Source organism: Roseburia sp. AF12-17LB (assembly GCF_003479605.1).
In the GTDB taxonomy this organism is placed as follows: domain Bacteria; phylum Bacillota; class Clostridia; order Lachnospirales; family Lachnospiraceae; genus Roseburia_C; species Roseburia_C amylophila.
In genome coordinates this window covers 1-48,932 of the sequence record NZ_QUHR01000014.1, presented here as the reverse complement: position 1 = coordinate 48,932, position 48,932 = coordinate 1, and the positions used below count along the sequence as shown (strand labels likewise).

General features: G+C 38.8%; 54 protein-coding genes, 2 tRNA genes and 2 pseudogenes. 14 read left to right on the top strand and 44 right to left on the bottom strand.

All coding sequences use genetic code 11. The features are described from left to right. Positions 1-30 precede the first annotated feature (30 nt). The 20 genes from DWV68_RS13365 to DWV68_RS13275 form a co-directional block, all read right to left on the bottom strand. A complete protein-coding gene (locus DWV68_RS13365; RefSeq protein ID WP_012744351.1) occupies positions 31-321 on the bottom strand; it encodes a hypothetical protein in 291 nt (96 codons plus the stop codon). Between the two features lie 79 nt (positions 322-400). Continuing rightward, positions 401-1,234: a hypothetical protein gene (locus DWV68_RS13360; RefSeq protein WP_015517474.1), complete on the bottom strand. Its 834-nt coding sequence runs from the start codon at positions 1,232-1,234 to the stop codon at positions 401-403. Between the two features lie 168 nt (positions 1,235-1,402). Beyond that, positions 1,403-1,909 carry a hypothetical protein gene (locus DWV68_RS13355; protein WP_117485423.1) on the bottom strand — a complete coding sequence of 169 codons (507 nt, stop codon included), beginning with the start codon at positions 1,907-1,909 and terminating at the stop codon, positions 1,403-1,405. Between the two features lie 63 nt (positions 1,910-1,972). Then, positions 1,973-2,641 (bottom strand): DUF3879 family protein, encoded by a 669-nt coding sequence (locus DWV68_RS13350; protein ID WP_117465418.1) that lies wholly within the window; start codon positions 2,639-2,641, stop codon positions 1,973-1,975. A gap of 42 nt (positions 2,642-2,683) precedes the next feature. After that, positions 2,684-3,352, bottom strand: a complete 669-nt coding sequence (locus DWV68_RS13345; RefSeq protein ID WP_118666013.1) for a hypothetical protein — start codon at positions 3,350-3,352, stop codon at positions 2,684-2,686. A 191-nt stretch (positions 3,353-3,543) separates the two neighbouring features. Continuing rightward, entirely contained in the window at positions 3,544-4,278 is a 735-nt protein-coding gene (locus DWV68_RS13340; RefSeq protein WP_243089574.1) for a sensor histidine kinase, read from the bottom strand. 32 nt (positions 4,279-4,310) lie between these two features. Further along, complete coding sequence (locus DWV68_RS13335; RefSeq protein ID WP_243089572.1) at positions 4,311-4,931, bottom strand: hypothetical protein; 621 nt, start codon at positions 4,929-4,931, stop codon at positions 4,311-4,313. Positions 4,932-5,013: 82 nt separating this feature from the next. Continuing rightward, positions 5,014-6,051 (bottom strand): DUF4885 family protein, encoded by a 1,038-nt coding sequence (locus tag DWV68_RS13330; RefSeq protein WP_118666009.1) that lies wholly within the window; start codon positions 6,049-6,051, stop codon positions 5,014-5,016. A gap of 208 nt (positions 6,052-6,259) precedes the next feature. Continuing rightward, a complete protein-coding gene (locus DWV68_RS13325) occupies positions 6,260-6,805 on the bottom strand; it encodes a hypothetical protein (protein ID WP_118057764.1) in 546 nt (181 codons plus the stop codon). A 156-nt stretch (positions 6,806-6,961) separates the two neighbouring features. Next, positions 6,962-7,345, bottom strand: a complete 384-nt coding sequence (locus DWV68_RS13320; protein WP_242986232.1) for a hypothetical protein — start codon at positions 7,343-7,345, stop codon at positions 6,962-6,964. Beyond that, positions 7,305-7,952, bottom strand: a complete 648-nt coding sequence (locus DWV68_RS13315; protein ID WP_117698920.1) for a hypothetical protein — start codon at positions 7,950-7,952, stop codon at positions 7,305-7,307. Before DWV68_RS13315 ends, DWV68_RS13320 begins: the two co-directional genes overlap by 41 nt. A 120-nt stretch (positions 7,953-8,072) precedes the next feature. Continuing rightward, positions 8,073-8,450: a hypothetical protein gene (locus DWV68_RS13310; protein WP_117698921.1), complete on the bottom strand. Its 378-nt coding sequence runs from the start codon at positions 8,448-8,450 to the stop codon at positions 8,073-8,075. A 66-nt stretch (positions 8,451-8,516) separates the two neighbouring features. Then, entirely contained in the window at positions 8,517-9,344 is an 828-nt protein-coding gene (locus tag DWV68_RS13305; protein ID WP_118057765.1) for a hypothetical protein, read from the bottom strand. Between the two features lie 16 nt (positions 9,345-9,360). Beyond that, positions 9,361-9,519 (bottom strand): hypothetical protein, encoded by a 159-nt coding sequence (locus tag DWV68_RS14480; protein WP_154267374.1) that lies wholly within the window; start codon positions 9,517-9,519, stop codon positions 9,361-9,363. Positions 9,520-9,604: 85 nt separating this feature from the next. Further along, complete coding sequence (locus tag DWV68_RS15120) at positions 9,605-9,721, bottom strand: AgrD family cyclic lactone autoinducer peptide (protein ID WP_243142571.1); 117 nt, start codon at positions 9,719-9,721, stop codon at positions 9,605-9,607. 47 nt (positions 9,722-9,768) lie between these two features. After that, entirely contained in the window at positions 9,769-10,317 is a 549-nt protein-coding gene (locus tag DWV68_RS13295) for a hypothetical protein (RefSeq protein WP_117698923.1), read from the bottom strand. 45 nt (positions 10,318-10,362) lie between these two features. Then, positions 10,363-11,136 (bottom strand): hypothetical protein, encoded by a 774-nt coding sequence (locus DWV68_RS13290; protein WP_117698924.1) that lies wholly within the window; start codon positions 11,134-11,136, stop codon positions 10,363-10,365. A gap of 95 nt (positions 11,137-11,231) precedes the next feature. Then, on the bottom strand, positions 11,232-12,488 hold the full coding sequence (locus DWV68_RS13285; protein ID WP_117485421.1) for a sensor histidine kinase: 1,257 nt from the start codon (positions 12,486-12,488) through the stop codon (positions 11,232-11,234). A gap of 1 nt (position 12,489) precedes the next feature. Next, the gene (locus DWV68_RS13280; RefSeq protein ID WP_242986234.1) at positions 12,490-13,197 is read right to left on the bottom strand and encodes a LytR/AlgR family response regulator transcription factor; all 708 of its coding nucleotides are present in this window, start codon (positions 13,195-13,197) and stop codon (positions 12,490-12,492) included. A gap of 394 nt (positions 13,198-13,591) precedes the next feature. Further along, positions 13,592-14,110 (bottom strand): nitroreductase family protein, encoded by a 519-nt coding sequence (locus tag DWV68_RS13275; RefSeq protein WP_069432379.1) that lies wholly within the window; start codon positions 14,108-14,110, stop codon positions 13,592-13,594. Positions 14,111-14,271: 161 nt separating this feature from the next. Here DWV68_RS13275 and DWV68_RS13270 point away from each other — a divergent pair. Beyond that, positions 14,272-14,511: pseudogene (locus DWV68_RS13270) on the top strand (winged helix-turn-helix transcriptional regulator); the annotation flags it as partial. A gap of 21 nt (positions 14,512-14,532) precedes the next feature. Here DWV68_RS13270 and DWV68_RS15195 read toward each other — a convergent pair. The 16 genes and pseudogenes from DWV68_RS15195 to DWV68_RS13190 all read right to left on the bottom strand — a co-directional run bounded on the left by DWV68_RS15195 (position 14,533) and on the right by DWV68_RS13190 (position 27,889). Then, positions 14,533-14,655, bottom strand: a complete 123-nt coding sequence (locus DWV68_RS15195) for a transposon-encoded TnpW family protein (protein ID WP_118612385.1) — start codon at positions 14,653-14,655, stop codon at positions 14,533-14,535. A 200-nt stretch (positions 14,656-14,855) separates the two neighbouring features. Beyond that, on the bottom strand, positions 14,856-16,733 hold the full coding sequence (locus tag DWV68_RS13260; protein ID WP_118057768.1) for an AAA family ATPase: 1,878 nt from the start codon (positions 16,731-16,733) through the stop codon (positions 14,856-14,858). 16 nt (positions 16,734-16,749) lie between these two features. Continuing rightward, the gene (gene mobQ, locus DWV68_RS13255; protein ID WP_117465448.1) at positions 16,750-18,264 is read right to left on the bottom strand and encodes a MobQ family relaxase; all 1,515 of its coding nucleotides are present in this window, start codon (positions 18,262-18,264) and stop codon (positions 16,750-16,752) included. Between the two features lie 231 nt (positions 18,265-18,495). Further along, positions 18,496-18,792: a DUF3847 domain-containing protein gene (locus DWV68_RS13250; protein ID WP_117465423.1), complete on the bottom strand. Its 297-nt coding sequence runs from the start codon at positions 18,790-18,792 to the stop codon at positions 18,496-18,498. Positions 18,793-18,874: 82 nt separating this feature from the next. Then, entirely contained in the window at positions 18,875-19,705 is an 831-nt protein-coding gene (locus tag DWV68_RS14805; protein ID WP_227194785.1) for a hypothetical protein, read from the bottom strand. A gap of 105 nt (positions 19,706-19,810) precedes the next feature. Beyond that, positions 19,811-20,185, bottom strand: coding sequence for a hypothetical protein (locus DWV68_RS13240; RefSeq protein ID WP_330416213.1), 375 nt, complete (start codon positions 20,183-20,185; stop codon positions 19,811-19,813). Further along, positions 20,178-20,504: a TnpV protein gene (locus DWV68_RS13235; protein WP_118057769.1), complete on the bottom strand. Its 327-nt coding sequence runs from the start codon at positions 20,502-20,504 to the stop codon at positions 20,178-20,180. Before DWV68_RS13235 ends, DWV68_RS13240 begins: the two co-directional genes overlap by 8 nt. 2 nt (positions 20,505-20,506) lie before the next feature. After that, positions 20,507-20,926: pseudogene (locus DWV68_RS13230) on the bottom strand (ParA family protein); the annotation flags it as partial. 14 nt (positions 20,927-20,940) lie between these two features. Next, positions 20,941-21,807, bottom strand: coding sequence for a ParB/RepB/Spo0J family partition protein (locus DWV68_RS13225; RefSeq protein WP_118057770.1), 867 nt, complete (start codon positions 21,805-21,807; stop codon positions 20,941-20,943). 335 nt (positions 21,808-22,142) lie between these two features. Next, positions 22,143-22,214, bottom strand: a tRNA-Arg gene (locus DWV68_RS13220). 441 nt (positions 22,215-22,655) lie between these two features. Beyond that, a complete protein-coding gene (locus tag DWV68_RS13215) occupies positions 22,656-23,528 on the bottom strand; it encodes a DUF3881 family protein (protein WP_118057771.1) in 873 nt (290 codons plus the stop codon). A 114-nt stretch (positions 23,529-23,642) separates the two neighbouring features. Continuing rightward, on the bottom strand, positions 23,643-24,143 hold the full coding sequence (locus DWV68_RS13210) for a DUF4446 family protein (protein ID WP_117699147.1): 501 nt from the start codon (positions 24,141-24,143) through the stop codon (positions 23,643-23,645). 39 nt (positions 24,144-24,182) lie between these two features. Beyond that, positions 24,183-25,070 (bottom strand): ParB/RepB/Spo0J family partition protein, encoded by an 888-nt coding sequence (locus DWV68_RS13205; protein ID WP_117699143.1) that lies wholly within the window; start codon positions 25,068-25,070, stop codon positions 24,183-24,185. Further along, the gene (locus DWV68_RS13200) at positions 25,071-25,838 is read right to left on the bottom strand and encodes a ParA family protein (RefSeq protein ID WP_022242306.1); all 768 of its coding nucleotides are present in this window, start codon (positions 25,836-25,838) and stop codon (positions 25,071-25,073) included. A gap of 382 nt (positions 25,839-26,220) precedes the next feature. Continuing rightward, positions 26,221-26,874, bottom strand: coding sequence for a response regulator (locus DWV68_RS13195; protein ID WP_118057772.1), 654 nt, complete (start codon positions 26,872-26,874; stop codon positions 26,221-26,223). After that, positions 26,867-27,889, bottom strand: a complete 1,023-nt coding sequence (locus DWV68_RS13190) for a sensor histidine kinase (RefSeq protein ID WP_022242304.1) — start codon at positions 27,887-27,889, stop codon at positions 26,867-26,869. The genes DWV68_RS13195 and DWV68_RS13190 overlap by 8 nt, the downstream gene beginning before the upstream one ends. Before the next feature lie 152 nt (positions 27,890-28,041). Between DWV68_RS13190 and DWV68_RS13185 the strand changes: the two genes are divergently transcribed. Then, positions 28,042-28,986 (top strand): alpha/beta fold hydrolase, encoded by a 945-nt coding sequence (locus DWV68_RS13185; RefSeq protein ID WP_118666005.1) that lies wholly within the window; start codon positions 28,042-28,044, stop codon positions 28,984-28,986. Between the two features lie 150 nt (positions 28,987-29,136). Here DWV68_RS13185 and rsmG read toward each other — a convergent pair whose 3' ends face one another. The 8 genes from rsmG to rpmH all read right to left on the bottom strand — a co-directional run bounded on the left by rsmG (position 29,137) and on the right by rpmH (position 35,994). After that, on the bottom strand, positions 29,137-29,859 hold the full coding sequence (gene rsmG, locus DWV68_RS13180) for a 16S rRNA (guanine(527)-N(7))-methyltransferase RsmG (RefSeq protein WP_118666003.1): 723 nt from the start codon (positions 29,857-29,859) through the stop codon (positions 29,137-29,139). A 30-nt stretch (positions 29,860-29,889) separates the two neighbouring features. Next, a complete protein-coding gene (gene mnmG, locus DWV68_RS13175; protein WP_118088415.1) occupies positions 29,890-31,767 on the bottom strand; it encodes a tRNA uridine-5-carboxymethylaminomethyl(34) synthesis enzyme MnmG in 1,878 nt (625 codons plus the stop codon). A 30-nt stretch (positions 31,768-31,797) separates the two neighbouring features. Then, positions 31,798-33,183: a tRNA uridine-5-carboxymethylaminomethyl(34) synthesis GTPase MnmE gene (gene mnmE / locus DWV68_RS13170; protein ID WP_118666001.1), complete on the bottom strand. Its 1,386-nt coding sequence runs from the start codon at positions 33,181-33,183 to the stop codon at positions 31,798-31,800. A gap of 119 nt (positions 33,184-33,302) precedes the next feature. Beyond that, on the bottom strand, positions 33,303-33,926 hold the full coding sequence (jag, locus tag DWV68_RS13165) for an RNA-binding cell elongation regulator Jag/EloR (protein WP_022242299.1): 624 nt from the start codon (positions 33,924-33,926) through the stop codon (positions 33,303-33,305). Between the two features lie 15 nt (positions 33,927-33,941). Next, on the bottom strand, positions 33,942-35,213 hold the full coding sequence (locus DWV68_RS13160) for a YidC/Oxa1 family membrane protein insertase (protein ID WP_197420872.1): 1,272 nt from the start codon (positions 35,211-35,213) through the stop codon (positions 33,942-33,944). A gap of 16 nt (positions 35,214-35,229) precedes the next feature. Further along, the gene (yidD, locus tag DWV68_RS13155) at positions 35,230-35,445 is read right to left on the bottom strand and encodes a membrane protein insertion efficiency factor YidD (protein WP_022242297.1); all 216 of its coding nucleotides are present in this window, start codon (positions 35,443-35,445) and stop codon (positions 35,230-35,232) included. Positions 35,446-35,469: 24 nt separating this feature from the next. Further along, positions 35,470-35,793 carry a ribonuclease P protein component gene (gene rnpA, locus DWV68_RS13150; RefSeq protein ID WP_022242296.1) on the bottom strand — a complete coding sequence of 108 codons (324 nt, stop codon included), beginning with the start codon at positions 35,791-35,793 and terminating at the stop codon, positions 35,470-35,472. Between the two features lie 57 nt (positions 35,794-35,850). Continuing rightward, positions 35,851-35,994: a 50S ribosomal protein L34 gene (gene rpmH / locus DWV68_RS13145; protein ID WP_022242295.1), complete on the bottom strand. Its 144-nt coding sequence runs from the start codon at positions 35,992-35,994 to the stop codon at positions 35,851-35,853. A 478-nt stretch (positions 35,995-36,472) separates the two neighbouring features. On the opposite strand from rpmH, the gene dnaA reads away from it, so the two are divergent. From dnaA to DWV68_RS13085, 12 genes are all read left to right on the top strand, one after another. After that, positions 36,473-37,822 carry a chromosomal replication initiator protein DnaA gene (gene dnaA / locus DWV68_RS13140; protein ID WP_117699376.1) on the top strand — a complete coding sequence of 450 codons (1,350 nt, stop codon included), beginning with the start codon at positions 36,473-36,475 and terminating at the stop codon, positions 37,820-37,822. Positions 37,823-38,094: 272 nt separating this feature from the next. Continuing rightward, positions 38,095-39,207 (top strand): DNA polymerase III subunit beta, encoded by a 1,113-nt coding sequence (gene dnaN, locus DWV68_RS13135; protein ID WP_117699187.1) that lies wholly within the window; start codon positions 38,095-38,097, stop codon positions 39,205-39,207. Positions 39,208-39,236: 29 nt separating this feature from the next. After that, positions 39,237-39,446 (top strand): RNA-binding S4 domain-containing protein, encoded by a 210-nt coding sequence (locus tag DWV68_RS13130; RefSeq protein WP_022242292.1) that lies wholly within the window; start codon positions 39,237-39,239, stop codon positions 39,444-39,446. Next, the gene (gene recF / locus DWV68_RS13125) at positions 39,443-40,534 is read left to right on the top strand and encodes a DNA replication/repair protein RecF (protein WP_118665999.1); all 1,092 of its coding nucleotides are present in this window, start codon (positions 39,443-39,445) and stop codon (positions 40,532-40,534) included. The genes DWV68_RS13130 and recF overlap by 4 nt, the downstream gene beginning before the upstream one ends. A gap of 27 nt (positions 40,535-40,561) precedes the next feature. Next, on the top strand, positions 40,562-42,478 hold the full coding sequence (gyrB, locus tag DWV68_RS13120; protein ID WP_118639717.1) for a DNA topoisomerase (ATP-hydrolyzing) subunit B: 1,917 nt from the start codon (positions 40,562-40,564) through the stop codon (positions 42,476-42,478). A gap of 12 nt (positions 42,479-42,490) precedes the next feature. Next, positions 42,491-45,085: a DNA gyrase subunit A gene (gene gyrA / locus DWV68_RS13115; RefSeq protein ID WP_118665997.1), complete on the top strand. Its 2,595-nt coding sequence runs from the start codon at positions 42,491-42,493 to the stop codon at positions 45,083-45,085. Between the two features lie 74 nt (positions 45,086-45,159). Beyond that, positions 45,160-45,963, top strand: coding sequence for a putative ABC transporter permease (locus tag DWV68_RS13110; protein ID WP_118057781.1), 804 nt, complete (start codon positions 45,160-45,162; stop codon positions 45,961-45,963). Between the two features lie 6 nt (positions 45,964-45,969). Beyond that, the gene (locus DWV68_RS13105; protein ID WP_118057782.1) at positions 45,970-46,470 is read left to right on the top strand and encodes a hypothetical protein; all 501 of its coding nucleotides are present in this window, start codon (positions 45,970-45,972) and stop codon (positions 46,468-46,470) included. Positions 46,471-46,481: 11 nt separating this feature from the next. After that, a complete protein-coding gene (locus tag DWV68_RS13100; RefSeq protein WP_118057783.1) occupies positions 46,482-47,327 on the top strand; it encodes a fumarate hydratase in 846 nt (281 codons plus the stop codon). Position 47,328: 1 nt separating this feature from the next. Further along, a complete protein-coding gene (locus DWV68_RS13095) occupies positions 47,329-47,841 on the top strand; it encodes a GNAT family N-acetyltransferase (protein ID WP_118665995.1) in 513 nt (170 codons plus the stop codon). Between the two features lie 60 nt (positions 47,842-47,901). Continuing rightward, positions 47,902-48,459 carry a Fe-S-containing hydro-lyase gene (locus tag DWV68_RS13090; RefSeq protein WP_118665993.1) on the top strand — a complete coding sequence of 186 codons (558 nt, stop codon included), beginning with the start codon at positions 47,902-47,904 and terminating at the stop codon, positions 48,457-48,459. Positions 48,460-48,585: 126 nt separating this feature from the next. Continuing rightward, a tRNA-Ser gene (locus DWV68_RS13085) sits at positions 48,586-48,673 on the top strand. The last annotated feature ends 259 nt before the right edge of the window (positions 48,674-48,932 follow it).

The window sequence follows — 48,932 nt, the reverse complement described above, 5'->3', positions numbered from 1 at the left end:
TTGGCTAAAAGCCTGTCAATATCATTTTCCTCAACACCAGCCATTTTTGCTATGCGCCGTAACCGTAAGCACATGACCTCCATTAACACGAATACTTTGTCCTTCTGCAATATTAACAGAATTATTCTGTCTGCTAATTGAAGCACCCTTCGCCAATTTTATTGGTGTTTTTAACGCTTGTGCCAGATCCTCTACCGGATTTAGTAAGTGCTGCAACATCGCCCCATTATATGCTTCCTTATCTTTAATAACTGTATTTTTATAATTAGATGTAAGTGCTCTTGTATTGGGATTAATATAACTTGATATTGATTGCATCATCTCAACCTCCAATTATTTTCATTCCTCTGTCATTCGGAATCTATTCACTCTCCATAACGGTCCAAGTGATCTATTACTTTTATGACCATCTATACCAAGTTCCGCTATTCAAAAGCTGTGACATACTTTCTTCATATCTTTTCACTGCTTTCTGCTGAATGGAACTAGGCACCACATAATCGTTACCAACTTCACTTATTTTCCCATTTACCAGTTCGCAATGTGTCCCGTTTATCACAAATTCTCTGCTTGTATCCACTCCCTGTGACGCAAGAAAATCTAAAATATAATCGGTGTATGTATCTGTCATACTTGAAAAATACTGCTGATCCGCAAAATGTATCAGGGAGTTCAGACCACCTATCATCATATTGCATCTTTCATCATCTGCCTTGCTTCCGTTTCCATAGCCCTCGCCCCAGACAAAATCTTCCTGTACCGTCATGCTGTATCCATTTCCAAGATTAAATCTGCTTCCAACCCCAATCGTGATACTGTTTGTACTGGGATCATATGGTTTGTACCCTCTGGTTTTAAATGGCTGCTGTACGGTTCCAAAGGTTTGAATCTCGGATGGGAGATATGACATACCCGTAATTGCCGTAAACGCTTTCTGCCCATTCACATAAAAGGAAGTATGGGTTGCACTGTCTATATCCGCTGTAATCTCGACTTTCTCATCATTGGCAAAAGGATTCTGTCCGGTCATTCCGGTTCCATATGCAAACAGCATTCTTGTAAACTGATATCTTGTATGCTCATCAAAATGATTCAGTGTCTCTGTATCTTCTCCCTTTACATCTCCATTGCAAAAATCAACAAATTCATTTTTACTGCCATCCTTTGTAGATAGCTTACCTGTTTTTGTGTTATAAACAAAATTATAAGAACTTCCTACGCCTGTTATACCCATTGCATTTCCTCCATTGCATTTTTTCGTTGATATTCCTCTGTCATTCGGAATTTGCAATCACTTTCCTTATATGGTCCAAGTGATTTATAAATATATAAGTAACCATATTATCTCCTACCTTATATAAGTCTCATAACAACTGCCAACATTCTCTTATAACATTATAACTCAGTATCTTTGCTCCTCTTGCTGCCACATAAGCTCTTGACTTCCCAATTTGTTTAAATCTTCTATGCTTTTTTTGAACATTGCGATAAAATCTCTTCTGTCGTTAAGTCCCATATTACCAGCTTCAAGCGGCAGAGACGTGAAACCTCCCTGCTTCTCCACTTTGTAATGTGCCTCCAATGCACGCATTTCGACTACTGTAGCATTTGATGGATTAACATCATTGATATAAATTCTTTGCTCAAACTCTTTCCCGTTTTCATCCACACCTTTCGCTAACACCACTGGATTTTCATCCGTCGAATCATCCGCATATTTAAGGCAATAAGAAAGACCTGTACCATTACCTCCTGTCCACAACATATTATCTGTTGTGAATATCTGGTATACCTTTGGTGTTTCAGCCGTATAAAATGTCTTTTCCGCAGATGCAGGTGCTTTCATATAATTACTTTTTTGTTGACCGTACAATGAAGATACGGTATTCAGACCAGAACTAATGTTCATATTTTTGTTCCTCCAATCAGCTCAAAATTTTCTCTTTTTAATTATTCAAATATACCTGATATGTTAAATTTTAGTATCAAGCGTTGCCTGTGCAGGAGATTTCCCCGACTCTGCCAATTCTCTTGTAACACTATCTAATGCACCATCTTTAATTGGCTTACCAATTTCCCAGTTAGGATCAGCCTTTTTTGCGGCATCATAAAATGCCTGTCTGTAAATTCTCTCATATTTTTCAAGGGTGTACCCGGCAGCCAATCTGTCCTTTTTCTGCATTTTGCGGTACAAATTGTTATATACCTCGGAACGTTTTGTTGTATCTCCATTGTGGACACCGTTTTCACGCAGGAACTCTTTTTTTGTCAGTTCATACATTTCTTCTTTGCTACTATCCGGAATTGATATGATCCTTTTTCTCGAACTTTCATTTTCATCTGTCACTAAAAGTCCTGCCAGTCCATTTACAGGGTTGATATAATCTCCATCCTTGTCATAATGACTCATCAGATTTTTTATTCCCTGAATATTGCCATACATTGCACCATTTCCAGCAGACATCATTTGTTTTACTGCGGCTTTATATTGTTTGCTGTTTGTGTTAATCCCGGCAGCTTTTAACTTGGACTGAACAGAACTGCTGTTCAACTGGGACAACTGAAAACTGCCTATTGCATTTACTCCTGATGTCCCAAATGATTTTTGAAACAAAAAAGCATAATCCGTTATTTTTGACATAAAACATCCTCCCATATTAAACCTGTTATCTTACCTATATCCTTACGCTTTCCTATCAAAAGACGTTTTCTCTTCCAAATAGTTCGGCAGTTCTTTCAATTCTGAGCTTTGGGCATTCTTTTGCGTATGGCATTCATTGAAGTAAATTCCGTAAAATTCTCTTTCCTTTTCCCGCTCAGCCGGAGTTCTTTCGCATCCCCATCCATAACTATCTCCCAGATAGGTCAACACTTTTGTTCCTTGATAAGAAATGTCGGCACCATATCCTTCGCCTGTCAGAATCGGACATTCCAGTGTGCCTCCTCCCGCCAGAGCAAACTTCTTTTGCGCAAGGTTGTTATTTTTCCCCTCTGCCCTCTCCAGAAAATCGAGCAATGATAATTCTCCGATTCCTTTGCATTTCGGATTACCATTTTGACTTTTTACCGCATTTTTAGCCTGCTGATATAATGCCTTTCTGTCAGGGGATACATCGGATATGTATTCTGCACATAACCTTGTTCTCTGCCTGTGAATAGATTCTAATTCCGTTTTACTCGTAGTGTTGGCAGCTCTCTGAGCCAGTTCCTTAATCTCAGAGACAAACTCTGCCTGTGACTTATTGCTTTTCCCTGCACTTGGAATCATAGACCAATCAGGTTCTCCACTTCTCAGCGATACACTATATTTTGTAATAGCAGAACTCGTTGCATTTGAAATCGATATTCCCATGAATTCACCTCATATTTTCTACCTTCTCTGCATATATTTTAACCTCTATATATACTTATCCATTTATCATATTCATTCTTTAAAATTCTCATAACATACTTATTTCCTCTATTTTTTTATCGGATAAAATAACCTGTTCTCCTAGTCCCATATCATCAAACGACCATATTACGCACACAAAGACCATCTCTTTACAAGATAACCACAGCCTTAAATTCATTTTCATCGCAGGAAAGCACCATATCACCGCCATATTTATCCACAACTGCTTTTACATTTAACAATCTAATACCGTGATGATCCCCTCTTTTGCTCTTTATCGTATCATTTTCAATTTCCACCTTTTCTGTCACCGGATTTCTTATCGCAAATATCAGTTTATGATCTTCGCACTCTAATTTCAGATGAATGACCGCTTTTCCGGTATTTTTCAGTACTTTTTCACTCTCCCGGATTGCATTATCCAGTAAATTGGAAAGCAGAATCACAATCTCTTCCTCTTCCAGACAAATCTCCTGCAAATCCCCTACTTTCAGGATAACCGCTATGTGTTTCTCCTGCATGCTGCGGTACTTCTGGTTTAAAACAGCATTGACCACCGGATGGTTCGTGTTGATTGCCGACATCTCAACCGCTATGCTCTCTGTCAGTTTCTGCGTAAATGAAAGTGCCTCATCTGTGTGTCCATTCTTAATCAACGTCTGGATTGTGGAAAGCTGATTTTTATAATCGTACATTTTTCTTCGCTGACGCTCATAGATTTCTTCCCGGTCCTGATAATTTGCAATACGATTTTTCTGATTTTGTTCCGTAAGTACCGTAATTTTTATTCTCTCTTCTTTTTCAATGGTATTCTGCATGAACTCCATAAGGATAAGGTTAATCACAACCAGTCCCACCGAAAGAAATAAAAATACATTCTGCATGTCAATACATCCCGGCATACTCATATCAGTTTCTATGCCAGCACATCAAATGTCGAAACTCCATTTTCTGTCACTCCTGTAGAAGTTGAAGTACCTAGCAGTTCCACCAGTTTTCCTGTTAGGTCTGCCACATCTTTTCCATCAATTTTCAGATTATATTGCCGTTCTTCCTGCTCCTGTTTTTCGGCACGCTGTTTTTCCAGCCGTTCCTCTGTCTCTTTCTTTTCTGCTTTCCTTTTCTCGAGTCTTTCTTCAAGTTCTTTCCTTGCTTTTTCTGTTCCCGGATCAACCTCATCTGTTACCAGTACTTCTTCTGTTATGCTATCATATCCATTTATTGTATCCGTTACACTCAGTACCTTACAGCCACGAGCACTTTGAGCAGCTTTCAATTTTTCGATACTTTCCAGTATTAAAGATAGATTATACTCCAACCATTGTTTTGTCTTTTCATCTCCCATAGCCTTTGACAAAAGAGAACTGTTTATATTTACGGAATAATCCCTGCTTCGTAAACAATCGTATTTTTGTGTTAAATAGTTCTTATATTCATGAGCATTCTTATATGTCCTGCCCGTTTTGTTTCCAGCATTTTGTGTATTGCCATAACTATTCGTATATGACGCATAAGTTCCTATTCCTGTAACTGCCATATTAACATATCTCCTTTCATTATTCGGAGTCCTTCCAACTATGCCACCTGTTGGATTTCTCTCAGAATCAATATAATATTGATCACACGCTAGCTTCAAATATACTTTGACTAATACCTTTCATCCACATATTCTGCGTTGCTCCATATCCTCTTTCCTGCCCTATATCATACAATCCACTGCTGTCAAATCCTATTTTTAATACCAAATCATTTTCTTTCTTCCAGCCATTTTTAGCATATTGCAGCCATCTCTTAGAATAAAGTTCATACCCTGCACCATTTTTAGATTTTTCCTTAAACAATGCCAGTAAATCTGTACCATCCTCTGCAATAAAAGTACCATTTTTATATGTCGCATTGCGTGCATCATATCCAGTTGTCTCATACACTTCATGCCATAAAGAATATTGGTTTGCCTTTGTCATATTTGCCTGCGAATTAACAATTTCATTATCTGCATCATGCATACAAATCCACGCATGCGTCCAAATATTTTTTGCATTATCTCCTTCATTCAGCAATTTTTCTATCTGCGATAATGTATCTCTATCTGCATTTCCCGACACCGTTAGTTGATATGTATATGGGTCAATAGAAAATACCAAATCTGCCTGTTTTGATATTGATATCCCATTCTTTGAAAGTAGATTTGAAATTTGCTGATTTACAACACTTCTGGCATGCTGTTTTTCCCTGTCAGTATTGCGTACATAACCAACACTTCTTGAACCACCTGTATATACATCCTTGTAATTCCTTAATGCATAATCATACCGGGCAAATCCAGCCGAATATTTTCCTCCTGTTTGTAACATTCTTTTCTCATTGCGGTAAGCTATGGAACGCTGATCTTCTGTCATATATGAGCAAAAATTAGGTGAGGTCACATCACAATATTTTGATTCGATATATGCCATTGGATCAGAATGAGACAAATTTTCTTTGTACACTTTATCATAATGCTCCTGCAAAACTTTTTGTACGAAACGATCCTCCTCTGTAAGTCCATCATATTGATAACCTACAGTTGTACCAGCACTGGAAGTATTGGGCAGGTTGTTTAAATCCCTGCCCGCTGGAATGTTATTATAATAGTCAGAATTATTTACAGTAACCATATTATCCCCCTGCCTTATATAAGTCTTATAATCTGTATCATGTAAATCATACTGGAACCTTATCGATAAACTTTTTTCATTTTATTTTCCACATTTTTTCTTCATTATTCGGAGTTCTTCCGACTATGTCACCTATTAGATTTCTCTCAGCCTCAATATGATATGTAATCCAAGTTCTCTTTTTTTCCTATGTTCAAATGACTAAGCACTATTTATACTTACTATTTGCATTTGGCAAATTAAGATATGTATCCATACTTTTCGTCCAAAGCAACGATAAGTCAAACCTTCCCAATTTGTTTAAATCTTCTATGCTTTTTTTGAACATTGCGATAAAATCTCTTCTGTCGTTAAGTCCCATATTACCAGCTTCAAGCGGCAGAGACGTGAAACCTCCCTGCTTTTCCACTTTGTAATGTGCCTCTAATGCACGCATTTCGACTACTGTAGCATTTGATGGATTAACGTCATTTATATATATTCTTTGTTCAAACTCTTTTCCATTTTCATCCACACCTTTCGCTAACACCACTGGATTTTCATCCGTCGAATCATCCGCATATTTAAGGCAATAAGAAAGACCTGTACCATTACCTCCTGTCCACAACATATTATCTGTTGTAAATATCTGATATACCTTTGGTGTTTCTGCCGTATAAAATGTCTTTTCCCCAGATGCAGGAGTTTTCATTTGATTACCTTTTTGTTGACCGTACAATGAAGATACGGTATTCAGACCAGAACCAATGTGCATACTTCTATTCCTCCAATCAGTTTATCTGAATTGTACCGTCTGCTATAACAAACTGTACATTTAACTCAGACATAATATCTTTGTGCTGTGTCCGATTATATGCTAAAATTTCCCGGATATCGCTTGCGTAAATGTCCCTCCTATTTACCATTGCATCTACCCATTTATCACATTCATTCCTTTTGAAATGCTTTCAACTTTCACCGAATCCTCAAATGTGACTGTCATCTGTGTATCGTAAGTTTTCCATTCAAACTGCGACCAGCTTACACCGTTACCGGTATGATCATAAGCCTTGATTGCATCGTTATATTGCTTTTTTTGTTTTTCTGAATATTCCGGCACATTTTCAGTATTATTTATTTCCAACAACATTCTTAAACTATCTGGCACTCCATCTAACGCTTTTCTCCACGCTTCACTCTGTTGCTTTGCAACCGCCATCTCATACTGCATAACATAATCCTGATATGCCTTTTCTCTCGCGGCACTTGCTTCTTTATCTACCTTTAACAACTGCCGTTTGGTATCTTGCTTCATAAGCATTAGACGCTTTTGACAACAGCCTTTCATTGTTCCACGACCGTAATAATCGGCTTCTTTCCTGTTCCTGCTTTGCAATCTTTTCATTCAACATTTCCTGCTGCTGTTTTTTAACCTGCGCCCGTTTTTCCAGATATTCTTCCAAAAGCTCTTTTTGTCTATCTTTCTTGTTGCTTGTCTTTTTATAAAAACTGTTTTGTGAACGAGCAAAAAATTCCGATTGATTATTAACACCAGACCATGAATCGCCCCTATAATCTTTAGCAGTAGCTCCTACAGTGAGCACCATAGAAGCTTCCAACGGTGCAAAGGACGAAGTTAAGTCACGTTTAAGTGCTGATAATATCTTTTGCCTGTACTCCGGATCATCTTTCATATTCTTAAATGCTTCCTCTGATATGTTGATAGCCACATTGGTTATAGTTCTATTTCTGGGTATCTTATCAATTTCAGCATAAAATTCCTTTTTGAAAATCGCCATTTCTTCCGCTTCTGATAATTCCTTTGTATTGCCCGTTTCTCCCGTGCTGTTTACGCTCTTTGTACTTTTCGTTGTTGCAACATTGTTCTGATAATAGCTCTGTCCTATTCCACTAATAGCCATTTTTAATCCTCCTTTATCAGCACTTTTTCATGCCTTTATATCAAATAGGCGTTTGCGAAACGCCAAAAGCCGCATAAATACGGCATTTTTTGTTGTTAAAATAAAATATCTCCTCAAGATTTATGGTAAAATAGAGTTGCGAGAAACTATCAACCAATCCTGATATGCCTTTTCTCTCGCAGCACTTGCTTCTTTGTCTGTCTTTAACAACTGCTGCTTGATATCTTCCGTCAATTCCACCTCTTTACCATTGACCGTAACATATCCTCTTGCAACTGCCCTGCTGACCATTGCAGAATCAGAGAAATGCACAATATAAGAATTTTCTTTATCTCCTTTTGTGATACCCAATACATCCTTTCCAGATGTTGCTGTGATTTTTTCTTGTTCGCATACCTTTTTACTTTCTGCATTCTGTTGGCTATAATGCGGATATTTACTATATAAATTTTTCTGTCGGTCATAGATGGAATCAATCTGTTTATTTAAAATGTTCATAGTCCACTGCCCTCCCTTGCTTTTTCCTTATTATTTCAATATTTCTCAAACATTTTAATACCCGCATTAAACAATAAAACCAATTTTTTCAAACAGAAATTCACAATATTTATGCATATCCTGATTTCCGCTTCTTAAAACAGAAGAAAACAAAGACTTTATATCTATATTTCCTCCCGTTCTTTCATATTGCTCCAGATAAAGTGAACGGAACTCTAAATAAGAATCTTGAATATAATCACATGCCTGATTTATATCAAAGGCATCAAACGATTCATCCAATTTTGTATTCTGAAATTTCTGCTTATTTTCTGCATTTTGCTTTTGACTTTTGGCAACCATTTTGTCCCATTTTATCAGTTCCTCAAAACCTTTATTTAGCTTTTCCAATTCTTCATCCATTGACAACAGACGTCTTTTCCCACTCTCTGGATTATCGCATACATACACTTCTCTTGTTCCATTCCTATATCCTTCTACAATTTTTTGATACATAGTAGAATAGGCATATGCAGCTCCCATTCCAATATCATCGAAACCATACCCATTTTTACTTTCACGGATACTTTTTAAATATTTAGCATTTTCATCCCATAATTCTCGAAGATAATCATTTGACCAAACAGTTTTAGGCACCGTTTCTCTGATATAATTTGCGTAACTAGCGTCTAAGGCAAAACTATCATGTATATATGTGTTTTCCTGATTTTCCCCATCGACTTCATCTGAATGTTCTATCTTCCGGCATACGTCCTTGCCGGATGTTACGGTCATTTTTTCTTGCGATTCATTTGCCTTATGCTTTTTATGAGAAAACCCTATAGTTTTCATATGATCGCCTTTTTGATGACCGTACAATGAAGATACGGTATTCTGACCAAAACCGATGTGCATACTTCTATTCCTCCAATCAGTTTATCTGAATTGTACCGTCTACTATCACAAACTGTACGTTTAACTCAGACATAATATCTTTGTGCTGTGTCCGGTTATATGCTAAAATTTCCCAGATATCGCTTGCGTAATCCTGATAGGTCAGATTCCCGCCCGGATTTAACTGAATTTTCAACGCCTAATCCCATATTAACTCCTTTTGTTTTGCCATTACGATAATCACAACCGCAACACTCCACAAAATATTTCATTATTCTGACCTAGTTTTCCCTTTTCTTCGGTCTTTTCGGCTGGTGATAAATCGCTGAACACTCTGCCGTCCTGCCAAGAACTGTTTTTTCCACTTCATTCCGGGCAATTCTCTCCACTACCTTCAATACCTTGTTTGTAATCTTTTCTTTCTTCAAAATTATAGAAATTGATACTATGCATATATATCAAAACCTACCTTATTTTTAGTTGTCGCTTCTATAGCAATCATATTTTCTGTTTTTTTATCTTCTTTTTCTTTATCCTCTTTCATTCTCTCCAGCCATTTGTCAATTTCTGAATCCGTACCAGTCTCTCCAAAAATGCCACAGGTTGTCATTTCGGTTCCATTATTCGTAAACTTAAACTCCACTGATATCAGTTTACTACCATGACTTATTGCCGCCTTCTGTGCATTTCGTATAACATCTGGCATAATTGCTAAATTTTCCTCAAGCCATTTCGCAGTTTTTTCATCTCCACATGCCTTTTGCATTACACTTCTGTCAATCAATACAGAAGCATTTTTGCATGGAGTCAAACATTTATACTTGTTAGTCAAATACTTTGAATAGTCTGATACATTTTTAAACTTATTGGCTGAATTCATAGTGTATCCTGCATAATAATTCTTTTCACTATTCTTTGATGGCTTTACATTTTCATTTTTTACATTTCCGTATGTGTATGTATTGGCATACGATGATACTCCATTAATTCCCATACTGCATCTCTCCTTTCTATTTAGCCTTGATTTTTTATTTGCAGGCTATTGGGTTTTGTTCGATACGCTTACTGCCATTGTAAAATTTGCCTCATAAGAAGCTACTGCCTGACTTATTGTGACAGTCTTAGCAGACGAACTACTCTCAGCCACCAATCGAGTTCTGGCATCCTGAGCTGATAACCTTTTATTTTGCACATATTCTTCATAAGCTGTTCTTTCCGCTTGTTTTTTCTGAATCCGCTTTTTTTTCTGTTGTTGCTTTACTTGATTTTCTATTCTATTTTTATTTTCTATTCTGCGCTCCCAAAAACTATTTTTTGACTTATCATTAAAAATCTTCCCACCATTCCCATTGTTATAACCAGCACTCCACATCTCAGCATGACATTCTTCTTTTGATGCTCCATAATATATTGTAGAAAACGCTCCTCCGCATATACCGGACCATTTATCTGGTTGTGACCAACCCACTTGCAAATCATTTAATACCCATGCTTCATACTCTGGATCATTCTTCATTGCTTCAAAACCCGCCTCTGAAATTGTAACAGATATTGACTCGCCTGCTCTTGTGGGGTGCATTGGAATTTGAGATATTTTATTGTAAATGTACTGCTTGTATTCCACCATCGTCATATCTTTAGCAGACACAGAACCTATTTTTGAATTGCCCACTATACTTCCACTAGCTTCGCTCTTTTCTCTTACACTATCCGCAAACCTTGTATCTTCCTTCTCCTGATCTTTAGCCGCATTTTTCTGTTGGTACTGATTGTAAGCCCGTGTCATATAGTTCACATTAATTGTATTACTCATAGTAACCTCCTTTGCTTTCTTTATCGGATAAAATAACCTGTTCTCCTAGTCCCATATCATCAAACGACCATATTACGCACACAAAGACCATCTCTTTACAAGATAACCACAGCCTTAAATTCATTTTCATCGCAGGAAAGCACCATATCACCGCCATATTTATCCACAACTGCTTTTACATTTAACAGCCCAATGCCGTGATGATCCCCTCTTTTGCTCTTTATCGTGTCATTTTCAATTTCCACCTTTTCTGTCACCGGATTTCTCACCGCAAATATCAGTTTATGATCTTCGCACTCTAATTTCAGATGAATGACCGCTTTTCCGGTATTTTTCAGTACCTTTTCACTCTCCCGGATTGCATTATCCAATAAATTAGAGAGCAGAATCACAATCTCTTCCTCCTCCAGACAGATCTCCTGCAAATCCCCTACTTTTAGGATCACTGCTATGTGTTTTTCCTGCATACTGCGGTATTTCTGGTTTAAAATAGCATTCACCACCGGATGGTTCGTGTTGATTGCCGACATCTCGACAGCTATGCTCTCTGTCAGCTTCTGCGTAAAGGAAAGTGCCTCATCTGTGTGTCCATTCTTTATCAATGTCTGGATCGTGGAAAGCTGATTTTTATAATCGTGCATTTTTCTTCGCTGACGCTCATAGATTTCTTCCCGATCCTGATAATCTGCAATACGATTTTTCTGATTTTGTTCCGTAAGTACCGCAATTTTTATTCTCTCTTCTTTTTCAATGGTATTCTGCATGAACTCCATAAGGATAAGGTTAATCACAACCAGTCCCACCGAAAGAAATAAAAATACATTCTGCATATCATCGTTTTCTGAATAAAACATAAGAATGAAACCGACCACCGTAAATACAGGAACACAGAAAAACTGTAACCATTCTTTTCCTGTAATCAGACCGTAGCTTTTTCTTGTCTTGCTAAATCTTCTGATAAACAACATCAGAATGATAAAAGCCGTCTTTGATATCAGTGCCTGTAAAAACCATTTTTCTTGGATTGAACCTCCTCTTCCCAGCAAAACAGTCACATAATCAATCAATACAAGCATTGTATAGTTGATGATTGAAAATAAAAAACTCTGCCGGAAGGAGACCTCATAATAAGCCAGATTTAGTAAAGACATAACCAGTATAATCAGGATACATTTTAACATTCCGATCCATATCCCTGTGACTGCTGCCAGATAAAGCACTCCGCAATAAACAAAAAATCTGTATCTGTTCCTATATCCGCCATCTCTTTTTTCCATAAAAGTATCAAAAAAGTATAGCGTTCCTTTTACTTCCAGCATTTCCGCAATAAATACCAATACCCAGAATGTCATATTATTCTTCTCCTTTATACAGCATATATTCCCTCTTCACCTGTGCATATCGTGCCTTGGGAACCGGAATCTTTTTTCCCGTGGTAAGTGTCATCACATATCCGCTGATCTTTGTAATGTACCTCATATTTACAAGAAAACTTAAATGCGCCCGCACAAATCCCATATTCTTTAATTCGTTTTCCAGTTCATCCAGTTTTTTATAAATCTGAAACGTACCTTTTTCAGTATAAAATACATTTTTGTGAAGTTCTGTTTCTATATAAATGATGTCATCTGCATAAAGTTTTATCGTTCCCTCCACAAAACGAAATTCGAGAATTCTACGGTTTTTATTAATTTCTGCTATCAAATCATCCATACATTCTTCTATGGTGTCTGCAAGGTTATCTTTCAGCAGAAATCGGCTTGCTTTCACCTTATATCCATCCAGTGCGTAATTCATGTATGCCGTCACCAGCACAACTGGAAGTTTTGGATATTTTTCTTTAATCCTCATAGCTGTTTTCAGCCCATCCATCCCCTGCATATTGATGTCCAGAAATAATAGCTGACACGCTTCCAAAGCCGATTGTTCTTCGCATAACTGTTCTCCAGAATCATATTCTGTAATAGCAAACTCATAATTCTTTTTTTCACCATAGTCTGACAGCAAATCTGACAGATTTTTTCTGTCATCTATCCTGTCATCACAAATAATAATGTTCATATTTTTCATTCCTGTCTTTAATTGCTCTCATGCCTATAAACCATACAAGTCTCACCTAGCACTCTTTATTATATCAAACAAATCTTTCACTCGATCATTCTCTGCATCAAATGACTATTTTCCGCATAGAACGACTATCTCCTATAGAAACGCAGAAGCACTGTATCTCAAACTCTTTGAAATACAATGCTTCCCTGCATTTTCTATATCGTCATGTTGATATTATTACTTTACTATCCTGCACACTCTCTGGGAGTGACTGTATCTATCAAAAAAGAAGCCAGCAGTTTATTCACACACTACTGACTTCCTATATTATTCATTTTATTTACTTCGCTGTGTCTCAGACAAGTTTTCCATCTTTAAACACAATCTCTTTTATTTCTTAATATGCTTAAAAAGTTTCGTAACAAACAAGGCTTTCAAGCGCTTTTCTATCCTTTGAATGTCTGTCTGGTGATGCCTTTTCTGTGTCAGCATATCCCACCGCAATAATTGCTATTGGTTCAAGGTTACTTGGAATATTAAACTCATTTCTGATAATCTCAGGATCAAAATATGTAAGCCAACAAGAACTAAGTCCTAAATCCTCTGCTTCTAATACTATATGATCCGCAACTATTGTTGCATCAACACTTACCATATCCTTTTTATCAAACGGACGCACAAAAACATCTGAATGATCCCCACATACAATGATAGCCAACGGGGCGCCATGATAATTTACTCCTTTAGACAATTTTTCTTTTGCTTCTTGGCTACTAATTACTAACAGTCTCTGCGACTGAGCATTTGCTGCTGTTGGAGCAATTCTAGCAGCCTCCAGAATTTTGTCCAATTTTTCCTTTTCAATCTCATCAGTTTTATACTTTCTTACAGAACATCTCTGTTTTGCTAAAGATAAAAACTCCATAAAAATATTCCTCACTTTCATTTTTAATACATTTTTGTTGTGCCTGCTCAACAAGTACGCTATAATGCTATCACAGTATTTCTTTTTTACAAGTACGCACTTTTAAGTGCCATACTACCCAAAATGATACTATGGATTCAAATTTCAGGAGGTCGTATATAATGAAACCATGTCAATCTTTCCAATGTCCAGTAGAAGCAACCCTTCAGCTTATAGGTGGTAAATATAAGTCACTTATCCTATGGCATCTCATTGGAAAAACACTTAGATTTAATGAATTAGGAAAGCTCATTAAATCTGCAACTCCCAAAATGCTTACCCAGCAACTTAGAGAATTAGAAAATGACGGATTAATCAACAGGGTCGTTTATCCTGTAGTTCCTCCCAAAACCGAATACTCTGATACGTTTTGTCAAGGGTGTTTAAGAACTTTTTTCGCTGTCATTCAAAATCAGACGCTTGATTTTGTCGCTCATGGTTTCTTTGCTCGTTTCACTGAAATGGATTTTGACGCGGTAGGTGGTCTTTCCGATTTTCTTTATCATTACAGGTGGCGCGGCTTCCTTTACGGTCAGAGGGGAAGCGGTTGCGGGGGTGCTGCGGTTGCTGGTGTCGTTGTTCATAGGCTCTCCTTTCCATGAGAAAAGCCCCATGCGGTCATACATGGGGCGGTGGTTTTGAGGTTGAAGTGGCGAAGTGGCAAAGTGGCAAGGTATCTGGGTTTTGCCACTTGGATTTTGCCGTTTCACTTTTTAAGAGCGTGATACCATGCCGCGCCAATGCGCTTTGAGGTAATGCGCCCGTCAAGGTTTCTCTTTGCCGCCCGGACGGTACGGGCGGATATGCCCGCTTCTGTAGCGGCTTTCTCTATGTCCTCGCTGGCAAGCTCTTTCCCGTCTGCCAGTAAATCCAGTATCAGCCGTTCCGCCTGTTCGGTTTTGGTGGCGGTGTTGCCGCCCGCGCCGGACAGCAGCTCGTCGGCGGTGATGTCGTATTCGCCTATCCATGAAAAGCCCGTTTCCGGGTCAAGGCAAAAGGCAACGGGCTTGCCCTCCGGCGCAAGGGAAGATTTGTCATGGACGATAACGCGCACATTCGGTTCTCGCTTCACGCGCCCGATCAGCAGGACGCTCCTTGCTGCGGCGCGGAAGTCGATAGAACCTAAGCCCCGGTATGCGCTCTGCCCTCCGGCAGCTTTGTTGAGATGTCCGATAAGGATAACGGCGCACCCGGTACGCTCGGCAACATCGGCAAGGCGGCGGAACATGGGGCGCACTTCGTTTGCCCGGTTCATGTCGGTTTTTTCGCCCATGTACGCCTGTATGGGGTCAAGGATAATCAGCCGCGCCCCGTTCTGCGTGATTGCCTTTTCTATGCGCTCATCGGACAGGGTAAGCTCCCGCTTGGCTTCATCAATCACAAGCACCCGGTCAAGGTCTGCGGCGGCTTCTATCAAGCGTGGCTTGACGGTATCGCCCAGCCCGTCCTCGGCGGTCTGGTAAATTACTTGGAATGGCGGCAAGGGCTTCATTCCCGGCAGCGTTCCCCCGGTGGTGCAGGCGGCGGCAAGGCGTAGGGCAAAAGTGGTCTTGCCCTCGCCGGGATTGCCCTGCACAATGGTTACTTTCCCAAAGGGAATATACGGCTCCCATAGCCATTCAACGGTCTGTGTGTCAACCTCGCTCATGCGGATAATCTCAACGGTTTCTTCCTGCGGCGGCTCTTTCAAGCCGTAGATTGCTTCCCGCAAATACTTCCCGTCTGTGATTTCTGCCCGGTGCTGCAATACCTCGTTCCAGTCCTTGAAAAGAGGGATAAGCCGATGGACGGTCAAGCCCTCCGGCACAAGCTCCGCAAGGCGGCTGCAAGCGTCGCTTCCGGCTTGGTCGCTGTCAAGGCAGAGAAAAACGGTCTTGATGTTCGGACGGTCAGAGAGAAAGCGCAACAGGGCTTTTTCTCCCACGCCGCCCAACGCCAGATAGCTTTGCTTCTGCCAGTCCTTTTTGAACAGGCAGAGGAAAGATAAGAGGTCTATCGGGGCTTCAAAGACAAACAACCTTTCGCCCTCGCCACGGTAGCAGAAGTTAAAGGCTTTGTCGCTGCCTTTCACATCAAGCCGAAAACTCCCGGCTGTGCCGCGCTGATGGGCGTATCGCGGTATGCCGCTTTCATCTCTGCCGACGAATACGGCGTTATGGTGGGCGGCTTCCTCGTAAATATCCCCGGTGGAAAAGAAAAAGCCCGTCACATCTTCATCAATGCGGCGGGCTGCTGTGAGGTAGTTCCTCGCTATGCGGTTGTCGGTGCTGCGGGGTGGTAGCCGGAAGTCGGATAGGGGCGCGGGGCTTGGTCTGTCCAGCGGCGGGGCGGCTCCTTTTTCGCCTGTCAGCAGTTCAACGGCTTCGGTGAAGCTCTTGCCGAAAAACTCCATGACAAAATCAATGGGTGCACCGCCCTTGCTCTGGCTGTGCCTGTACCATTTGTTTCCCCGGACGGTCAGGCTGTCGTGCCGCTTCCAGCGGTATTCCTGTCCGGCGCGGGTAAGCTGCTCGCCCTGTGATTGCAGGAAAGAAACAAGGTCGGCTTGGTTGGCGCGGTCTATCTGTTCTTGGGTGTAATACATAAAAGTTCAACTCCTTTCAGCGGTCTATATCATGCCGTTTGGTGCGGCTCTGCGTCTGCTCCGCTTGGTCGGCGCGGAGTGCAATATCCACGCATTTGCGGATTTTTTGAAGCTCTGAAACATTGGTGCGGGTATCTTTCAGTTTGGTATAATCGCTGTCCCTCTGTGTTTTGAGGTCAGCATATTCCTGTTCCCATTCCGCAATAGGCAAGGTCTTTGTTCCTTTCTGCAGATTTGCATGGAGATAGCGACTTGCTGCGTTCCATAGGGTCAGCTCGGCGCGGTGGGCTTCCTCGTACTTGTCGCGCTTGTTTGTCCAGCCGTTTTGCAGCTTTTTCAGTTCATCGTGAATGGGCTTGTACTCTGTGTAGTTCTTCCCGTATTCAATTAGCTTTTGTAGCTTCTTCATGCGTTCCTCGGCGGTTTTCATTCCTGCCCGGATTGAATAGGCTCTATCACTGACAGAGGAAAGGGAAGCGTCAAGCTCATCAAGATTAGAGATACCATGCTCGGAGAGATAGTTGACCGCTGCCGCTATGGTTTTCAGTTCATCGGCTGTGTGCTGTTGTTGCCAACGCTGCGAATACTTCCGGCTCTTTTCTCTCTGAACGCTCAAATACTTCATCAACAGATTTGCAAGGTTGGGAGATTGCGGCGGCGGCTTCGGGGCGGTTTCCCACACTTTGAACAGGTCGGCAATCCATTCTTTGAGCTTGCTAACCTGCGCCCGGATTTCCCGTATAAGGCGGTTTGCTTTTTGGATATTTCGGTTCAGTTCGCCTTTCTCGGTGGCTACACCTTTCTTCTCCATTTGACAGGCGGCTACGCCCATATGGACGGTCGGTATTTCGTCAATGCCGCGCTCGGCGTTGCTGCGGTGGTCGATACGCTCCGGGCTTCCGTTTCTCTCCAAAAAGTCGTTGGTATAGTCAGCCCATGCCTTGCGCCACAAGAGGGTGTTGTCCTTGTCGTTCCAGCCTGTAAGGTCAATTTTGTGCGTCTTGTATCTGCCACTTGGCAAGCGGATACGCTCGCCGTTTTCGTCAAGGTCATATTCCTTTTTGGATTTCGCCGCCCATGCTCCGCGCTCGTCAAGGGGGCGCATGGTAAGCATAATATGACAATGGGGGTTGCCGCTGTTGGTGTCGTGGATAACAAAATCCACACACATTCCTCTGGAAACAAATTGAGAGGAACAGTATTCCCGGACAAGCCGGATCTGTTCCTCTCTGGATAATTCTATGGGGAGTGCTGCGTCAATCTCACGCGCAAGCTGGGCGTTCCCGGCTTTCTCGTAAAGCTCCACGCTGTTCCACAAGGTTGAACGGTCAGCGAATGAGGGCGGTGCGTGGGGCGGCAACATGATTTCTGTATGGACAACGCCGCCTTTGCGAGTGTAGTCATGAGTCATTCCGTCCCATTCGTTTGTCAGCTTTTCGCCGCTTCGGTAGGCGGCTGCGGCAACGGCTGATTTGCCTTTTCCTCGGCTCACAATGCCGATGTTCCAATGGTAAATGGCTATGGGTATCACCTCCCGGATAGGATAATAAAACCCGCAAAAATGGTACAGACGCCAACGGCGGGTGTACTGTTTTTGTGGGTGTGCAGGGATAGCCGCGAAGCGGCGCAAGGGGTGCAGCCCCTTGTTGCGGCAAAGCCGCCATATCGGAGCGCGGGGAAATCTCCCTGTGCGAAGATAAGCCCTCGGCAGAGCGCACACGCCCGTAAGGGTGTATAAGTGCGCCCTTAGTTCCTAAGGGATTTATTCGGCGTTCCTGCTTTCGGCTCGTTTTTTCAGATATTCCCGCGCTGGTTCACTCGTCAAGGCAAGCCTAAGAAGTGCTGCGGCTTCCTCGTCGGTCATGTTCTTTGCTTCCGGCACAATGCTTTCAAAGACCGCGCCCCGGACAATAAGGCGGTGGCTGCGTGTTCTGCGTTCCTCTTTGGATAGCTTCTGACGCAGCATCTTTTCCCGATTTTCAAACTGCCGGATTTTCTTCTTCCCGTCCTCAATCTCGGCAGTCAATTCCTCGCGGGTTTTCTCTCTTGGCTTTGTCATGGGTGGTCGCTCCTTTCTGCCTGTCGGCATAGAAAAAGGACAGTCGATTTTCTCGGCTGCCCTTGTGGGTGGCTATTCAATTTTAGTCTGCTGTTTTCAAATATATAAAATAGCTTGCTGTTCCGCCATAGCCATTTTCAGTATTCCATTCAGCTGTTACTTCATAAATATATCCGCCCAGTTTAAGAGTGAGTACGTTTCCAACAATAGTTACATCTTCGCTGTTTGTAGCAGGCTCTCCCCAATGTTCGTCACTCCAGCACTGCACACTTAAAATTGTATCTGGGTCTTCTGTAAATCTTAATGTAGCTGTTGTTTCTGTTGTTTCAAATGGCGGGGACAACAGATCCTTGCACTCTAACGGGTGTGGGCTATCAGCTATTGTGCTTTCAGCAGTTCCGTCAATATTTGTTTTTTGCCACGAATAAGTTCCTAATACTGCACCGATAGCGGTTTCGTCACTCACAACGCTTAATGTGGGCGGTTCTTCCAAAATTATATTGGCAGTCCCAGAGTTTAGTAATTCATTTGCATAGCTGTTGAGTGCTTCACATGGCTCATATTTTGTCTTATAACCGATACCGTCAATGACAATAAATGGGTTATACGCCATAATATCTGTTTGTGTACCGTCTACCATAGTCAAGGTAAAAACAACGCCTTGTCCATCATACTCTGTGTAAGAATTATCCTCATTATAGACAACAACATCATTCAAATATTCAACTAATTCTTGGATATTTTCAATCTCAATCGTTTTGTCTGGCGGTGTTAATAACACTTTAGCGGAAACAATCTGCGCTGCGTCCAAATCCTTATACGGTTTTTTCCCCTGTTGTGAAAAAAATACGATTACCGCGATACCTACTAAAATGATACAAGCTATTGCAATCATCAATCTCTTTTTTCTCATGGAACAAGCCTCCTGTTCTTCTCTGTTACTTGTATAGACGAAAAAATTGAAAGGAAGTTTCACTATCTATAAATATCATAGCACATGGTTATGAATAAATCCACCTCATTTCAGCCTGTCAGTGGCCTTGTTTTCTCTGGCAGACCGCCGCGCAGCTTCCCGCCGTTCCTCGTTGTATGGGGCGGTCAGACGGAAAGAGAAGCGCCCCTTTGCAATCTCAAACTCCATGCAGCCCGTTTCGGGGTCTGCGTCGGTCTGGCGGCACTGGTCGGGGTACTGTCCGGAGTAGGCGGCAAGCCGCTTCTTTAAGTCGGTGTTGTGGGTGCGGATATGGATAATCGGGTTTTTCTCGTCAAACCAAATATCGGTGGTCTTTTCCTGCTTCGTAAGCCCTGTTCTCATAAACTCTCCTTTCTGCGCCCCTGTTACGCAATAGGGGCATTTTTCGGGTGTTTTTTCCGGCTCTTGACCGTCAAACATAGACTAGCTCAAACTTGGCAATTTCCTCCGCTTGCGCCCTGCAAGCGTTCATCAGTCCCACCCATTTCATGGGGTCGGTAGCTTTGAGTGCTTCGGTAGCTTCCGCGCTCCTTGCAAGCTGCGGCATGATAAGGTCAATCCGGCTCCGGGCGGCTTCGTCAATCTCGGCGCAATGCTCATGCAGCTTCTCATTTGCGACAAGGGCGGTGTAGAGGTCGGGGCGGTACTGTTCAAGGTAGGCTTTCCGCAACCGCCCGTAATGCCCGATATACGGGCGCGGGGCGGCGGGGGTGTTGCCATTGTCAATGAGTATTCTCATGCTATAGATTTCATACTTATCCAGGTTATACAATCGATTATGATGTAATCATAAAATTCTCTCAGCCTGTCTACCATAGATCTCAGAATCAGTTCCCTGCTCATGGCATTTACCAAAGACACCTCTATTGCTGATAATTCAATGTTGGCTGGGATAAGGTCTACGCCTTCTTTATGGTGTAAGATTGTCTTTTCTATATTCAGTTTTTCATCATTCACAATGTTCATCATCAGTGTTGCAAGAGAATACTCCATTTCATCCGGCTCCTCATATCCCAGGCTGATTGTAAGACTTCCCTGTGGATCAGCGTCTATCAGAAGTACTTTTTTTCCTTCCTGTGCCAATCCAATTCCAAGATTCACACATGATACTGTTTTACCTACTCCACCCTTTTGATTTGATACTGCTATTACTCTGCACATAATCCGTTCCTCCTTTATGCATCCCAATATTTGTTCATATTTAATTTCAACATTTCCAAAATTTCACGCCTCATCTGCTCTGCCGTGTAACTGACAGGAAAAAATCTGTGAAGCTGCTCCGTTTTGAATACTACGCGGTCTATCTCTTTTTGCTTAATTTCACTTAGGATATCTTCCATATCCCTTACTGTAAGGTTCCCATCCGAACTTAATTTCTTTATACGGAGTGCCTGGGAAAGTGATGGTGTGCACTGAGCAAATTCCATTGCATCCAGCATTTCCTTTTGCTCCTTCTTTTTCAGAAATGACAACTGAACTGCCGGGGTAAATCCCATGCTTCCGTCATCCACCTTTTCAAGCATTTCAGGAATAAGTTCCGTTATTTTGATATACCTCTGAACCTGCTTGGGGCTGTCTCCGCATTCTTCTCCAATGAGCTCAATGCTTTTCTTTCCCAAATTATGGTCTACCTGACCACATTTTCTTCTTCCTGCCTTCCTTTTGATTGCTTCATACTTCATTTTGTAAGCAAATGCTTTTTCGCTTGGACTAATCATTTCCCGTTGTAAATTTGAATCAACCATAGATACAACCGCTTCGTCATCTTTTAATACACGAATGATCACAGGTACCTTACGATAACCTATCTTTTCAGCTGCAAATTTTCTTCTGTGACCCGATATGATCTCATAAGTTCCATCCTGCCTCGGTCTGACTATCAGAGGATTTAATATTCCATACTTCTTAATACTCTCCTGCAATTCAATCATCTGACTGTCCGCCTGAACCTTGAATGGATGGTTTACAAATCCCCGAAGTCTTTCCAGCTCAATCTCTACAACTCTTTCATCCTGATTCTGCAATTCCTTCTTTTCTTCCATAGGCAATTTCCTTTCCCTGAACGCAAAAAAGCCCGTCCAGAATAGATTGTATTTCTCTAATCTGAACGGACTCTTCCGACAGGCCTGATATCACAGACAAGAATATCGTGTTTTGTTTCACTGCTTTTCCTAATTTTACACCCCAAAGTTCATCCTACACTGTAGTTAATCCGTCCGGGTGACAGACTAGAAAATGTGAATCAGTGACAAGCATCCATCCCCGCTGACAAAATCAGTATATTTAACCCTGTTTCGCTGACAAATTTGTCACTGAAATTGCAATTCTGCATGAAAAAAGCGGCAATGAAACTATCTTCATTACCGCTAAAAATGAGCGTCTCCTATAGGAATCGAACCTACAATAGAGTCTTAGGAGGACCCCGTTATATCCATTTAACTAAGGAGACAAATGCCGTATTTTCGGGCTTTTCAGCTCTTTTGGCTCCGGCTGCCATATCTATGAATTCAATCACTCTTGTGATGAATTTCCATTGTATCTTATTTTGACATTCAGGTCAATCCCTGTTGAAATCGAACTCTGACTTATCACTTCTCAACTTCCATAAGTCTCAACCATGATTGAACCTTAGGAGGACCCCGTTATATCCATTTAACTAAGGAGACAAATGCCGTATTTTCGGGCTTTTCAGCTCTTTTGGCTCCGGCTGCCATATCTATGAATTCAACACTTAGTGATGAATTTCCATTGTATCTTATTTTGACATTCAGGTCAATCCCTGTTGGAATCGAACTCTGACTTATCACTTTCCAACTTCCATAAGTCTCAACCATGATTGAACCTTAGGAGGCACTTGTTATATCCATTTAACTATGAGAACTAATATTACCTAATAATTTACTTTTCCCTGCATCCAGATGACTCCCTTAAATCTTCTGCCAATTGCAGGTTCCCCCAGAAGGTCTTTTTCATTGATGCAGACATCATATATCAAATCGTTACAGTCCAGTGTAAGCAAACAGATTTTATCACCTGTCATCTTATTATTCTCCATCCTGTAATCTACAATTTCACCTAAAATGGAATACTGGTCACTTTCGATTCCGTATGGCATAAAATAGGAATCTACAATACTTAAGATATCCTCGTTAGCTATTCGTCTTGACAACATGGAATACGTATCAATATCTTCCAGTGTAAGATTTTCAATGGCATCTTCGTCTCCCTCTCTTGCAGCTGCAATGAGATAATTACGGTCCTGACTGTTTTTCTTTGTATTCTGGATCTGCTTTTCATTTTTGCTGATTGGCATAATGATTTTTCCATTTAATGACAATGCACTTAATGTAGCGGACATTGGATGCATCTTCGGATTTCTATGATGCTCGGATAAATATTCTGCAACATTCTGTAAATAGAAAATCAATGTAACGCCCAGCTTCATCTCGTCACAGACACCGGCATAAGATTCTTTTTCGGAATGCTTCTCTATCTCTATCTGCTCCTGGGTCGTAATTCCGTCACCCTCTACATACGGGTAATAGTATTCGGTATGAAAGGTTCCATCTTCTGCATATTCTCCGCAAACACGGATTCCAGCTCCCGGTGCAATCTCTTTCGTCATTTCTACAAATTCATTTCCCATGGAATCTTCTGAAACTTCAATTCTATCCGGGGATGAAACGATTTTATCCGTGAGTTTCTCTATATCAGATTTTTTCATATTGTTCTGAAATCCAATTGCTCTTAAATAGCTATGCACGAATCTGTTCTTCCTTCCTTGAAATACCATCTGAAAACCTAAAACAGGCATACCCTATTATATAGTATGCCTGTCATTTTTACAATCTGCTTTCTGCAAATTTATTCATTAAATTTATTCATCTTTTGATTTCATTGCCATTTCTAAAGCTTCTTTTTCTTCTTCGGAAAGTGCAATAATAGAATTTCCATCAATAATTTCCTTAATATACGTATAGCAGCCTTCTCTGCTATGCATTGCATTGATGATATATCCGTCATTGCGCTCATTCAACATTGCAAGGGAAAAGCTCAGCTTTCCACCCATCTCATTAAAAGCATCATATTTTACAAGTCCAAGCTTCTGGAATGTAAAACGTAAAGTAGCAAATATATCTTCGATATTTTTCTTATTTGCCTTGTTAGATGCAACCAGATCATCTATTTCATCTAAACGCTCTTTCAATACATCTTCCAGCGTCCTGGCATCTTTTCCAGACATGAACTTTTTATATTTCTTTTTTAACTTACTCATCTGGACGATATTTACAATGGTAACTATAAAAAGTATCAATACCAGTGCTGCCAGTCCTACTATTACATAATCGGAATCAATTCCTAAATATTCTGAAAAAATCATGTTGTTATCCTCTTCTCTTAATTACAAACAAATGTTCTATTTTTTAATACTTTCGATTAATTCATATATTCTTGTTAATTCATCCGGGGAATAATATTCGATTTCAATTTTTCCCTTCATAGAATCCTTCTGATTAATGATAACCTTTGTTCCAAGTATTGTTTTCATTTTTTCTTCTGCTTCCTGGTAAACAGCATCCAGTTTTTTCTTTTCCGGATTCACCTCTTTTGCAGGTGCATTCTTCTGTTTCTGCATTTTCTTTACCAGCTTTTCAGTATCTCTTACACTGATTTTCTCATCGAAGATTTTCTGTGCAAGTGTATACTGTTTTTCTTCATCAGTGATTCCAAGTAAAGCTCTCGCATGCCCGGTAGAGATCATATCGTCAATTACCATTTGCTGCACTTTATCACAAAGTTTTAAAAGCCGCATGGAATTAGTAACTGCAGTTCTGCTCTTTGATACTCTCTCCGCAACTTCATCCTGTTTCAGATTGAATTCATTTAAAAGGCGTTTATATGCAATTGCCTCTTCAATTGGATTTAAGTTTTCTCTCTGGATATTCTCAATCAGTGAAATCTCTACGATTTCCTGTTCAGTTAAATCTTTGATGATTACAGGAACTTTCTTTAATCCTGCCATCTTTGCTGCTCTCCATCTTCGCTCACCGGCAATGATTTCGTAGTAGTCTTTCCGGTCTACTACCAGAAGTGGCTGCAAGACACCAAACTGTTTGATAGACTCTGATAATTCTAATAATGCATCTTCATCAAAATTCTTTCTCGGCTGTTCTTTATTTGGTTCTACTTTATTGATATTTACCATAACTTCATTTTTTGCATCTGTCTTCTCATTGGATGTTCCAACTTTATCTGCAATCAATGAATCCAAACCTTTTCCCAATCCACCTTTTCTTGTTGCCATTTAGATATCCTCCCTGTCAATTACTTCTTTTGCAAGAAGTCTGTAGCTTTCTGCTCCCGCTGACCTGCTGTCGTATAGATTAATTGGAAGGCCGTGACTTGGTGCTTCTGCTAATCTTACATTTCTTGGAATGATTGTTTTATAAATTGTTGTATGTAAATTATTTTTTACATTATCTACTACTTCATTAGAAAGATTTGTTCTGGAATCATACATAGTAAATACAACTCCTTCCATCTTTAAATCTGGATTCAGTCTTTCCTGTACCAGGTCGATGGTGTGAATCAACTGGCTGATTCCTTCCAATGCATAATACTCACACTGAATTGGTACCAATACGGTATCTGCTGTTGTCATAGCATTTACTGTCAGCATATTCAAAGATGGCGGACAATCAATAATAATAAAATCATAATCGTCCCGGATATAATCTACTGCATTTTTTAAAATATACTCTTTATCATTGATTCCCAAAAGTTCAATCTCTGCTCCGGACAAGTTTACATTAGATGGAATCAAAGTCAGATTTTCAATTTCTGTTTTATGAATACTTTCACGAATTGTACATTCATCCAGCATTAATTCGTAAACAGTATTTTCTAAATCATCTTTATCAACTCCCAATCCACTGGTAGTATTTCCCTGCGGATCCAAATCTATTGCCAATATTTTTTTTCCGGCTTCTGCCAGACATGATGACAAATTAATAGACGTTGTGGTTTTACCAACTCCGCCTTTCTGATTTGCTATTGCTATTATTCTTCCCATATTATTTTCCTTTCTGTCTCTTTCATCATTGAAACATAAATTTCAGTTTTCTATTATTTTATCTGTACCGAACTTGTTTTATTATAACACTATAACACTTTCATTTCCAGTAAATCCATGTAGAAATGAAAGTAATTTTTTCTATTATTTTCTCTGTTTTTACTTTTGTTTTTTTCTTTACAGGAAAACAATTTTCTGTAAAGAAAAAAATGTTTCACGTGAAACATGAAACATTTCCTTTCATAATATAGTAGACTTATTTTTTTATTTATACTAAATCTTGTATCTATTTTATGTTTCACGGACGTTCTTTTACTAATGTTTCACGTGAAACATTTTATCAAAATACCTCTATTATATTGTATATCAATTACTATTTATTCTAACTTATCTTATTTCGAATAGCGAATACAGCAGCCTGTGTTCTGTCTTGCACATCTATTTTTCTAAATATATGGGAAATATGATTTTTTACTGTTCGTTCACTAATTGTCAACTCATCAGATATTTTCTTATTGCTACATCCTTCTGAAATCAATCGAAGTACATCTAGTTCTCTCTTAGTCAGCCATTCAATTTTTTCTTTATCTAAAGCATAATCTTCCATACTTTCATTTAGTGCAGGAAGAAGACTTGGCTGAATATAAGTATTTCCAGAAATAACCACATCAATTGCTTCTTTTAATTCATCATAACTGGAATCCTTTAATAAATATCCATCAATGCCGATATCAACAGCTTTCAATAAATATTCGACTTCATTGTGAACTGTTAATATCAATACCTTTACTGGGATTTTATTCTGTTTAATATATTCTAATACTTCAATACCATTTTTCTTAGGCATATTTATATCTAATAAAAGTATATCTGGATGAATCTTCTTATTTAATAAATTCAGACATTCTTCACCATCATTTGCCTCCGCAATTACTTTCATCGTACCATCCAGTTCCAGTAATTGTTTCAAGCCTTCCCGAATCATCATATGATCATCTGCTATGATTATTTCTATTTTATCTTTCACTTTACTCATTTTCTTCCTCCTCGACAAAATTTGGTACACGAATACTTATTGTAGTACCCTTTCCTTCTTCACTTTTTATCTGAATCTCACCTGATAAAAGATGAACTCTTTCTTTCATAATAGATAAACCAAAACCGGAATTTTTTGTTTTTGCAACTTTCTTTTTTGTATTAAATCCAATACCATCATCTTCAATTACAAGTGAAATATCATTTTCAGTATATTCTAATACAACACATATTTCTTTTGCATCAGCATACTTCAATGCATTCGTGCATGCCTCCTGCATAATTCTTAATAAAGACAATGCAACAACAGGTTTAACGTGAAACGGTTTTCCTATTATAATATATTCTATCTTCCGGTTCCACTCCTGCTCAATTTTTGCAATAGCATGTTTCAGTGTTACATCTATTCCTATATCATCTACTGACATTGGTCTGAGGTTATATATCATTTTCCTTGTATTGCTTATCACATTGCGAATATTATCAAGTACATTTGATAATTCCATTTTACAACGCTGCGAATCCATATCCATTACACGCATAGAAAGTTCTATCTTATGAAGCATACTGGTAAGATCCTGTACTGTAGAATCATGTAAATCTCTCGCAATGCGCTGTCGCTCCATTTCCTGTGCTTCTAATAACTGAATCTTATATTCTGCATTATCTTCTTCCTGATATTGCTGGGCAATTGTCTCCTTTTCCCTCTCACATTGAATAATAGATTGACACTCTTCCAAACGACGTTGTACATCATATAACTTGTTCTGTAATTCAGACTTTTCTTTGATAATATTTTTCTGCTGTACTTTCAGCTCATTAATTTTTTCCTTATTACGGGCATTCACTGTTCTTGGAGTAAACGCTTCATAATTTGGATCATTTATTTCATCCAGAAGTTCAATAAATTTTATATTTTCTTTTTCTGTATTTTCTAAAGAAATAATTTTCTTTTCTGTCTCTCTCTTTTGATCTATCAGTTCCTTCTGAATTTTCTCCAGATATTCTCTAATCATAGCTCCTCCTAGAACATATGTTCTTATATGGTATACATAATAATTGTAAACCATTTTTTTCAATCTGAAAAGTCTTATTCCATGATTTTAATTGTAAAGCAGCATGTTTTTGTTTATAATAAAAGTATCATAAACTTTAGGGAGGAATTACAATGAACAGAAACCTGAAAAAAGTAATCGGCATCACTACTACTGCTGTTGCCGGCATGTATATTATAAATAGAATTGTAGATTATACTGCAGGACAAAAAAATCTTTTAACTACCGAAGAAGGAAATATGTATCACTGGAAAAATGGTGACGTCTTCTATACTGTTTCCGGTAAAGGAACTCCGGTTGTTCTGATTCATGAACTGAATCCTGCTTCTTCTGCCAAAGAATGGAGTAAGATTGTACACCGCCTGGAAAAGAAACATACCGTCTACACTATCGACCTGCTTGGCTGCGGCCGTTCTGAAAAACCGGGTATTACCTATACCAACTTCCTATATGTACAGCTAATTAATAATTTTATCCACGACATTGTAAAAGAAGCGGCAAATATAGTCGTAACCGGTATTTCTTCTTCTTTCGTCATTATGGCACAGGCAATGGAGCCGGATAACTTTAAAAAAATTATTCTGGTTAATCCATCTGACATCAATATTATCAGGGAGATGCCTACAAAAGAAACAAAGGCTGCCAAAACTATTTTAGAGATTCCAATTCTTGGTACCTTTATCTATAACCTGATTATGCATCACAAGAGAATCCGCAATTACATTGAAAGTAAGTATATCTTCAAGAAAACATTCCTTTCATCCAAATTAGAAGATACTTACTTTGAATCTGCACACAAAGGAAACAGTGCCGGAAAATATCTGCTTGCCAGCACCAAAGGAAATTATGTCAATATTGATATCACCAATGCTGTGAAAAAAGCAGACAATCTCTACATCATTTCCAGTAGAGAAAGAAATAATGCCGTAGCTATTACAGAAAAATATCTTCACTTAAATAAGAATATTGAAGCAACCTACATTTCCAATTCCAGATATCTTCCCCAGCTTGAAACGCCAGATAAATTTAAAGATATTGTTTTAATGTTCTTACAATAATAAAACCAGTCATTGAAAACAACGTATAAATCTTTAAAGGATAACAAACGAAAATTTGTTATCCTTTTTATTTACTCAACTATCGAGAAAAATTATAATAGAAAAGAAGGAACCAAACATGTTTCCCGTAGTTTAATCTAATTTTAATTTTTACTTTAAAGGGCTTTTTGATGGAGTTCCAGCCTTACGTGGATATATTTTTGGTGTTGCATGAACCTTATGAATTACAACAAAAGAACGTTTAATGTCACTATCCGGCAGTGTAAAGTGAATTACATCCTCTATCTCGCCGCCCAGCACGAAAACTGCCTTCTTTGCATCCTTCAGCTCATCTTCCACCTCTCCAGACTTATAAGAGATAAATTTGCCGCTTATGTGGATAAATGGTAGGCAATATTCACTTAATGTGGATAAATTAGCAACTGCTCTGGAAACACATAAATCAAAGGATTCCCGATAATCTTTTCTTTTAGAAAGCTCCTCTGCTCTTCCATGAACCGTTTCAATATCCTTCAGATTAAGTGCTTCCATAACTTCATTTAAGAATAATAACCTTTTATTCAAGGAATCCGCCAGAGTAATCTTAAGCTCCGGAAACATAATCTTAAGTGGGATTCCAGGAAAACCGGCTCCGGTTCCCAAATCCAATAAAGTAAGCGGCTTCTTTAAGTCCATCACCTGGCAAAGAGAAATACTGTCTAAAAAATGTTTCTCCACAACATCCTCAAATTCTGTGATTGCAGTAAGATTCATTACTTTATTCTTTTCTACCAGCATTTCATAAAAAGTCAGGAACTGCTGCTCTTTCTCTGCAGTAAGTTCTAAATTCCACTCCGATAGAATATTTCTCATTTTTGTAAAATCATATGCCATAAAATATCCTCATTCTTCTCATTATTCTTCCTATTTTTTTATCTGTTCCATATAGACTAACAACATCGTAATATCTGCAGGTGATACACCGGAAATTCTTGAAGCCTGTCCAATGGAAACCGGACGATAAAGCTTTAACTTCTGTCTTGCTTCGATACGAAGGCTGTCTACTGCATCATAATCGAAATCATCCGGAATTTTCTTATTCTCTAATTTTTTAAAATGCTCCACCTGTTTAATCTGACGTTTGATATATCCATCATACTTAATATTAATATTAACCTGTTCCTGTACTTCTTCCGGAAGTTCTGGTCTGTCTTCATCAATTGGAGCAAGTTTTTCATAATCCAGTTCCGGTCTGCGAATCAGTTCGGTAAGACGGGTTCCGGTATTCAAAGGAGTACTTCCATATTCCTCTAAAAGTTTCTGCACATTCTCTTTAGCACCGATTGTTACTGACTCTACCCGGTTTATTTCATCCTGAATTAATTTTTCTTTTTTTACTACCCAGTCATATCTTTCCTGAGAAATGAGTCCGACCTGATAACCATATTTACTAAGACGAAGGTCTGCATTATCCTGACGCAGTAATAAACGATACTCGGCACGGGATGTCATCATCCGATATGGCTCATGATTCTCCTTTGTAACCAGATCATCGATTAACACTCCGATATAGGACTCGGAACGATGCAATACAAGCTGCTCCTTCTCTTTTACATATAAAGCTGCATTAATTCCGGCAACAATACCCTGGGCTGCAGCTTCTTCATAGCCGGAACTTCCGTTAAACTGGCCGCCGCTGAACAATCCCTTAATATTCTTAAACTCCAGAGTAGGTAACAACTGGTTTGGATTGATACAGTCATACTCAATAGCATAAGCATTTCTTACAATCTTCGCATGTTCCAGTCCCGGAACCGTATGATACATTTCATATTGAACATCCTCTGGCAGGGAACTGCTCATTCCACCGACATACATTTCGTTGGTATTTAAGCCTTCCGGCTCCAAAAATACCTGATGTCTTTCCTTATCGGCGAATTTTACCACTTTATCCTCAATGGAGGGGCAATATCTAGGACCCGTTCCTTCAATAACACCAGCATAGATTGGTGAACGGTCGAGATTTGCACGAATAATCTCATGAGTTTTCGGATTTGTATAGGTAAGCCAGCAGGATGCCTGCTCTATCTGAACACTTTCCGGGTCTGTAGTAAAGGAAAATGGTACTACTCTCTCATCGCCGGTCTGCTCGGTCATTTTACTGAAATCAATACTATTCTTATCCATTCTTGCCGGAGTTCCTGTCTTAAAGCGGAACATTTCTACTCCATGGGCTTTTAAAGAATCTGTAAGATGATTAGCAGGCTGTAACCCATTCGGTCCTGTATAATTAATCACATCTCCATAAAGACATCTTGCCCGAAGATAAGTTCCGGTACACAATACAACAGCCTTACTGTGATAAATTGCTCCGGAAAATGTTTTAATGCCGGCAATCTTATTATCTTCTGTGATAATTTCAGATACTTCCGCCTGTCTTATGGTAAGATGTTCAGTAGACTGCAGCGTTTTCCGCATTTCCATACTATAAGACGCCTTATCTGCCTGGGCACGAAGAGAATGCACTGCAGGACCCTTAGATTTATTTAACATCTTCGACTGGATAAATGTTTTATCAATATTAATTCCCATTTGTCCACCCAGAGCATCAATTTCACGAACCAGATGTCCCTTGGAGCTTCCACCAATGTTAGGATTACAAGGCATCATCGCAATACTGTCTACACTTACTGTAAATATAATGGTTTCAAGTCCCATTCTGGCACAGGCAAGTGCTGCTTCACAACCTGCATGGCCTGCTCCAACCACACACACATCATATGTCTCTTCGATTACCGACATTTCGTTATCCTTCTTTCTATCTAAATATAATTATTTACCCATACAGAATTTACTGAAAATCTCATTAACCAGATCATCTTCTACTGCTTCTCCGATAATAGTACCCAGTTCTTCATAAGCATTCATAAGGTCAATGGAATAAAAATCTTCCGGCATTCCATTTTCTACACTCTGTTTTACTAACTTTAAGCTCTCTACTGCCTGAATCAATGCGTTTTTATGTCTAATGTTAGTAATATATACTTCATCGTTAAATGAAATCGTTCCATGGAAAAACATTTCCGTAATGGTTTCTTCTAATACATCAATTCCAAGATTTTCTTTTGCAGAAATAGCTATCATCTTATGATCTGCACCGGATAATTTTTCTTTGATCTCATCTTCTCCGGTTACCTGGATTAAATCAGATTTGTTCAATAAAATGATGGCTTTCTTCTCCCGGATGGCATCTATAATCTTTTCGTCATTTTCATCCAATGCAGTAGAAGTATCCACTACATAGATAATAAAATCAGCTTTATCCACAAGGGATAGTGCTTTATCCACACCAATCTTCTCTACCACATCCTCAGTACTTCTGATTCCAGCGGTATCCATGATATTAAGCGTAATGCCGTTCAAATTAATCTGTTCTTCCAATACATCTCTGGTAGTTCCAGCAATATCCGTTACAATTGCCCGCTCTCTTCCTACCAGCGCATTTAATAAAGAAGATTTTCCGGCATTCGGCTTTCCGACGATCACTGTATTAATACCTTCCTTTAAAAGGCTGCCATTTTCCGAAGATGCAATCATCTGATTCATCTTCTGCATCAGTTTCTCTATTATAATAAGAAGATTCTCTCCATATCCATCAATACTGATATGCTCCGGATCATCTAAAGCAGACTCAATAAATGCAATCTCATGTATGATTTTACCACGAATTTCTTTGATTTTCCCTGTAAGAGCTCCGTTTAACTGTTGCATGGAGCTTTTCAATGCAAAATCATTTTTCGAAGAAATGACATCCATGACAGATTCTGCCTGGCTTAAATCAATACGACCATTCAAAAATGCACGCTTGGTAAACTCTCCCGGTTCTGCCGGTCTTGCTCCATTTTTCAGCACTACTTCTAAAATACGCCGCATCACAAGTGTTCCACCATGGCAGTCAATTTCTACCGTATCTTCTCTGGTATAACTGTTCGGTGCCCGCATCAGAAGAACCATTACTTCATCTATTATTTCATCTTCATCATAAATATGGCCATAATGAATCGTATGACTCTTGCACTGTGATAAAAGTTTGTTTCCTTTTTGTGGCCGGTATATCTTATCAATTACATCAAAAGCATCTTCTCCACTGATACGGATAATTCCAATTCCTGAATTCGTCATGGCGGAAGCAATTGCTGCAATAGTCTCTGTTTTCATAAAAATCTCCTTAATATAAGAATTCTTATATTATCTGTGTAATATATAAGAGTTATAAAACGGTATAATTATATCATTTTATAACTCTTATGAAATCATTTTCTTATAAAATTTTTAAATTATTTTTTTAATGTAACAACTACATGACGGAAAGGTTCTTCTCCCTCGCTGTGGGTTTCTACATATCTGTCACCCTGCAATGCAGAATGAATCACTCTTCTTTCAAATGGATTCATTGGCTCTAAAGATACCGGACGTTTTGTTCTCTTAACCTTATATGCAATATTCTTTGCAAGATTTTCCAGAGTATCTTTTCTTCTCTGGCGGTAATCTTCGGTATCAAGCTTAACTTTGATATATCCATCCGAATGTTTATTAACAGCAAGATTTGTAAGATACTGAAGAGAATCTAAAGTCTGACCTCTCTTGCCAATCAGCAGTCCCATTTCTTTGCCGCTTAATTCTACTTCATAGACCTTATCATCTTCTGCTTTCTTAATGTCAATGGTAACTTCCATATTCATAGCAGAAAATACATTTTCCAAAAACTCACGGATATTATCTACCGTATCATTCTTCTTCCGTGCCTTGATGATTGCAGGTTTACTCTTGATACCAAGAAATCCGGTAGAGCCCTTCTCAATAACTTCTACCTCAATCTTATCACTGGTAGTTCCAAGCTTAATCGAAGCCTCTGTAATTGCATCATCCACTGTTTTTGCTGAAACTTCAATAAATTCCATTGTATATTACCCCCTCTATTTATTGTTTCTTTCATTGAATTCACGTACTCTGTTAGCTTTTGAGGCGAGGCTTCCTGCTTTTGCATTGCTTCTTACCTCTGCTGCATGCTCTAAAGCTTCTTCCTTTTCTTCTTTTGTCATAGTACCTGATTCAATAACATTTGCTTTTGTACTCATCTTTGCTGCATTAGCAATCTGATTTTCAATCAGACCCATTTTCTTTTCACGCTTTGCTTTCGCTTTTTCCTGATTAGCTTTCATAATAGCATCCCAGTCCATCTTATCAAGACGTTTGTTAATACCCCACTGCTGGATACTACGAACCAAAGCACTGGCAATCCAGTAAATACCAAGACCAACCGGTACAGTGAAACACATTACAAATGAGAATAATGGCATCATAAGGTTCATGGTTTTCATCTGCTGTGCCATTGCATCATTTTCACCGGTAGAAGCGGTAGGCATTAATTTGATATTTAATCTCTGTGTCAGGAAAGAAATAACCGGAATCAGTAATGCACCGATTGCAAGTAAATAAGCTCCTGACTTAAAGCCTGTTGTCATAATATTCCATGGGCTGTTTGAAATGTTAAGACCAAGGAAATAGTTTAACTTCTCTAAGGATTTCTCAGTTGCATCCAGATTAGTAAGATTACCAAATACGTTTTTTAACTCACTCCATCCGGAAGTATTCATCTTATATAAAACATCAACAATATAATTATGAAGAACATTTGTATCCGTTGCAGTAAAATCAACAGATAATCCTGCAATTTTAATTTTATCAACAAAGCTTGTCATCTTATCTGCAAAGCCGTCGATAGACATAATCTCTGTAACAAGAACAGAAAACTTCTCTTTTACAGCCGGTACATATGCCGGTACATTTAAGAATACACGATATAAAGCAAACAGAATCGGCATCTGGATTAACATCTGGATACAGCTTCCGGTCGGTGAAACACCATATTTCTGGTAAACCATCTGTGTCTCTTCCTGCATCTTCTGCATGGATACCTGGTCTCTCTTGTTTTTATATTTTTTCTGGATAGCTTGAAGTTCTGGATTCATTTTCTGTGAAAGCTTTGAAAACTTCTGCTGTTTATAGGTTAATGGAAAAAGACATGCATAAATAATCAAAGTTAAGATAATGATGCAAAGTCCGATATTTTCTATTCCAAACAAACTGTTCAGCACATAATAGATTCCATTCATAATCCATCCTAAGACCTTCGCAATCGGTCCGAGAATCTTACCATTGTACTGAGTTAAAATGATTTCTGACACTTAACGTACCTCCTAATCATGGAACCGGGTCATATCCGCCTTTTGAAAAAGGATTACATCTTAATATCCTCCAGAGAGCCAGTGCTCCCCCCTTTACTGCACCATACTTTTCCACGGCAATCAGACCATAAGTAGAACAGGTCGGGCAATAAGGGCACTTTGTTGTTTTCATTGGTGAAAGATATTTTCTATAAAATTTAATGATTGCAATTAAAATTTTTTTCAAAATCATTCCATCTTCTTTTCGATATTATCTTTAAATAATTCCATGAAGATTCGAAAGATGCAGCAATGAACTCTTTAACTTGTGATAACCTTCATTTTTTGCTGACACCCTTACGATGACTACAATGTCCCAACCACTATGAAACATCTCTTCGTGTAGTCTGTAACTTTCTCTTAATAATCTCGTCAGATGATGTCTTACTACACTATTTCCTACTTTTTTACTGACGGAGATTCCAATTCGATTCGATTCCAAACCATTTTCCAGAACATACATCACCAGATACTTGTCCGCATAAGACTTACCATTGCGATATACATTCTGGAAATCTTTGTTTTTCTTCAATGAGTCCATTTTTCAATCCTTAAAAAAGTCTTGTAATAAGAAGAAAAAGACCACAAAAGTTGTGGCCTATGCTGATAATTTCTTTCTTCCTTTTAATCTTCTTGCAGCCAATACTTTTCTTCCGCCTGCTGTACTCATTCTTTTACGAAAACCATGAACTTTATTTCTCTGTCTGTTTTTTGGCTGAAATGTCATCTTACCTTTATGCATAATAATCCACCTCCTCTATGCTAGAAAACATCAGTACAATTATAACAAAAAAACCTGTCAAGTCAAGTAAAACCTGCATTTTTCGGTAATTAATTTTTACACTACTATATATATAAGGAAGAAACTATTTTTAATCTATATCTAGTATCCATTTTCTTCCTTCCATACCATAAAATTTATATATCAAAATTTTATGCACAGGTTATCCACAATTGTTCATAACCTGTGCATAACCTGTAGATAATTTAAGGATAACTTGTTATTAAAATGACCTTGCCTTAATTTTGAATAGCTTTTTCCGCTAAAATAAAGGCTTTTTTATCCACTTTATTCACATTAGGCTTATCACCTATACCTTTAAAAGTTCTCATTGATAATTTGCCCCATTTAGTTTATTATTAAAAGAGTAGGATTCTATATAATGCTATAAATATGAGAAGCTTTAAAAAGCTTAAATAATAGAAACATGGAGATTTTTATGGAACAGATCATTGAAAAATGGGAAGAAATTTTAAGAACTGTCAAGGAAGAGCATGAACTTACTGACATTTCTTTTAAAACCTGGTTAGAACCACTTAAGGTATTTGATGTCAAAGACAATACTTTATACATACTGGTACCGGACGAACAGATGGGGCTTAACTACATTACCAAGAAATACACTCTTCCTATTAAAGTAGCAGTCGCTGAAATTATTGGAAAGGATTACGAAATCGAATTTGTACTGCCGGAGCAGGCGAAATCCATGCGTACACCAAAACCAATGGCTTTCGTAAATACAGAAAGTATTGACAAATCCAGTTTGAATCCAAACTATACCTTCGATACTTTTGTTGTTGGAAATAATAACAAACTGGCTCATGCAGCTTCACTGGCTGTTGCAGAATCTCCGGGAGAAGTCTATAACCCACTCTTTTTATATGGAGGCGTAGGACTTGGTAAAACGCATTTGATGCATTCCATCGCACATTTTATCCAGTCCAATAATCCAGATGTAAAAATTTTATACGTTTCTTCGGAAACTTTTACCAATGAACTGATTGAAGCCATCCGAAATGGCAATAATACAGCTATGACAAAATTCCGTGAGAAATATCGTAATATCGATGTACTTTTAATCGACGATATCCAGTTTATTATAGGAAAAGAAAGTACACAGGAAGAATTTTTCCATACCTTTAATGAGCTTTATCTTGCTAAGAAGCAGATTGTTATTTCTTCTGATAAGCCGCCAAAGGATATGGAAACATTAGAAGAACGTATCCGCTCCCGTTTTGAATGCGGTCTGACTGCTGACATCGGTTCTCCGGATTATGAAACCAGAATGGCAATTCTGCGAAGAAAAGAAGAAATGGATAATTTCCATTTAGATGATGAAATTTTAAAATACATTGCTACTAATATTAAGTCTAATATCAGGGAACTGGAAGGTGCTTTAAATAAACTGCTTGCCTACTCCAATCTTGAACAGACTGAGATTACCATGGAAGTAGCCATGAAAGAGCTTCAGAATATTATTTCTCCGGACAAGCCGAGGGAGATTACTCCACAGCTTATTATTGATGTGGTATGCGAACATTTCCATATTACAAAAGAGCAGATGATTTCTAAAAGCCGCAGCAACGATATTGCAAAACCGAGACAGATTGCCATGTATCTTTGCAAAAATATGACTGGGGTTTCCTTAGAAAATATTGGAGAACTCTTAGGAGGAAGAGATCATTCTACCGTAATTCATGGTATTAATAAGGTAGAAGCTGAATTACAGACTAATGAAGCAACCGTAAATCTCTTAAATACCATTAAGAAAAAAATTAACCCAAATTAATTTATGCACAGGGTTCTGTTTATAATTTGTGAACTAGCTGTGGAATGGCTTTGGATAACTAATTATGTTAACTTTACATAAAAATTTATTCACTTTTTATTAAGACACAATCCGCAGTCATTTAAACAGGTTATACAGTAACAAAATTCTTTTAAATGCTTATGAATTAAGGGTTGCAGAGGTTATTCACTTATTAACATCCCCTAAGAATAAGACGTTTAATTTCTTTTTAAATATTATATTTATATATGTCGAAAGGAGTTATGAACAACATGAAAATCATCTGTTCAAAATCAAATTTACTTTATGGTGTAAACATTGTTTCCAAAGCCGTACCAACCAGAACGACCATGGCTATCTTAGAATGTATCTTAATAGATGCTTCTGCCGGTGAGATTAAATTAACTGCCAATGATATGGAACTTGGAATCGAAACAAAAATAGAAGGAGAGATTGAAGAAAGAGGAATTATCGCATTAGATGCAAAAGTCTTTTCTGATATCGTAAGAAAGCTTCCGGATAATGAAGTTGTAATCGAAACAGACTCTTCCTTTAAGACAACCATTACCTGTGAAAAAGCAAAATTCAATATCATTGGAAAATCCGGTGAAGATTTTTCTTATATTCCATATATTGAAAGAAATGAAGAAATCAGCATTTCACAGTTTACTTTAAAAGAAGTAATCCGCCAGACAATCTTTTCTATTGCAGATAATGACAATAATAAGCTGATGACAGGAGAATTATTTGAAATCAATGAGAACAGCTTAAAGGTTGTATCACTGGATGGCCACCGTATTTCAATCCGTAATATAGAACTGAAAAATAATTATGAGCATAAGAAAGTGGTTGTTCCTGGAAAGACTTTACAGGAAATCAGCAAGATTCTCCCGGGAAATGCTGACGAAGATGTCAGCATGTATTTATCAGACAACCATATTGTATTTGAATTTGGCAATACCACCGTTGTTTCCCGTCTGATTGAAGGCGAGTATTTTAAGATTGAACAGATGCTTTCTTCTGATTATGAGACAAAGGTTAAGATTAACAAACGTGAATTATTAGACTGTATCGACCGTGCTACCCTTTTAGTAAAAGAGGGAGATAAGAAGCCGATTATCATGAATATAACAGATGATAAGATGGAATTAAAAATCAATTCTTTCATTGGTTCCATGAATGAAGAAATTGATATTACCAAAGATGGAAAAGATATTTTAATTGGATTCAATCCGAAATTCTTTATCGATGCCCTTCGTGTCATTGATGAAGAAGAAGTAACCCTTTATATGGTAAATCCAAAGGCACCATGTTTTATCCGGGATGAAAATGAGACCTTTATCTATCTGATTCTTCCGGTAAACTTTAATGCAGCTGCAAACTAGGATTTGCAGAGGCAGGAAGAGAGGCAATCATGCAGGAAATTAAGCTGCGGGATGAATATATTAAGCTGGGACAGGCGTTAAAAGCTGCCGGAGTCGTAGACTCCGGAGTCACTGCCAAGCTCGTAATATTAGATGAAAAAGTTAAGGTAAATGGCGAAGTTGAAGTACAGCGTGGCAAGAAATTATATGATGGAGATGTAGTGGAAGCTTTGGGCGAAACCATAAAGATTGTAAAATGATAATAAAGTCCATTGAACTTAAGAATTTCCGTAATTATGAAGAGTTAAATCTGAATCTTGACGGTGGAACCAATATTTTATATGGGGACAATGCCCAGGGAAAGACCAATATATTAGAATCCATTTATGTCAGCGGAACAACGAAATCCCATAAGGGAAGCCGCGACAAAGAAATGATTCGTTTTGGTGAAAATGAGGCACATATCCGTACTATGGTAGAAAAAAATCAGATGAGTTATCAGATTGATATGCATCTGAAGAAGAACCGTTCCAAGGGAATTGCCATTAATGGTGTGCCAATCCGCAAGGCAAGTGAGCTTTTCGGTGTGCTGAATATGGTATTTTTCTCACCGGAGGATTTAAATATTATCAAAAATGGTCCTTCCGAGCGCAGAAGATTTTTAGATTCGGAAATCTGCCAGCTGGATAAAATTTATCTTTCTGATTTAACCAAGTATAATAAAGTTTTAAATCAGCGCAATAAGCTGTTAAAAGATATGGTATTTCATCCGGATTTGGAAAATACGTTATCCGTGTGGGATATGCAGCTCATTTCTTACGGCAGGCGGATTATCAGCCGGCGCCGGAGATTTGTAGAAGAATTAAATGAAATTGTCCGGGGCATCCATGAAAGCATTTCCGGTGGCAGGGAGCAGCTGACGCTGACGTATGAACCGGATATCGAAGAAGCTTTTTTTGAAGATGAATTAAACCGGGCAAAGGAAAAGGACATAAAATACTGCAGTACCTCCGTGGGACCCCACAGAGATGATATTTCCTTTTTTATCGGAGATATAGATATCCGTAAATTCGGTTCCCAGGGACAGCAGAGAACTTCTGCTTTATCACTGAAATTATCAGAGATAGAGCTGGTGAAAAGATGTATCCATGATACACCGGTACTTCTTTTAGATGATGTGCTTTCCGAACTGGACAGTAACAGGCAGAATTATCTGCTTAACAGTATACATGATATTCAGACGGTCATTACCTGTACCGGTCTGGATGAATTTGTAAGAAACCGCTTCCAGATTGATAAAATATTTGAAGTCATAAGCGGAAAAGTAAGTGAAAAAAATGAAATGTAAAATAATCCGTGAATAGGAGGAATACAGATGAGTACGGAATACGGAGCAGACCAAATTCAGATTTTGGAAGGTTTGGAAGCAGTAAGAAAGAGACCTGGAATGTATATTGGAAGTACCTCTGTGAGAGGACTTCACCATCTGGTATATGAAATTGTGGATAACTCTGTCGACGAAGCACTGGCAGGTTATTGTACCCATATTATCGTTACGATTAATAAAGACAATTCCATTACCGTAGAAGATGATGGACGTGGAATTCCGGTAGGAATTAACCACAAAGCAGGTATTCCTGCGGTAGAAGTAGTATTTACTGTATTGCATGCCGGCGGAAAATTCGGCGGTGGAGGATATAAGGTATCCGGTGGGTTACATGGTGTAGGAGCATCCGTTGTAAATGCACTTTCTAACTGGCTGGAAGTACAGATTTTCCACGATGGAAAGATTTATAAACAACGTTATGAACGTGGACATACCATGTATCCACTGAAGGAAGTCGGAAAATGTGATATAAATAAAACCGGTACTACTGTAACCTTTTCTCCGGACGGAAGCATTTTCGAAGAAACCGTATATGATTTTGATACATTAAAGCAGCGTTTAAGAGAGACTGCATTCCTGACAAAGAATCTTAGGATTACACTTCGTGATGACAGGGAAGAGCCTGTAAAAGAACGGGTATTCCATTATGAAGGCGGTATTAAGGAATTTGTAACTTACTTAAATAAGAGCAAGGAAGCATTGTATCCGGAGGTTATTTATTGTGAAGGTGAAAAAAACGGGGTTCTTGTTGAAGTTGCTATGCAGCATAACGATGCATATAACGAAGCTACGTACAGCTTTGTCAATAACATCATCACGCCGGAGGGTGGAACACATCTGGCAGGTTTCCGTAATGCGCTTACCAAAACTTTTAATGAATATGCGCGGGCGAATAAGATTTTAAAGGATTCTGAGACGGCACTTTCCGGTGATGATATCCGTGAAGGTTTAACTGCTATTGTAAGTATTAAGATTGAAGAGCCTCAGTTTGAGGGACAGACCAAGCAGAAGCTTGGTAACAGTGAAGCAAGAGGAGCCGTAGACAGCGTAGTAAGTGAGCAGCTTACATACTTTTTAGAGCAGAATCCTCAGGTTGCAAAGACCATTTGTGAAAAATCACTTCTGGCACAGCGTGCAAGAGAGGCAGCGAGAAAGGCAAGAGATTTAACCAGAAGAAAGACTGCATTAGAAGGAACCTCACTTCCTGGAAAATTAGCAGACTGTTCTGATAAGGATCCGAAAAACTGCGAAATTTTCATCGTCGAGGGAGATTCCGCCGGCGGTTCCGCAAAGACTGCAAGAAGCCGTGCAACCCAGGCAATTCTTCCACTTCGTGGAAAGATTTTGAATGTAGAGAAAGCAAGACTTGATAAAATTTACGGAAATGCTGAGATTAAAGCCATGATTACAGCATTTGGTACCGGTATTCATGAAGATTTTGATATCAGTAAATTAAGATATCATAAGATTATTATTATGACCGATGCCGATGTGGATGGTGCCCATATCAGTACCCTGATGCTTACTTTCATTTATCGTTTCATGCCGGAATTAATCAAACAGGGCTATGTATATCTGGCACAGCCGCCACTTTATAAGATTGAGAAAAATAAAAATGTCTGGTATGCCTACAGCGATGAACAGCTCAACAATATCTTAAAAGAGATTGGACGCGACGGTAATAACAAGATTCAGCGATACAAAGGATTAGGAGAAATGGATGCCGAGCAGCTTTGGGAGACAACCATGGATCCTGAGAAGAGAATCTTACGTCGTGTTGTAATGGATGAAGAAGAAGCATCTGAAATTGATGTAACATTCAACACCTTAATGGGTGATAAAGTAGAACCAAGACGTGATTTTATTGAAGCAAATGCGAAGTATGTCCAGAACCTGGATATCTAGGAGGAAGAATAGATGGATGACAAGATATTTGACCAGATACATGACGTAGACTTAAAGAAAACGATGGAAACATCCTATATAGACTATGCCATGAGTGTAATTGCAGCCAGGGCTTTGCCGGATGTAAGGGATGGTCTGAAACCGGTACAGAGACGTGTACTGTTTTCCATGATAGAGTTGAACAACGGTCCGGATAAGCCACATAGAAAATGTGCCCGTATTGTTGGAGATACCATGGGTAAATATCACCCACACGGAGACAGCTCAATCTATGGAGCATTGGTAAATATGGCACAGGACTGGTCTACCAGATATCCATTGGTAGATGGTCATGGTAACTTCGGTTCTGTAGACGGTGACGGAGCTGCGGCAATGCGATATACCGAAGCAAGACTTTCTAAGATTTCCATGGAAATGCTTGCTGATATTAATAAAGATACCGTTGATTTCATGCCAAACTTTGATGAGACCGAGAAAGAGCCTGTTGTACTGCCATCAAGATTTCCAAATCTTTTAGTAAATGGTACAACTGGTATTGCGGTAGGTATGGCAACCAATATTCCGCCACATAACTTAAGAGAAGTTATCAATGCAGTAGTAAAAATCATTGATAATGAAGTAGAGCAGGATCGTGGAACCGATATTGAAGAGTTATTAGATATTGTAAAAGGACCTGATTTTCCAACCGGTGGAATGATTCTTGGTACAACCGGAATCAACGAAGCATACCGTACCGGCCGTGGAAAGATTCGTGTCCGTGCAGTTACCAATATTGAGGCGATGAACAATGGAAAGAACCGTATTATTGTAACGGAACTTCCATATATGGTAAATAAAGCCAGACTCATCGAAAAGATTGCAGAGCTGGTAAGAGATAAGAAAATTGATGGAATCACAGATTTACGTGATGAATCAGACCGTCAGGGTATGAGAATCTGTATTGAGCTGCGTCGTGATGTAAATCCAAACGTAGTATTAAATCTGTTATATAAACATACCCAGTTACAGGACACCTTTGGTGTTATTATGCTGGCACTGGTAAATAATCAGCCGAAAGTCTTAAATCTTCTTGATATGTTAAACTACTATCTGATGCATCAGAAGGAAGTTGTAACAAGAAGAACGAAATATGATTTAAACAAGGCAGAAGAAAGAGCTCATCTGTTAGAGGGTTTACTGATTGCCTTAGACCATATTGATGAAGTAATTTCCATTATCCGTGGAAGTAAGACAACACCGGAAGCAAAAGAAAAATTAATGAACCGCTTCGGACTCAGCGATGCACAGGCACAGGCTATTGTAGATATGCGTCTGCGTGCACTGACAGGTCTGGAACGCGAGAAAATTGAAAATGAATATAAGGAATTAGTAGCAAGAATCGCAGAATTAAAAGCAATCCTTGCAGATGAGAAGAAGCTTCTTGGTGTTATCAGAGAAGAAATTCTTCTGATTGCAGATAAGTATGGAGACGAAAGAAGAACATCTATCGGATTTGACGAATATGACATTTCCATGGAAGATCTGATTCCGGTAACCAATACGGTAATCACCATGACAAAATTAGGATATATCAAGCGCATGAGTGTAGATAATTTCCGCAGCCAGCATCGTGGAGGTAAAGGAATTAAGGGAATGGAGACCATCGAGAACGATTATATCGAAGAGCTTCTCATGACAACCTCTCATCATTATCTGATGTTCTTTACCAACAGCGGAAAAGTATATCGTATGAAAGCATACGAGATTCCGGAGGCAGGAAGAACAGCCAGAGGAACTGCGATTATTAATCTGCTTCAGCTTCAGCCGGGTGAGAAAATCACCGCAGTTATTCCGATTAAGGAATACAAAGAAGGTGAATACCTCTTTATGGCAACCAAGAATGGTATTGTGAAGAAAACACCAATCTGCGAATATGCAAATGTCCGTAAGACAGGTCTTGCAGCAATTAACCTTCGTGATGATGATGAACTGATTGAAGTAAAGAAGACAGATAACAATAAAGATATCATCTTAGTAACTAAATATGGCCAGTGTATCCGTTTCCATGAAACAGATGTAAGAAGCACCGGTCGTGTATCCATGGGTGTTATCGGTATGAATTTAGCAGACAGCGATGAAGTCGTAGGAATGCAGTTAAATACCCAGGGTGATGCACTGATGATTGTATCTGAAAAAGGTCTTGGAAAATGCACCCTGATGTCTGAATTCTCACCACAAAACCGTGGCGGTAAAGGCGTGAAGTGCTACAAGATTACCGAGAAGACCGGTAATATCATCGGTGTCAAAGCCGTAAATCAGGATAACGAAATAATGCTGATTACCACAGAAGGAATCATCATTCGGATTCCGGTAAATGGAACAGCACTTTTGGGCAGAGTAACATCCGGAGTAAAACTGATTAATGTAAATGACGGAGTAACTGTAGCCAGCATGGCTAAGGTAAAAGAAGATAAATCCATTATGGAAAATGATATTCCGGAGCCGAAACAGCCAGAAGGTGTTATTGTAGAAGAAGATGAAGATGCATCAGCATCGGAGGAAGAGCTGATATCCAAGGAGCTTGGTGAATTAATTAACCGCGCAGAGCAGGATAGCGAAGAAGAATAAAAAACTTTATAAAAAAGAGGGCGGAATCACTGTATCATGATTTCGCCCTTTCAAAAAATAATGGGGGATTAAAGATGCCACAGACATTTTATGAAGTACTATGGATTTTTATTATTTATGCATTTATTGGATGGTGCAGCGAAGTATCATATGCAGCATTGGATAGGGGAATCTTTGTAAACAGAGGATTTTTGAACGGACCATACTGTCCAATTTACGGATGTGGAGTATTAATCGTGGTTGTGTTACTGACACCATTAAAGAAAAATTTACTGATATTATATTTAGGTTCCTTCCTATTGACATCAGTTCTGGAATTTATAACAGGATTCGTAATGGAAAAAGTATTTCATAATAAATGGTGGGATTACTCGGATAAACCCTTTAATATAATGGGATATGTATGTCTGAAATTTTCAATTTTCTGGGGATTGGCATGTACCTTTATTATGCTGATTATTCATCCGATTATTTACGGATTCATTCATCTGATACCGCATATTGTGGGGGTGGTATTACTTATAATTATAATGACCGGATTTGCCATTGACGTAGTAGTAACGGTATCTACTATTGTGAAGTTCAACCGCAGGTTAAAGGTAATGGATGATATTGCAGCAAAAATTAAAGTATTGTCCAACCAGATTGGTGAAAATATTTATGAAAATGTAGAAGAAGCACTGGAAAAATCTGCAGAATTTAAAGAAGGGCATGCAGAAAAGATAGAAAAACTCGAAAATCTGCGTCATAAATATGATGAACTTTTATCCAAAAAGAATGCAGTATCCAGCCGTCTGATGAAAGCATTCCCGGATATGAAATCAAAACATCATAACGAGATTTTGCAGAAATTAAAGAAAATCAATATAAGAAAGTAGGAAAATATGAAACCGAAAATAAAAACAGGGATAAGCGCAATCATGATAATAGGATGGATATTTGCAGGGCTGGGTTCTGTCTTTTTAATAATGGGAATCCTTTTTCTGACACAGTCCGGTAAAGAGGAAGCCTTTAAAATGTTAGGACTCATCTTTGGCGGAACCGGACTATTCTTTTTCCTGATTGGTGTCATTTTTTTGATATTGCATTACAATAATAAAAGCAGCTTAAAGAAAATTGTAGATAACGGCTATTACATTATGGCAGAAATTTCAAATATAGATATGAATTATAATGTAAACGTAAATGGCAGATGCCCTTATGTGATATATGCCAGATATCAGGATATGAATGGCTGCATCCATACATTTCACAGCCGCAACATTTTCTTTTATCCGGCGGGAATGATGAAAAATAATATGGTAAAAATTTATACAAGACCGGATAATTTTAAAAAATACTATATGGATATCGATGAGATTTTACCGGAAGTACAGATGCATTAAAGGAGACAGAAATGATAAGAACAGTAAAAACAAGTGAAATAACAGAAAATATCAAAGAAATGTGCATTGAAGCAAATTATTATTTATCCAGGGATATGGATGCAGCAATGAAAAATGCGGCTGCAACGGAAGAATCTGAACTAGGACAGAAAATATTAAATCAGTTACAGGATAATCTTGAAATTGCAGATAAAGAGCAGATTCCGATTTGTCAGGATACCGGAATGGCAGTGGTATTTATTGAAGTTGGACAGGATGTTCATTTTGAAGGTGATGCTATAGAAGATGCCATTAATGAAGGAGTGCGTCAGGGATATGTGGAAGGATATCTTCGGAAATCCGTCGTAAAAGACCCACTGATTCGTGAAAATACCAAAGATAATACTCCGGCAGTTATACATTATTCCATTGTGCCAGGCGATAAAGTGAAAATGACTGTTGCACCAAAGGGATTCGGAAGTGAAAATATGAGCCGCGTCTTCATGTTGAAGCCTGCAGAAGGAATCGAAGGTGTTAAAAATGCCATCATGACTGCAGTAGCTGATGCAGGTCCAAATGCCTGCCCGCCAATGGTAGTAGGCGTTGGAATCGGAGGCACCTTTGAAAAATGTGCGATTCTTGCAAAAAAAGCATTAACCAGAAGCGTAGATTCCTATTCTGAAATACCTTATGTAAAAAATCTGGAAATAGAAATGTTAGATAAAATTAATAAGTTAGGCATCGGACCGGGCGGATTAGGCGGAACAACTACAGCTTTAAAGGTAAACATCAATACATACCCGACACATATCGCAGGACTTCCGGTGGCAGTGAACATCTGCTGTCATGTAAACAGACATGTGGTAAGGGAGATTTAAAATGAACACAATTGTAATAGAAGGAAAAGAATATCATTTTAAAATGGCACATCCGGAAAATACAGAAGAAATACTGTCTTTATACCAGAGTGTAATGGGAACAGAAGGCTGCACCTGGGATGAAACATATCCAAGCCGGGAGACCATTGCAAAAGATTTTGCAAATCAGGCATTATTTATAATAGAAGATAATGCCCATAAAATAGCCGGAGCAATTTCAATTGATGAAGATACGGAAGTAAATGCATTAACCTGCTGGTCGAAGCTGTTAGAGCCATCTGCGGAGCTGGCTCGTCTTGTCATAAGAGAGACAGAACAGAATCGTGGAATGGCACGCGTTATGATTCAAAAGACCATGGAAGAATTAAAAAAAAGTGGCATGAAAGGTGTGCATTTTCTGGTAAGTAAGACAAATGAACGGGCAATGCGTTCCTATCAGAAATTGAATTTTACAAAATGTGGTGAATCGGATCTTTATGGAGAAGACTGGTGGTGCTACGAAAAGGCATTATAATAGATTTATTATAAAAGCTGGTAAATATCATTATTTATTATAGAAAGAACAGGTGATAGAATGGATAAATATATTACAACACCGATAACAGAAGAAAAGACAGCAGAGCTTCATGCAGGAGATTATGTATACATAACAGGAACGATTTATGTGGCAAGAGATGCAGCTCACAAGAGAATGATGGAAGTCTTAGAAAGAGGAGAAGAACTTCCGATAGATATTTTAGATTCCACAATCTATTATATGGGACCATCACCGGCAAGAGAGGGAAGACCAATCGGTTCCGCAGGTCCGACCACTGCAACCCGTATGGATAAGTATGCACCAACCCTATTGGATTTGGGTGAAAAGGCAATGATTGGAAAAGGAAAACGTTCCAAAGGAGTCATAGATGCCATCATCCGTAATAAGGCAGTGTACTTTGCAGCAATCGGCGGGGCAGGCGCGCTTCTTTCTAAATGTATTACCAAATCAGAAATTGTCTGTTATGAAGATTTGGGAGCGGAAGCCATCCGCAAGCTGGAAGTAAAAGACTTCCCGGTAATAGTTGTGATAGACAGAGATGGCAACAACCTCTATGAAACAGCAATAGAAAAATATAAGAAAGTCCAGCTTTAAAATGCTCTAAAAAAATAAGTGAAAAATAATTTGAATTTGTGATTGACAAAGTGAAATAGTTTTAGTATTATTATCTATGCGTCATGTACGCAGACAACATCATATTTATTTGGAAAGTTCAGATATGGAGAAATACTCAAGAGGCTGAAGAGGCGCCCCTGCTAAGGGTGTAGGTCGGGCAACCGGCGCGAGGGTTCAAATCCCTCTTTCTCCGCTTTTTCCAAGAATAAAGAAATTTATTTTTTTTGGAAAAAGTTGTTGACAGATAAGAAATAAGATGTTATACTAAATGAGTTGTGTCTGAGAGATACAATAAAGAACCTTGATAACTGAACAGTGAAATAACCTTGAAAGATTTTGAGAAAAACGTAATCAAAAGATTACAAAATCATTCAGGACAGCATCTCTATTTAATAGAAGAATGCGACCTAAAACAGTAAACTTTAGGATATTTAGCCAAGCTAGATTTCTGA

Coding starts and splice junctions, on each gene's coding strand:
- DWV68_RS13365 (WP_012744351.1), bottom strand. CDS start 321: ATGATGCAATCAATATCAAGTTATATTAATCCCAATACAAGAGCACTT.
- DWV68_RS13360 (WP_015517474.1), bottom strand. CDS start 1,234: ATGGGTATAACAGGCGTAGGAAGTTCTTATAATTTTGTTTATAACACA.
- DWV68_RS13355 (WP_117485423.1), bottom strand. CDS start 1,909: ATGAACATTAGTTCTGGTCTGAATACCGTATCTTCATTGTACGGTCAA.
- DWV68_RS13350 (WP_117465418.1), bottom strand. CDS start 2,641: ATGTCAAAAATAACGGATTATGCTTTTTTGTTTCAAAAATCATTTGGG.
- DWV68_RS13345 (WP_118666013.1), bottom strand. CDS start 3,352: ATGGGAATATCGATTTCAAATGCAACGAGTTCTGCTATTACAAAATAT.
- DWV68_RS13340 (WP_243089574.1), bottom strand. CDS start 4,278: ATGCAGAATGTATTTTTATTTCTTTCGGTGGGACTGGTTGTGATTAAC.
- DWV68_RS13335 (WP_243089572.1), bottom strand. CDS start 4,931: ATGGCAGTTACAGGAATAGGAACTTATGCGTCATATACGAATAGTTAT.
- DWV68_RS13330 (WP_118666009.1), bottom strand. CDS start 6,051: ATGGTTACTGTAAATAATTCTGACTATTATAATAACATTCCAGCGGGC.
- DWV68_RS13325 (WP_118057764.1), bottom strand. CDS start 6,805: ATGCACATTGGTTCTGGTCTGAATACCGTATCTTCATTGTACGGTCAA.
- DWV68_RS13320 (WP_242986232.1), bottom strand. CDS start 7,345: ATGAAGCAAGATACCAAACGGCAGTTGTTAAAGGTAGATAAAGAAGCA.
- DWV68_RS13315 (WP_117698920.1), bottom strand. CDS start 7,952: ATGGCTATTAGTGGAATAGGACAGAGCTATTATCAGAACAATGTTGCA.
- DWV68_RS13310 (WP_117698921.1), bottom strand. CDS start 8,450: ATGAACATTTTAAATAAACAGATTGATTCCATCTATGACCGACAGAAA.
- DWV68_RS13305 (WP_118057765.1), bottom strand. CDS start 9,344: ATGCACATCGGTTTTGGTCAGAATACCGTATCTTCATTGTACGGTCAT.
- DWV68_RS13295 (WP_117698923.1), bottom strand. CDS start 10,317: ATGGGAATTAATGGAGTATCATCGTATGCCAATACATACACATACGGA.
- DWV68_RS13290 (WP_117698924.1), bottom strand. CDS start 11,136: ATGAGTAATACAATTAATGTGAACTATATGACACGGGCTTACAATCAG.
- DWV68_RS13285 (WP_117485421.1), bottom strand. CDS start 12,488: ATGACATTCTGGGTATTGGTATTTATTGCGGAAATGCTGGAAGTAAAA.
- DWV68_RS13280 (WP_242986234.1), bottom strand. CDS start 13,197: ATGAACATTATTATTTGTGATGACAGGATAGATGACAGAAAAAATCTG.
- DWV68_RS13275 (WP_069432379.1), bottom strand. CDS start 14,110: ATGGAGTTTTTATCTTTAGCAAAACAGAGATGTTCTGTAAGAAAGTAT.
- DWV68_RS15195 (WP_118612385.1), bottom strand. CDS start 14,655: ATGATAAAGAAAATCGGAAAGACCACCTACCGCGTCAAAATCCATTTC.
- DWV68_RS13260 (WP_118057768.1), bottom strand. CDS start 16,733: ATGTATTACACCCAAGAACAGATAGACCGCGCCAACCAAGCCGACCTT.
- DWV68_RS13250 (WP_117465423.1), bottom strand. CDS start 18,792: ATGACAAAGCCAAGAGAGAAAACCCGCGAGGAATTGACTGCCGAGATT.
- DWV68_RS14805 (WP_227194785.1), bottom strand. CDS start 19,705: ATGAGAAAAAAGAGATTGATGATTGCAATAGCTTGTATCATTTTAGTA.
- DWV68_RS13240 (WP_330416213.1), bottom strand. CDS start 20,185: ATGTTTGACGGTCAAGAGCCGGAAAAAACACCCGAAAAATGCCCCTAT.
- DWV68_RS13235 (WP_118057769.1), bottom strand. CDS start 20,504: ATGAGAATACTCATTGACAATGGCAACACCCCCGCCGCCCCGCGCCCG.
- DWV68_RS13225 (WP_118057770.1), bottom strand. CDS start 21,807: ATGGAAGAAAAGAAGGAATTGCAGAATCAGGATGAAAGAGTTGTAGAG.
- DWV68_RS13205 (WP_117699143.1), bottom strand. CDS start 25,070: ATGGCAACAAGAAAAGGTGGATTGGGAAAAGGTTTGGATTCATTGATT.
- DWV68_RS13200 (WP_022242306.1), bottom strand. CDS start 25,838: ATGGGAAGAATAATAGCAATAGCAAATCAGAAAGGCGGAGTTGGTAAA.
- DWV68_RS13195 (WP_118057772.1), bottom strand. CDS start 26,874: ATGAGTAAAGTGAAAGATAAAATAGAAATAATCATAGCAGATGATCAT.
- DWV68_RS13190 (WP_022242304.1), bottom strand. CDS start 27,889: ATGATTAGAGAATATCTGGAGAAAATTCAGAAGGAACTGATAGATCAA.
- DWV68_RS13185 (WP_118666005.1), top strand. CDS start 28,042: ATGAACAGAAACCTGAAAAAAGTAATCGGCATCACTACTACTGCTGTT.
- rsmG (WP_118666003.1), bottom strand. CDS start 29,859: ATGGCATATGATTTTACAAAAATGAGAAATATTCTATCGGAGTGGAAT.
- mnmG (WP_118088415.1), bottom strand. CDS start 31,767: ATGTCGGTAATCGAAGAGACATATGATGTGTGTGTGGTTGGAGCAGGC.
- mnmE (WP_118666001.1), bottom strand. CDS start 33,183: ATGAAAACAGAGACTATTGCAGCAATTGCTTCCGCCATGACGAATTCA.
- jag (WP_022242299.1), bottom strand. CDS start 33,926: ATGGAATTTATTGAAGTTTCAGCAAAAACAGTGGATGATGCAATTACA.
- yidD (WP_022242297.1), bottom strand. CDS start 35,445: ATGATTTTGAAAAAAATTTTAATTGCAATCATTAAATTTTATAGAAAA.
- rnpA (WP_022242296.1), bottom strand. CDS start 35,793: ATGGACTCATTGAAGAAAAACAAAGATTTCCAGAATGTATATCGCAAT.
- rpmH (WP_022242295.1), bottom strand. CDS start 35,994: ATGCATAAAGGTAAGATGACATTTCAGCCAAAAAACAGACAGAGAAAT.
- dnaA (WP_117699376.1), top strand. CDS start 36,473: ATGGAACAGATCATTGAAAAATGGGAAGAAATTTTAAGAACTGTCAAG.
- dnaN (WP_117699187.1), top strand. CDS start 38,095: ATGAAAATCATCTGTTCAAAATCAAATTTACTTTATGGTGTAAACATT.
- DWV68_RS13130 (WP_022242292.1), top strand. CDS start 39,237: ATGCAGGAAATTAAGCTGCGGGATGAATATATTAAGCTGGGACAGGCG.
- recF (WP_118665999.1), top strand. CDS start 39,443: ATGATAATAAAGTCCATTGAACTTAAGAATTTCCGTAATTATGAAGAG.
- gyrB (WP_118639717.1), top strand. CDS start 40,562: ATGAGTACGGAATACGGAGCAGACCAAATTCAGATTTTGGAAGGTTTG.
- gyrA (WP_118665997.1), top strand. CDS start 42,491: ATGGATGACAAGATATTTGACCAGATACATGACGTAGACTTAAAGAAA.
- DWV68_RS13110 (WP_118057781.1), top strand. CDS start 45,160: ATGCCACAGACATTTTATGAAGTACTATGGATTTTTATTATTTATGCA.
- DWV68_RS13105 (WP_118057782.1), top strand. CDS start 45,970: ATGAAACCGAAAATAAAAACAGGGATAAGCGCAATCATGATAATAGGA.
- DWV68_RS13100 (WP_118057783.1), top strand. CDS start 46,482: ATGATAAGAACAGTAAAAACAAGTGAAATAACAGAAAATATCAAAGAA.
- DWV68_RS13095 (WP_118665995.1), top strand. CDS start 47,329: ATGAACACAATTGTAATAGAAGGAAAAGAATATCATTTTAAAATGGCA.
- DWV68_RS13090 (WP_118665993.1), top strand. CDS start 47,902: ATGGATAAATATATTACAACACCGATAACAGAAGAAAAGACAGCAGAG.